39 protein-coding genes and 4 pseudogenes are annotated in these 45,512 nt (G+C 68.9%); 23 read left to right on the top strand and 20 right to left on the bottom strand.

The features are described 5' to 3' along the window. Positions 1-360 (top strand): annotated as a pseudogene (locus ACWGIG_RS06015) (MFS transporter); the annotation flags it as partial. Between the two features lie 6 nt (positions 361-366). Here ACWGIG_RS06015 and ACWGIG_RS06010 read toward each other — a convergent pair. Then, complete coding sequence (locus tag ACWGIG_RS06010) at positions 367-1,062, bottom strand: hypothetical protein (protein ID WP_453320308.1); 696 nt, start codon at positions 1,060-1,062, stop codon at positions 367-369. A gap of 139 nt (positions 1,063-1,201) precedes the next feature. Then, positions 1,202-2,251, bottom strand: a complete 1,050-nt coding sequence (locus tag ACWGIG_RS06005) for a YihY/virulence factor BrkB family protein (RefSeq protein ID WP_453320307.1) — start codon at positions 2,249-2,251, stop codon at positions 1,202-1,204. A 219-nt stretch (positions 2,252-2,470) separates the two neighbouring features. Between ACWGIG_RS06005 and ACWGIG_RS06000 the strand changes: the two genes are divergently transcribed. Continuing rightward, positions 2,471-2,794, top strand: a complete 324-nt coding sequence (locus ACWGIG_RS06000) for an L-rhamnose mutarotase (protein ID WP_453320306.1) — start codon at positions 2,471-2,473, stop codon at positions 2,792-2,794. Positions 2,795-2,834: 40 nt separating this feature from the next. After that, positions 2,835-3,083, top strand: a pseudogene (locus ACWGIG_RS05995) (GntR family transcriptional regulator); the annotation flags it as partial. Between the two features lie 270 nt (positions 3,084-3,353). Here the strand turns inward: ACWGIG_RS05995 and ACWGIG_RS05990 are convergent. Both ACWGIG_RS05990 and ACWGIG_RS05985 read right to left on the bottom strand, forming a co-directional pair. Continuing rightward, positions 3,354-4,616: an MFS transporter gene (locus ACWGIG_RS05990; RefSeq protein WP_453320305.1), complete on the bottom strand. Its 1,263-nt coding sequence runs from the start codon at positions 4,614-4,616 to the stop codon at positions 3,354-3,356. Further along, positions 4,544-5,500 (bottom strand): DMT family transporter, encoded by a 957-nt coding sequence (locus tag ACWGIG_RS05985; protein ID WP_453320320.1) that lies wholly within the window; start codon positions 5,498-5,500, stop codon positions 4,544-4,546. The genes ACWGIG_RS05990 and ACWGIG_RS05985 overlap by 73 nt, the downstream gene beginning before the upstream one ends. Positions 5,501-5,627: 127 nt before the next feature. Here ACWGIG_RS05985 and ACWGIG_RS05980 point away from each other — a divergent pair, with 127 nt between their 5' ends. The 9 genes and pseudogenes from ACWGIG_RS05980 to ACWGIG_RS05940 all read left to right on the top strand — a co-directional run bounded on the left by ACWGIG_RS05980 (position 5,628) and on the right by ACWGIG_RS05940 (position 18,982). After that, complete coding sequence (locus tag ACWGIG_RS05980; RefSeq protein WP_453320304.1) at positions 5,628-6,527, top strand: LysR family transcriptional regulator; 900 nt, start codon at positions 5,628-5,630, stop codon at positions 6,525-6,527. 316 nt (positions 6,528-6,843) lie between these two features. After that, positions 6,844-6,936: pseudogene (locus ACWGIG_RS05975) on the top strand (IS5/IS1182 family transposase); the annotation flags it as partial. Between the two features lie 1,216 nt (positions 6,937-8,152). Further along, positions 8,153-12,409 carry a golvesin C-terminal-like domain-containing protein gene (locus ACWGIG_RS05970; protein ID WP_453320303.1) on the top strand — a complete coding sequence of 1,419 codons (4,257 nt, stop codon included), beginning with the start codon at positions 8,153-8,155 and terminating at the stop codon, positions 12,407-12,409. A gap of 931 nt (positions 12,410-13,340) precedes the next feature. Next, positions 13,341-14,252 (top strand): hypothetical protein, encoded by a 912-nt coding sequence (locus ACWGIG_RS05965; RefSeq protein ID WP_453320302.1) that lies wholly within the window; start codon positions 13,341-13,343, stop codon positions 14,250-14,252. A 321-nt stretch (positions 14,253-14,573) separates the two neighbouring features. Beyond that, positions 14,574-15,665: a peptidoglycan-binding protein gene (locus ACWGIG_RS05960; RefSeq protein WP_453320301.1), complete on the top strand. Its 1,092-nt coding sequence runs from the start codon at positions 14,574-14,576 to the stop codon at positions 15,663-15,665. Then, the gene (locus tag ACWGIG_RS05955; protein ID WP_453320300.1) at positions 15,662-16,372 is read left to right on the top strand and encodes an ABC transporter ATP-binding protein; all 711 of its coding nucleotides are present in this window, start codon (positions 15,662-15,664) and stop codon (positions 16,370-16,372) included. The genes ACWGIG_RS05960 and ACWGIG_RS05955 overlap by 4 nt, the downstream gene beginning before the upstream one ends. A 65-nt stretch (positions 16,373-16,437) precedes the next feature. Beyond that, the gene (locus ACWGIG_RS05950) at positions 16,438-17,637 is read left to right on the top strand and encodes an ABC transporter permease (protein ID WP_453320299.1); all 1,200 of its coding nucleotides are present in this window, start codon (positions 16,438-16,440) and stop codon (positions 17,635-17,637) included. A 147-nt stretch (positions 17,638-17,784) separates the two neighbouring features. Beyond that, positions 17,785-18,267: a hypothetical protein gene (locus ACWGIG_RS05945; protein WP_453320298.1), complete on the top strand. Its 483-nt coding sequence runs from the start codon at positions 17,785-17,787 to the stop codon at positions 18,265-18,267. Positions 18,268-18,469: 202 nt separating this feature from the next. Further along, positions 18,470-18,982, top strand: a complete 513-nt coding sequence (locus ACWGIG_RS05940) for a hypothetical protein (RefSeq protein ID WP_453320297.1) — start codon at positions 18,470-18,472, stop codon at positions 18,980-18,982. 233 nt (positions 18,983-19,215) lie between these two features. Here ACWGIG_RS05940 and ACWGIG_RS05935 read toward each other — a convergent pair. Beyond that, a pseudogene (locus tag ACWGIG_RS05935) lies at positions 19,216-19,611 on the bottom strand (transposase); the annotation flags it as partial. 26 nt (positions 19,612-19,637) lie between these two features. After that, positions 19,638-21,293: an MFS transporter gene (locus ACWGIG_RS05930; protein ID WP_453320296.1), complete on the bottom strand. Its 1,656-nt coding sequence runs from the start codon at positions 21,291-21,293 to the stop codon at positions 19,638-19,640. 360 nt (positions 21,294-21,653) lie between these two features. On the opposite strand from ACWGIG_RS05930, the gene ACWGIG_RS05925 reads away from it, so the two are divergent. Together ACWGIG_RS05925 and ACWGIG_RS05920 are read left to right on the top strand one after the other, a co-directional pair. Then, positions 21,654-22,229 carry a hypothetical protein gene (locus tag ACWGIG_RS05925; RefSeq protein ID WP_453320295.1) on the top strand — a complete coding sequence of 192 codons (576 nt, stop codon included), beginning with the start codon at positions 21,654-21,656 and terminating at the stop codon, positions 22,227-22,229. Further along, positions 22,226-22,867, top strand: a complete 642-nt coding sequence (locus tag ACWGIG_RS05920; protein WP_453320294.1) for an OmpA family protein — start codon at positions 22,226-22,228, stop codon at positions 22,865-22,867. The genes ACWGIG_RS05925 and ACWGIG_RS05920 overlap by 4 nt, the downstream gene beginning before the upstream one ends. A 105-nt stretch (positions 22,868-22,972) precedes the next feature. Here the strand turns inward: ACWGIG_RS05920 and ACWGIG_RS05915 are convergent, their stop codons facing one another. After that, complete coding sequence (locus ACWGIG_RS05915) at positions 22,973-23,884, bottom strand: helix-turn-helix domain-containing protein (RefSeq protein ID WP_453320293.1); 912 nt, start codon at positions 23,882-23,884, stop codon at positions 22,973-22,975. A gap of 172 nt (positions 23,885-24,056) precedes the next feature. On the opposite strand from ACWGIG_RS05915, the gene ACWGIG_RS05910 reads away from it, so the two are divergent. After that, positions 24,057-24,551, top strand: a complete 495-nt coding sequence (locus ACWGIG_RS05910; RefSeq protein ID WP_453320292.1) for a GNAT family N-acetyltransferase — start codon at positions 24,057-24,059, stop codon at positions 24,549-24,551. A 125-nt stretch (positions 24,552-24,676) separates the two neighbouring features. Here ACWGIG_RS05910 and ACWGIG_RS05905 read toward each other — a convergent pair whose 3' ends face one another. Beyond that, on the bottom strand, positions 24,677-24,880 hold the full coding sequence (locus ACWGIG_RS05905; RefSeq protein ID WP_453320291.1) for a DUF397 domain-containing protein: 204 nt from the start codon (positions 24,878-24,880) through the stop codon (positions 24,677-24,679). Continuing rightward, complete coding sequence (locus ACWGIG_RS05900; RefSeq protein ID WP_453320290.1) at positions 24,877-25,761, bottom strand: helix-turn-helix domain-containing protein; 885 nt, start codon at positions 25,759-25,761, stop codon at positions 24,877-24,879. The genes ACWGIG_RS05905 and ACWGIG_RS05900 overlap by 4 nt, the downstream gene beginning before the upstream one ends. Positions 25,762-25,955: 194 nt before the next feature. Here ACWGIG_RS05900 and ACWGIG_RS05895 point away from each other — a divergent pair, with 194 nt between their 5' ends. Beyond that, the gene (locus tag ACWGIG_RS05895; RefSeq protein ID WP_453320289.1) at positions 25,956-26,633 is read left to right on the top strand and encodes an ATP-binding protein; all 678 of its coding nucleotides are present in this window, start codon (positions 25,956-25,958) and stop codon (positions 26,631-26,633) included. Here the strand turns inward: ACWGIG_RS05895 and ACWGIG_RS05890 are convergent. Next, positions 26,597-27,259, bottom strand: coding sequence for a response regulator (locus ACWGIG_RS05890; protein WP_453320288.1), 663 nt, complete (start codon positions 27,257-27,259; stop codon positions 26,597-26,599). The two genes, ACWGIG_RS05895 and ACWGIG_RS05890, sit on opposite strands and share 37 nt — an antisense overlap. Further along, positions 27,256-28,383, bottom strand: a complete 1,128-nt coding sequence (locus ACWGIG_RS05885) for a sensor histidine kinase (RefSeq protein ID WP_453320287.1) — start codon at positions 28,381-28,383, stop codon at positions 27,256-27,258. The genes ACWGIG_RS05890 and ACWGIG_RS05885 overlap by 4 nt, the downstream gene beginning before the upstream one ends. Before the next feature lie 315 nt (positions 28,384-28,698). Between ACWGIG_RS05885 and ACWGIG_RS05880 the strand changes: the two genes are divergently transcribed. Continuing rightward, the gene (locus ACWGIG_RS05880; RefSeq protein WP_453320286.1) at positions 28,699-29,085 is read left to right on the top strand and encodes a DUF6223 family protein; all 387 of its coding nucleotides are present in this window, start codon (positions 28,699-28,701) and stop codon (positions 29,083-29,085) included. Positions 29,086-29,140: 55 nt separating this feature from the next. On the opposite strand, the gene ACWGIG_RS05875 is transcribed toward ACWGIG_RS05880, so the two are convergent. From ACWGIG_RS05875 to ACWGIG_RS05855, 5 genes are all read right to left on the bottom strand, one after another. Next, complete coding sequence (locus ACWGIG_RS05875) at positions 29,141-31,657, bottom strand: Hsp70 family protein (RefSeq protein WP_453320285.1); 2,517 nt, start codon at positions 31,655-31,657, stop codon at positions 29,141-29,143. A gap of 97 nt (positions 31,658-31,754) precedes the next feature. Next, on the bottom strand, positions 31,755-32,378 hold the full coding sequence (gene grpE, locus ACWGIG_RS05870; RefSeq protein WP_453320284.1) for a nucleotide exchange factor GrpE: 624 nt from the start codon (positions 32,376-32,378) through the stop codon (positions 31,755-31,757). After that, positions 32,375-32,752: a hypothetical protein gene (locus ACWGIG_RS05865; protein ID WP_453320283.1), complete on the bottom strand. Its 378-nt coding sequence runs from the start codon at positions 32,750-32,752 to the stop codon at positions 32,375-32,377. The genes grpE and ACWGIG_RS05865 overlap by 4 nt, the downstream gene beginning before the upstream one ends. Then, a complete protein-coding gene (locus ACWGIG_RS05860; RefSeq protein ID WP_453320282.1) occupies positions 32,752-35,370 on the bottom strand; it encodes a hypothetical protein in 2,619 nt (872 codons plus the stop codon). Before ACWGIG_RS05860 ends, ACWGIG_RS05865 begins: the two co-directional genes overlap by 1 nt. Positions 35,371-35,647: 277 nt before the next feature. Beyond that, positions 35,648-36,121 (bottom strand): SRPBCC domain-containing protein, encoded by a 474-nt coding sequence (locus ACWGIG_RS05855; RefSeq protein ID WP_453320281.1) that lies wholly within the window; start codon positions 36,119-36,121, stop codon positions 35,648-35,650. 121 nt (positions 36,122-36,242) lie between these two features. On the opposite strand from ACWGIG_RS05855, the gene ACWGIG_RS05850 reads away from it, so the two are divergent. Together ACWGIG_RS05850 and ACWGIG_RS05845 are read left to right on the top strand one after the other, a co-directional pair. After that, on the top strand, positions 36,243-36,851 hold the full coding sequence (locus tag ACWGIG_RS05850; RefSeq protein WP_453320280.1) for a GNAT family N-acetyltransferase: 609 nt from the start codon (positions 36,243-36,245) through the stop codon (positions 36,849-36,851). A 242-nt stretch (positions 36,852-37,093) separates the two neighbouring features. Then, the gene (locus ACWGIG_RS05845) at positions 37,094-38,125 is read left to right on the top strand and encodes an SIS domain-containing protein (protein WP_453320279.1); all 1,032 of its coding nucleotides are present in this window, start codon (positions 37,094-37,096) and stop codon (positions 38,123-38,125) included. Here the strand turns inward: ACWGIG_RS05845 and ACWGIG_RS05840 are convergent. Both ACWGIG_RS05840 and ACWGIG_RS05835 read right to left on the bottom strand, forming a co-directional pair. Beyond that, positions 38,114-39,220: a sensor histidine kinase gene (locus ACWGIG_RS05840; protein ID WP_453320278.1), complete on the bottom strand. Its 1,107-nt coding sequence runs from the start codon at positions 39,218-39,220 to the stop codon at positions 38,114-38,116. The genes ACWGIG_RS05845 and ACWGIG_RS05840 overlap by 12 nt on opposite strands. Before the next feature lie 10 nt (positions 39,221-39,230). Next, positions 39,231-39,956 carry a response regulator transcription factor gene (locus tag ACWGIG_RS05835; RefSeq protein WP_453320277.1) on the bottom strand — a complete coding sequence of 242 codons (726 nt, stop codon included), beginning with the start codon at positions 39,954-39,956 and terminating at the stop codon, positions 39,231-39,233. Positions 39,957-40,043: 87 nt separating this feature from the next. On the opposite strand from ACWGIG_RS05835, the gene ACWGIG_RS05830 reads away from it, so the two are divergent. Further along, positions 40,044-40,685, top strand: coding sequence for a M15 family metallopeptidase (locus ACWGIG_RS05830; protein WP_453320276.1), 642 nt, complete (start codon positions 40,044-40,046; stop codon positions 40,683-40,685). Positions 40,686-40,762: 77 nt separating this feature from the next. Then, positions 40,763-41,830 (top strand): endonuclease/exonuclease/phosphatase family protein, encoded by a 1,068-nt coding sequence (locus ACWGIG_RS05825; protein WP_453320319.1) that lies wholly within the window; start codon positions 40,763-40,765, stop codon positions 41,828-41,830. Between the two features lie 96 nt (positions 41,831-41,926). Here ACWGIG_RS05825 and ACWGIG_RS05820 read toward each other — a convergent pair whose 3' ends face one another. Further along, positions 41,927-42,328 carry a RidA family protein gene (locus ACWGIG_RS05820; protein ID WP_453320275.1) on the bottom strand — a complete coding sequence of 134 codons (402 nt, stop codon included), beginning with the start codon at positions 42,326-42,328 and terminating at the stop codon, positions 41,927-41,929. Between the two features lie 128 nt (positions 42,329-42,456). Between ACWGIG_RS05820 and ACWGIG_RS05815 the strand changes: the two genes are divergently transcribed. Next, positions 42,457-43,431, top strand: a complete 975-nt coding sequence (locus ACWGIG_RS05815; RefSeq protein WP_453320274.1) for a helix-turn-helix transcriptional regulator — start codon at positions 42,457-42,459, stop codon at positions 43,429-43,431. 29 nt (positions 43,432-43,460) lie between these two features. Here ACWGIG_RS05815 and ACWGIG_RS05810 read toward each other — a convergent pair whose 3' ends face one another. Next, positions 43,461-44,525, bottom strand: a complete 1,065-nt coding sequence (locus ACWGIG_RS05810) for an aldo/keto reductase (RefSeq protein ID WP_453320273.1) — start codon at positions 44,523-44,525, stop codon at positions 43,461-43,463. Between the two features lie 165 nt (positions 44,526-44,690). Here ACWGIG_RS05810 and ACWGIG_RS05805 point away from each other — a divergent pair. Beyond that, positions 44,691-45,512, top strand: an 822-nt coding sequence (locus tag ACWGIG_RS05805; protein ID WP_453320272.1) for a helix-turn-helix domain-containing protein, incomplete at its 3' end; no start/stop codon positions are given.

Below are 45,512 nucleotides of genomic sequence, written 5' to 3'. Positions count from 1 at the left end.
TCGCGGGCGGGGTCGCTGCCGCTGTTCCTGACCGGCTTCGTCGCCCTCTTCCTCTTCTCGGGGGTCGGCAACGGCTCCACGTACAAGATGATCCCCGGGATCTTCCACACGAAGGCGGAACGCGAAACGGCGGCGGGGGCGGACCCGGTCGAGGCCGGGAACCGCTCCCGCCGCCGGGCGAGCGCCGTGATCGGCATCGCGGGCGCGGTGGGCGCGTTGGGCGGGGTGCTGGTGAACATCGCGTTCCGGCAGTCCTTCCTCACGGAAGGGACGGGCGACGCGGCGTACCTGGCGTTCCTCGCGTACTACGTGCTGTGCCTGGTGGTGACCTGGGGGGTCTACCTCAGGCGGCGCGGCTGATCCGGTTCAGCCCTGCGGGCCGCGGCGGCGCAGGACCGCGAAGCCGAGGCCGGCCGCACCGGCGGCGGCCAGACCGCCGCCGGCCGCGAGGAGGGTGGCGTCGGGTGCGCCGGAGGTGGCGGAGACGTTCTCCGCGCCGGCCTTGACGCCGCCCTTGGGGAGGACCTTGTGCTGGTCGGGCGCGGGCTGCACGGGCGGTATCTGCTTGTGCGGGTGGTTCGTGTGCGGGTGGTTCGCGTGCGTGTGCGTGTCCTTGTGCGGCTGGGGCGTCGGCTTCGGCCGGGGCTTCGGCTTGTCCACCGGGCTGATCCAGGACACGACGTTGCCGTCCGGGTTCAACACCACGAACATTCCGTTCAGCTCACCCTTGGCAGGCTTCCCGTCGGTGCTGACGAGGGTGCCGACCTCGGCGCCGTTGGCCGTCACGACGGCCTTGTAGGAGTTCTCGCCGGTCTTGTAGATCTTGGCGGTGGAGCCGTCGACCAGCTTCACGGAGCGGACGAAGGACGGCTGAGGAGTCTTGTCCTTCTGCCCGTCCTCGTCGCCCTTGTTCCGGTCGCCCTTGTCGGGGGTGCTGACCGTGTCGTCCTTGGGCGTGGGGGCTCCGTCGTCCGCGAAGGCGGCACCCATCGGGAGGGCGAAGGCCACAGTCACTCCGGTGGCGACGGCGGCGGTGCGGAAGGTGCTGCGGCTGATGCTCATGGGAATGGCGCTCCATGTTCTTCGTGCGGTGTCCTGCGGTGTCCTGCTGACACCCACGAAGCTACGGATCCCATATGTGTGTCATACGTAGGGAACGTAACGAAACTCACCAAAACGCCCATCGTGCAGGTAACCGGGCTCACAGGCCGGACTGGTCGGCCTGCTTCCGCTTCCGGTCCCTGCGCAGCCTGGCCGGCCACTTCTGGGTGTCGCGCGGCTCCACGTACGGCTCCTCGCTCACCGGAAGCCCGGCGCTGATCGCCCGCTGCCGGGCCAGCTCGGCGTCGAACTCCAGCCCCAGCAGGATCGCCAGATTCGACAGCCACAGCCACACCAGGAAGATGATCACGCCCGCGAGGGCCCCGTACGTCTTGTTGTACGAGCCGAAATTCGCGACGTAGAGCGCGAAGCCCCCGGAAGCGGCCAGCCACAGCAGTACGGCCAGCACGCTTCCCGGACTCACCCAGCGGAACCCGCGCCCGCGCACATTCGGCGCCGACCAGAACAGCAGCGCGATCATCAGCACCACCAGCAACAGCAGCACCGGCCACTTCGCGATCGACCAGACCGTCACGGCCTCCTCGCCCAGCCCCATGGCCTCGCCCACCCAGGCTGCCACGGAGCCGGTGAGCACCACGATCACCGCACTCAGCGCGAGGAGCAGCATCATCAGCACGGTCAGCCCCACCCGCAACGGGGTCACCTTCCACACCGGACGCCCCTCCGGCATGTCGTAGATCGCGTTCGACGTCCGTATGAAGGCCCCCACGTACGCCGACGCCGACCACACCGCCGCCAGCAGACCGACGATCGCGACGACTCCGCTCGTACCGCCACTGTTCCGCAGCTGCTCGACGGCCTGCGTGAGGATGTCCTTCACCGCGCCGGGGGCGAGGCTCTGCACGTTGTCCAGCACGGTCTTCGTCGCGGACTCGCCGATCACGCCGAGGAGCGAGACCAGGACGAGCACGGCGGGAAAGACGGAGAGCACTCCGTAATAGGTGAGCGAGGCGGCCCTGTCGGGCAGCTCGTCCTCCAGGAACTCCTTGCCGGTACGACGCAGGACAGCCCACCAGGAACGGCTGGGGAGGTCGGTGGGGTCGTCGACCGGTCCCGGACGGCGGGATTCTTCCTGCTCTTCCTGCTCTTCCTGCTCTTCCTGCGCGGGGCGGTTCTCGTTGTCGGCCATGGAGTGCGGGTATCCCCGGGCGGGTCGATTACGCGGTCCGGGACGGGGAAACGGGACGCCGGGCCCGGCGCTCCGGGCAGCAGCCCTCCAGGAAATCAGCGCGAGCTGAGGCCCGTGGTGAGTACGGGCCAGGAGCCCACCCCTTGGACCTGATTCCTCGGCAGCCTCTCGCCGTATCCGTACTTTTCCTATACGTTCCGGAGCGGGAGGTGATCTTGCATGGAGCGGATCGCACAAGTCATCAGGGTCAGGCCCGAGAAGCTCGCCGAGTACCGGGAGTTGCACGCGGCGGTGCCCGAACCGGTCCTCGCCCGGCTGCGCGCCAGCCACATCGCCAACTACTCGATCCACCTGCTCGGCGACCGGCTCTTCAGCTACTTCGAGTACCACGGCGCCGACCTCGCCGCCGACCTCGCCGTGCTGGCCGAAGACCCGGCGACCCAGGAGTGGTGGAAGCTCACCGACCCCTGCCAGGAACGCGTGCCGGAAGCCCGCGACGGCGAGTGGTGGGCAGCTGCGGAGCAGGTCTTCCTCATGGAATGAGGCGATTCTCGGCGATCAACTGCACCTGGGACAAAGCCCCATGAGCGAGCGCCAAGTACTGGCCGACAGCGTCCACGAGGCCGCCAAGGCGATGGTCATGGACCACCGGACAGAGCCCGGCGCCCGCGTCGGCATCGAATCCCCCGCCCGTACGCTCCGGGTCTCGCCCACCCCGGTGCGCGAGGCCCTGGCCCGGCTGGAGTCCGACGGCCTGGTCACCAAGCGTTCCCCGGCCGGCTACCGGGCGACCGAACTCCTCACCCCGCAGGGCCCGGAGCGGGCGGCCGAGTCGATGGCCGACCACCTCACCAGGAGCCTGGAACGCCGACGCGAGAGGCGGACGTCCCGGGGGACCTGACGGGAGCGGCTTCAGAGGGGCCGTTGCGCGAGACCGGCGTCCCGCCGCAGCGCGGCAGGACCTCCGCAATCCGACAGCTCGTCCTCCAAGCCCAGGCCCCGGTCATCGCGAAGGCCCTCGGTTGCCACGCCAAGACAGCCACCCGCATGGTCACGACGTCCACCGGCGCCCGAGCTTGAGCAACAGGGGAAAGAAGCGGGGCTAGGACTTCCCTGCCCGGATCCCGATGGACGTCTCCTGCTGCGGCAGTTCGCTCCGCCTGCGCACCGGAGAGAGGCAGATCGGCAGGAACGCCGCTGTCAGGAAGGCGCCACCTGCCCAGAGTGCTGCGTGCACCGAGGCCACCTCGCCGATCAGGCCCGCTATGGCCGAGCCGATGGCCAGGGCCCCGGTGAGCAGGAAGCGGAAGGTTGCGTTCATGCGGCCCAGCAGCGAATCCGCGGTCATCTGCTGGCGCAGGCTGACGCCGAGCACGTTGTTCATGCCGGTCTTGAACATGACCAGCAGCCATCCCGTCCCTGCCAGCCACAGCCCGGGACCGCGGTCGACGAGCGGCACGAGCAGTCCCGCGGGGGCCAGGACCAGGCCGAGCAGGCCGAGCGAGCGGCCGTAGCCGAGACGGGCGGCGAAGGGCCGGGCGCAGCGGGCTCCCAGCAGGAGACCGACGCCGCCCGCCGCCCAGAACAGGCCCAGCACGCTCTCCGGGAGACCGAGTTCACGAACGAAGAGGACCGGAAGCATCGTGTTGACCATCGCGGAGCCGAGGTTGGTGAGGGAAGCGGAGAAGGCGAGCGCCCGCAGCTCCCGGTTTCCGAGTACGTGCCACAGCCCTTCCCTGATCTGCGCGGCCAGTCGAACAGGCTGCTCCGGCCGCGGAGGCGCCGGCGCACGGCCGATGGCGGTCAGCCGCAGGGCCGAGGCCAGATGGCTCACGGCGGTCACGGCAATCACCGCCGGCGCAGTGAGTAGTTGGACGAGCCCGCCGCCGGCTCCGCGTCCGGCCACATTGGCGGTGGCTATCAGGGTCATCACGGCGGCATTCGCCTGTACGAGGCCGTCGCGGCGGACCAGTTGCGGCAGCACGCTCTGCGAGCCGACGTCGAAGAAGACCGTGGCGCAGCCGTTCAGCAGCACGACCGCGTACAGCTGTCCGAGGGTGAGCGCGTCCAGCGACCAGGCCAGCGGGACGGAGGCGAGCAGTACGGCTCGCGCCAGATCCGCGGCGATCAGGACCCGCCGATGGCGCATCCGGTCCACCCACGCTCCGGCGGGCAGGCCGATGAGCAGGAAGGCGAGCGTGCTCAGGGTGGCGAGAGCGCCGACCTGCCCGGGGCCGGCATTCAGCGCGGAGACGGCGAGCAACGGGATGGCCACATAGCCGATGTTCGTGCCTAGCTGGCTGAGTGTGGTGGCGGTGAAGAGGGTGCGGAAGTCGCGTTGCTGCCAGGGGGAGTTGGGTCGCATGATCCGTTCATTCGGTGGTTGGCTTCGCGGGCGGCCTCGGGCCCCTGGCTGCGGCTGAGCCCGACGCCGAGGAGTACCACGGCCATCCCCGCGACGATCCGCGCGCTCAGTTGCTCGTCAAGGACGAGTGCGCCCAGCGCGAGCGAGACGACCGGCAGCAGATAGCCGACGGTGGCGGCCGCCGTGGGGCCCTCGGTCGCGATGATCTGGGAGTTGAGATGGAAGGTGATCCCGGTGCCGAAGATGCCGAGGACGATGACGGCGATCACCGCGCTGAGGCTGGGACCTGCCGGGGCCGCCGGTCCGGCGGGCAGCGCGAGCGTGGTCAGGCCCGTCGCCATGAGCAGCTGAGCCGCGGAGAGGGCAAGCGGTGAGGAGCCTCGCAGGCTGAGGAAGCGGGCCATGTAGGCGAAGGCGACGGCATAGCTGGCCCCCGCCCCGAGCAGGATCAGGGCGCCCCCGCTGGCCGGCCCCGACTGCTGCCAGGGCGCGAAGATCAGCAGCAGGCCGGCGAAGCCGATCAGCAGCCCGCTCAGGCGCCGCGGGCCCCGCCCACGGTCCGTACCGAGGCCGAGGCCGATCAGCAGCGACCACAGAGGGGTCGTGGCGTTGAGGACGCCGGCCACCCCGGAGTCGACGTGCCGCGAACCGAGGCTGAAGAGGAAGAACGGCAGCGCGTTGCAGAAGAAGGCAGCCGTCACGAGATGCCCCCAGACCCGGCGCTCGCGCGGCATCCGCTGGCGCGCGGCGCGGGCCAGGACCAGCAGCACGCCGGTGCCGAGGGCACAGCGGATGACGGTGATGTGCAGCGGGGCCAGGCCGCCGTTGAGCGCGACCTTGATCAGGAGGAAGCCCGAGCCCCAGAGCAGGGCAAGGACGGCCATGCGGAGATGGGTGCCGCTTCGGCCACTGCGCACGGTCGCCTCCTGGTGAGGGTGTTTCCCTCACGGTGTCCCGGGCCCACCCATAAGACAAGCGAAGAGATCTTCAGGAAGGGTTAAGCTCAGCTACATGCTTGATGTGCGACGTATGCAGGTACTGAGAGCCGTGGTCACCAGCGGGTCGGTCTCCGCGGCTGCCCGGAATCTCGGCTACACGCCCTCGGCCGTCAGCCAGCAGATGGCCGTGCTGGAGCGCGAGGCCGGCATCGCGCTGCTGGAGCGGACCGGGCGGGGCGTACGGCCGACGGATGCCGGGAGGCTGCTCACCGATTACGCCGCGGCCATCGGCCAGCAGGTCGCGGAGGCGGAGACCGCGCTGGCCGGCCTCCGGGAGGGGCGCACGGGACGGGTCGCGGTCCGCTATTTCGCCACGGCCGGGGCCCCGCTGCTGGCTCCCGCGCTGGCGGAGCTGCGCCGCGAGCAGCCGGGCGTGCAGGTCGAGCTGAAGCTGAGCGATCCGCACGACCCGCTGCCGGAAGTGCGGGAGGGCACGGCCGATCTGGCACTCGTGGTCCGGGCGCGGGAGCGGGTGGCTGTTGAGGGCATCCGCCTCGTACATCTGCTCGACGACAGCTATGACGCTGTGCTGCCCAAGGGCCATCGGCTGGCCGGGAAGCGGGTGCTTGAGCTGGCCGATCTCGCCGATGAGCCGTGGATCGCCAGCGACCGTCCTGGCCCCTGCCTGGAACCGGTACTCAAGGCCTGCGGTGCGGCCGGCTTCACTCCCGATTTCGTGGTGGACAGCGAGGACCATGCCACGGCGCAGGGCTTCATCGCCGCCGGGCTCGGCATCGGCGTGATCCCCCGGCTGGGGATCGGCAGCCGGCATCCCGGCGTGTTCGTACGCAAGATCCGTAATCCGGAGCCGGTCCGCTCGATCTGGGCGGCCGTGCGGGAATCCGCACCGGCCACCCCCGCCCTGAGCGGACTGCTCGCCTCGCTGCGCGCCTGCGCTGTCCAACGGAAATGATTCGTCTGCCAGATCCGGTCACACTGCACCATCGAGCCGGGTCATCTCTGCAACGGACTTACTGCTGACGCGCTCGATCGGACCCGCCAGAGCCACGGCGAAGGCCTGACCGTACGGCGGCTCACGGCGCGGTGCGAGGCGAAGGCTTCGCCCATCCGTCTTAAGACCGTGTTCTGCACGGTCAGTTGAGTGGTGGGCTGGTCATAGGGAGGGGCCGGTGGGGGGGGGTGAACACTCGACGATGAGGCGGTCTTCGCCGCGGTCGTCCATGTGCTGGTCAGCGGCTGTGCCTGGCGGGCCCTCCGGGTGAGGGCCGAAGAAGGGGGGCGAACTTCCAGGTCCGAGCCCCGTGGACCGAGGCAGGCCCGGTTCCAGGACGCACGTCCTGTCGGACGCGGACGGACCGCCCCCCTCGCCATGGACCAGCGTGGTCCCGAGGGGGTGGGTGCGGAAGGTCGGTCGTTCTCGGGAAGGCCACCCTGAACGGGCTCGTCGGCCCCCTCTACCGGCATGCTCCACGCGGTGAGTGTTGCGGATGTATTACGAACTGAGTCTAGTTGCGGCGACGCTCGGGCACCTTCGATGGAGTGCGTCCTGAATCTCAATGGGACGGGGGCTGCAATGCAACTGTTCCGCCTCGTGCTGATTTGCCGCATTCCATTGACCTGTTGAAGTCGACGCCTGGCGGCTGAAGTTGACGCCATGCGGAGATAGTCGAACCCGGACGTCGTACTGCCAGTACCAAAGGTTCGTCGTCAGGCGGGAACGCGCGGAGCGCCTACGAGGTGTCTTATGCAACCTTCCTGACGAATTCTCAGTGGCCGCCCAGTGATTGCGATGGGCATTGAGAGAGGTGGAAGGGGCGACTTCAGTCGCGTAACGTTCGGTGCCGTCCGGGCCTGGGACAGACCAACCAGGGTCGTACGGGGAAGAGCAATTCGCGCGGGGGAAGAAGTAATGGGGCTGTTGGTTCTCGTGCCACAGGTGATTGTGCTCGCTCCTGTGCTGTACATACGGAGAACTCTGCATGATACGCAGGGGCGCAGCTATCGACACTCGCATCCCTGTAGGTGTTGCAGCTTTCTGTGAGCCTGTATCAATGGTGCCCGCAGTGGTAGGCAGCTCTGCTTGGTGCGCTAGCTCGTCGGCATCTCGAAGAAGCGTGGCCCAGCATTCAGTGGGGCCTTCGTGTTCTGTCATCGCGTGCTTATTGGCAGTTGGGGCTGCGCCGGGTCAGAGGGCTGTTTTCGCGCTCTGGGTTCTCGGCCGGCAGTACACGTGCAGCCGCTGCCACACCCCGGCCCCGCTTCATTCCCACAACCGCCGCCCCCGCAGGTAGGCGGGGCCGATGGCGGTTTTCCTCGCGGTCGTTCCTCTTTCCAGTCTTCGACCTGGCATCTGGCCCGGATCCAGTACAGGTCGGGTTTTCCCCTGCCGCCGTGGCGGGGTTCCATCAATGAGATACGGGGAAGTTTCTCTTGAGTTCCATCAGACGGACACGCATACAGGGAGCCGCTGTGGCTGTCTGCGCGGCCTTGACCGGCGGCTTGCTCCAAGCCGTACCAGCGGCTGCCGCGCCGGCCCCCGCTGCCAAAGACGTTGCGCCCCCTGCCGATTCCGCGGGTGTGGACAGTCCGGACCAGAAGCTGGGCAAGGGCTGGAAGGCCTCCAGGGACCGAGCCGTGACCGGTGCGGCCGACGCGAAGGCCTTCAAGATTCTCGTCGCGGACGAGGCGAAGGCCTACGCGTGGAAGACGGTCGCGGCGCTGTCAGAGCCTGGGCTGCCCGCCGACTCCTGGATCGGTAACCAGTGCGTCATGGACGAATCCCATGTCGCGGCCGTCTATGCCCCGCGTGCGTTCACGAACAAGCCCCACCTGATGCAGGGCGGCGCGTTCACGGCGATCGTGAACACCAAGACGGGTGAGGTGACGAAGCTTCCGTTCACGGCCACGCTCGCCTACTTCGACCCCACCTGCAACACCACGACACACACCGCTGCCTTCACCCAGTACCGCGACATGAACGACGTGGCACAGGTGAAGACACAGGTGATCACCGTGGACACGGCCGGCAAGACGGTTGCCACGACGGGGGAGCTGCGCGGACAGGTGTCCTCGGCAGCACCGGTGAAGGACGGTGTGGTCGCCGGTCTCGGCCGCGATCTCGTCCACATCAACGGCAAGGGGAAGGTCCGCCAACTCGCCAAGGGCGACAGCGTCCCCTTCGACATCAGCCCCATGGCAAATGGCCGGGTCGGCTTCGTGGACCGCAAGGCCACCAAGACGGCGCAGGCAAAGGTGTACGGCGGCAGCGGCAAGCCGCTCACCGTCGCCACCGGACCTCTCGGAGACCTCGACCTGGTGCCCGGCACGCAGGGCCGCGTCTTCCTCACCGGCAGCCCCCAGAACGTCAAGGTCCGGGGGAGCGGAATCACCCAGCTCGACGCGCCGGCCGACACCGACATCTCTTCCCACGGCCACCTCGCCGTCGCCCCCGTCCTCACTCCCGGCGTCCGCGCCGGGCTGACCCGCATCCAGGCGGCCGGGAAGGGCTTCGACAAGGCCAACGAGCCCGAGGCGGGGGTGCGTTCGCGCTCCGGGACGGCTCCCGGGACGACGAACGACAGCACGCTGACCGTCAAGTCGACCGTCACGACGACCGGCGAGGAGGTCAAGCAGCAGGTCGCCGCACCACAGCAGAGCACCGGCAGCGGCCTGTCCCCCGCGCTGACCGGCGACACCAAGCCCCGGAAGTTGGCGAGCGCTCCGGCGGCTGCCGGAGCCGTCTCCCACGACCCGCGTGACACCGACCGCTGGTGCTCCGTCTCCCGCAACGACATGGATGCCCAGGCATTGCAGCCGACGCCCAACCAGGTCGAGTGGGCGGTGGGCATGGCTGTGCGGGGCGAGCTGCGCGGCAACTGGATACGCCAGGGCGGCTACCGCAGCCAGGCAGGGCTCGGCACGATCGACCCGCAGGGCCTGTTCCCCCGCCCCACGCTCAACGGCGGCGGCCGTATCCCCGTCAACGTCCTGCTCGGCATCCTGGCGCAGGAGTCCAACCTGTGGCAGGCCGAATCCGGCGCGGTCCCGGGCCAGATGGGCAACCCCCTCGCCGCCGTGGACGGCTACTACGGCCACAGCACCAAGGACACCCTGCTGGGCTACTGGCGCATCAACTGGGAGAAGTCGGACTGCGGTTACGGCGTGGGCCAGGTCACCGACGGCATGCGCCTGGCGGGGCATGAGAAGAAGGAGGAAACCAGCAGCACCGATCCGAAGCTGCAGAAGCTCATCGCGATCGACTACGCCTCCAACATCGCAGCCTCCCTGAAGATCCTCGCCGACAAGTGGAACGAGGTGCACGCGCCCGGGCAGAAGATCACGGTCAACAACGACGACCCCGCCCGCGTGGAGAACTGGTTCACGGCCGCCTGGAACTACAACCTCGGCTTCAACCCCAAGTCGGAGGCCGGCAAGAACGGCGGACGCTGGGGCCTGGGCTGGTACAACAACCCCGCCAACCCCATGTACAAGAAGGGTGCCTGGGACCACCCGTTCATGGACACCAGCCTCAACCCGAACTACATCCGCGACGCGGCGCGCCCGCAGGACTGGCCGTACCAGATGAAGGTGATGGGCTGGGCCGCCCATTCCATCGATGCCGGTTTCTCCTACGGCACCGACGGCCGCCAGGACTGGAAGGGCGATGCCGGGTTCTCCACGGCCGGATTCCGGCCCGCCTGGTGGACCACCATTGCGCAGCGCTCTCGCGTGAGCCCTTCGATCGACGCCTTCTGCAACGAGAAGAACAACTGCAACGCAGCCAACCCGATCGACTGCCCCGACGAAGCCTGCTACCGGCAGTTCTGGTGGAACCAGGAGAACGTGACGTGGAAACCCGACTGCGACCAGACATGCGGTAACGAGAACATCAAGTACGCCACCCTGCGCTCTGAGCCCGGCAACGGCTACCGGCTGAAGAACGGCGAGCCGGTATGCGGCACTGCGCCCGCGGGGTCGGACGTCGTCACCTCCATCCCCACCGGCACCGAGACGTGGTCAACGTGCGGGAAGGCGACATCGACGGGCTCGTTCCAGTTCACCTTTCACCCTGACTGGGACAAGCATTACGAGGCCAAGGCCGACCTGTATTCGATAGGCGGCGGGCACGGCGGCCATTTCTGGTACACCCACACCCGTGACGAGGACCACCTCGGCGGTGAGGGGAACCGGATGACCATTGAGGGCGAGTGGACTGCGGGCAAGAAGTACGACCTCGCCGCCGTCTATGCGTACATCCCCGACACCGGGGCACAGACCCGGGACGCGAAGTACGTCATCAGCGGTGCGTCCGGCGGCCCGTACGAGCGTTACGTCAGCCAGGACGCGAACAACGGCCAGTGGGTGTCGCTCGGTGCGTACAAGTTCACCTCAACGCCGAAGGTGACACTGTCGAACTACTCGAAGAAGGGCACTGCCGACCGCGACGTCGCCTGGAACTCGGTGGCGTTCAAGCCGATCAAGGGCAAGTTCGTCCACCGCTCCCTGACAGCGGCTGCGATCTTCGACCCGAACCAGGAACTGAACTCCAACTGGCCTGTGTCGCCAGAGCTCAAAACCCCCGTCCGATCGATGAAGTCGCTCTACGACTGGGGCATGGGCCTTGCCTACCGCGGCCCCGCTTGGAATGACCCCGGGTCAGGTGAAGACCGCGGTATGTCCGGGGAATCGCGCTGTCCGGCGGCGAAGGCAGCCAAGGGCTGCACTGGGCAGAAGACGTGGGACGAGGCCGACCGGTGGGCCAAGGACATCAAGGCAGGCGGGTGGGTGCCGCGCGCAGACGGGTCCGCCCCGGGGATGTCGATCCCTCGGTGGATGGCCATGTCCAACGACCGTCCCGATTCGTCCAAGCCGGCATCCGAGGCGTACAAGGACCCGAACAGCTACAAGATCAAGTCCGATGTGAACGTGACGTTCGTCGTCGGCGAGGACGGAAAGATCGTTGACGGCAGCGTGGGATCGAACTACAGCGCCCGCGTCGGAAACGCTCACCTCCCTCACTTCGTCACGAAGGTCATCAAGGCGATCGAGGCGGACTACGGAATCCTTGCGCCAGACATCGACTACACCACGCAGGATGCACTGGAATACGGCAACGTCTATACCTCGCACCCTTACACGGACGGCAACACTCCTGGGCAGGCGTACTTCCCTCACTTCCGAGCCGCGCGGCTCGACGAGGCCAAGCAATGCGTGGACTTTCGCGCCGTCGGCGGCGGTGTGCACGGATACCGTGCAATGATCGGCCAGAAGTCAGTGAACGACAACGTGAAGGCGTGGCTGGACAAGGTAGATGCGAGCCCGGAGACGAACCCTGCGGTCAAACGGTTCGCCGGCGACGTCTACTCGATGTTCTTCAAGAACACCGGTTCGTTGAACAACATGAGCGGTTCCGTTATCGGCAACGCTCCTCCGATCTGGCAGGACATCGCCGCAGCCTTCTGCGCCGACGGCACCGTGAAACCCACGCACCTGCAGAAGAATGAAGATGCAAAGCCGTCCAACGGTATCGTCTTCCAGTCCTACATGCCTGATCTCTACCTGTACATCGACGACCAGCTGACGGACAATCTTGGCGGTAAGTCGAACCGTCGGGTCAGTGGTGGGGACTGGAGGAACTTCTCCAACTTCCCTGCCACCGCTCCCAAGGGCAACGCCTACGCCAGTTGCGATGCGTTCCACCGCGGCAGCGGCGGCAATCCGTGGCGCACGGATGCCCCGGTTCCGATATTCGGTGACACCCCCGGAAACCGGCCGGACAGTGTGGTGCACTGTGACGAGGCAGAGATCAAGTTCACCGAAAACCTCACCCGCTGACCGGGCTGGGCGCCAGGTGATCTAGCCAAGAATGGGGGGAGGAGACGGCCTGCTCCGGCCCTCCCCCCTTCTACGTCAACGGAGAATCTTGCATGGGTTTCCTCTACATAGCCTTCATCGCCTTCTACATCTACGTTCCGCTCGCGCTCCTGCTGTGTGTAAGGGTCGCCAAAAGGACCACGGCAAAGACCGGCTGGCTGTTGGCCTTCCTGTTTGTCGGTCTCCCTGTCATCCTGCTAGTCATCCGTGCTAAGACAGTTGCAACTTAATTTAGCGACTCTGCTGCTGGTGGATCGACGGAGAACCGCTGTTCCTGGCCTGCTCGCTCTGGCGACAGGTCGGCGACAACGGCGACGTGTGTGATGCCGGATCAGCATTACTGCCTGTCCGCCGACTTACCCGGCCGGCGGCGCGGTTGCTGTGCGCGCGTTGGCGATCAGCTCGCTCATCCGCTGTATGCCGGGGTGGGCCGCCTTGTTTCTGCTTTCTGTCACGCCCCTCCTGAGTCCTGCCCACTCCGAGAAAGTTCCATATGGGTACGGGAGTTGATGACGCCCGGATCCGGATCTGCACCGTGATTCTCATGTGGCTCGCTGTCAGAGCCGGGTGTCTTCGGTCCCACGAGACGTTTTGTGCAAGGCTCTTGAGGAATATCCGGTGAGCGCAGAACTGGCATGTGAGCTGGTCGCACGAGGTGGAATTGCCAAGTTCAATCACGTAATGTGCCAGAGTCGTCTGGGGCGGGGTCTCCTTTCAGGAGACGCCACGCGAGGGCCTTACTTCTTCTCCCCTCAGGGCTGAACTTCAATTCAGGTCATCCCGCATGAGCTGCCCCAGGGTTTCAGATCCGTGCGAGACAGTCATCCGTGCGAGACAGTCACTGACCTCGACTTCCTTATGTTCACTCTCATTTCCCCAGAAGGTGTTTTAGATGTCTGTTCTCCGCGCAGGTAAGTTCTGCCTGGCTACCAGTGCTGTTCTGGTTCTCACCGCCTGCTCCGGCATGCTGACCGGAGATGATGGAGCCTCGGGAACGTCCGTCAGCGGGGCGGGGTTCGATGAGAGGGACCCTGCGACGTGGAAGCTTCCGGTCGAGTCCTACATGCTGTCCGCCACTGATCAAGAACAGCTCAGCAAGGCGCAGGCCATGCTGACCGAGGACTGCATGGAACGATTCGGGTTCCGGTGGAAGCCTGCTCCCGACCTTCCCGCGATGGGCCCCAAGACATTGACGGACTGGCGCTACGGCATCCACGACGGCGACTTGGCCAAGGAGCGCGGATACAGGCCGGCAGCCGACGAACAGGCTGCCTATAACAAGGCAATGGAAGCCGGGGCCGTGGACGAGACACCGGGCGACAGCATCGAGTCGAAAGTACTCAGCGGTCAGGTGAACAAGGCCGGCGGCAAGGACGTCCCGGCCGGCGGCTGTACCGGCGAGGCCGCCCGTCAGGTGCAGGGAGACGGCTCGCACATGTCCACGCTGCCTCAGGACATCGCCAACGAGGCGTTCTTGCGGTCGAAGAAGGAACCGGCCGTCATCAAGGCCTTCGCTCGGTGGTCGGCATGCATGAAGGAGAGCGGCTACGCCTACAAGGAACCTCTCGACGCCAGTGACGACCCGCAGTTCAGCTCGAACGAGGTGACGCGACAGGAAATCGCGACTGCCACGGCGGACATCGGGTGCCGCGAGCGCACCAAGGTCGCCACGATCTGGTTCGAGGCCGAGTCGGCGCTGCAGAGCAAGGAGATCGAGAAGAAGGCCGAATCCCTGGACAAGACGAAGAAGGACATGGACGCAGCGGTGAAGAAGACGGCGAGCGTCCTCGCCCGGACCCGATAGGCCTGCGATCCGATGACGAAGAACATCCCGAACCCTGAACCGGGGACAGCGCCGGAACACCCTCAGGGCGGCAACGACCTCTCTGCGGGCAATGCTGCTGACGGGCGTGTGGGCGGGAGCAGCTCACCGGCACGTGCCAGTGGGTCTGCCCGGAGGTCGCGCACGTCCGGCATGGCCCGGCGCCGTCGGCTGCTGCTGATGGCGGTGGCCGGTGCCGTGGTCATGGCCGCGGGCGGTGTGGGAGCCGCTTCCCTCATTCGGTCCCCGGCCCAGGTCGCGGCCGAGACGGCACCGCCTGCGCCGGACACACTGACCGCGCCGGTGCAGCAGCGGGTGCTGGCCATGAGCCTGATTACCCGCGGGAAGGTGACAGCCTCTCAGATGGTGGACGTCGCCGGTGACGGAGCAGGCGGCGAGGGTGCGGCCCGCGCGGTAATCACAAAGGTCAAGGTCAAGGCGGGCGACACAGTGCCGTTCGGGACAGTGCTCGTGGAGGTCTCCGGCCGCCCGATCTTCACGCTCAAGGGTGCGTTGCCCGCCTACCGGGATCTGCAGCGGGGCCTGCGAGGAGATGACGTGGCCCAGTTGCAGCGGGCGCTCGCCGCGCTCGGCCACGGACGGGGCGGGGACCGACAGGGCTATTTCGGTACTGGCACACAGGCAGCGGTCCGTGCCTTCTACAAGTCGATCGGTTACGAACCGGCCCCTGGCGCCGGCCAGAGCCCGCCTGCGGATTCGCCGAGCAAGCCCGCCAAGGGGGATGCCGCGCGCAGGCCCACCCAGCAGCACAGCTCAGGTGAACCAGGGGCATCCGTTCCGGCGGCGGAAGTGGTGTACCTCGATGCGGCGGCGGCCAAAGCCGAATCCGTGACCGCCGCGGTCGGTGCGGCGCCCGGAGACAAGCTCCTGACGCTGAGCGCAGGGGACACGGTCGTCGAGGGAAGCCTCGCGCTCCACGAAAAGGACCTCGTCCGTACCGGGCAGAAGGTGCAGATCCTGTCCGAGGTCACTGGCAAGACCGCATCGGGTTCCGTCACGGCCGTGAGCAAGACCCCTGCAGAGCAGCGCAAGGGAGAAGAGCAGGCCGCCGAGCGCTACACCGTGCGCATCACACCGGACAGGTCACTGCCCAAGGAATTCGTCGGCCAGGACGTCCGGCTGACCATCACGGCCGCCTCCTCGAAAGGCAAGGTACTCGTCGTGCCTTCGTCAGCCATTTCCACCGGAGCCGACGGACGTACGACCGTCTCAGTACAAGACGCCCCGGGGCAGCAACGCCGCGTGGAGGTCCGTACCGGCATGTCCGGTGACGGATACGTAGAGATCACGGTCAGGGGCGACGGCAGGCTCCGTGCGGGTTCCTCCGTCATCGTCGGCACCGATACCCGCCCTGCCGCCCGGGAGCCACGGTGACAGGACATCCGCATTCTGCCCCGGTCATCGAATTCCGCGGCATCAGCCTCACCTATCCCGGGCCGCCCCCGGTGGAGGCGCTCAAACTCTGCGATCTGATCATCCGGCACGGTGAGTACGTCACGGTCGTAGGTCCGTCAGGGTCGGGCAAGTCGTCATTCCTCAACGTGGCGGGCCTGCTCGATACACCGACCACGGGACGCTACCTCTTGGACGGCATCGACACCCAAGCCGTCAAGGACACGCAGCGCACCGGTCTGCGCGGCTCCCGGATCGGCTTCGTCTTCCAGGCCTTTCAGCTGCTGTCCCACCGCAGCGCCCGGGAGAACGTGGAGCTGTCCATGGTCTACGGCCGTGTCCCGCGCAAAGCCCGAGCCCAGCGGGCAGAGGAAGCACTGCACCGGGTCGGCCTGGCGCACCGCGTCGATGCACTGCCCACCCGGCTCTCGGGTGGCGAACGCCAACGCGTCGCCATCGCCCGCGCGTTGGCCGCCCAGCCGTCCCTACTGCTGTGCGACGAACCCACGGGAAATCTGGACACCGAAACAGCCGGCGCCATCCTCGATCTGCTCGACAAGCTGAACCAGAGCGGCATGACCATCATGGTGATCACCCACGACAGGCAGGTAGCCGCACGCGGTCAGCGCACCGTGACCATCCGCGACGGGGTACTGAGCACTGGAACACCACCTTTGGCGCGTACATGAACCACGCACTCGCTCCCTCGGGGAAGAGACGACGTCGCCCTGCCCGCACCCTCGCTGGGTCTTCCATGTCCTGGCGTGACCTGCTGGCCGAAGCCCTGGCAGGCGTACTGCAACGTCCCGCCCGCTCCGCGCTGACCGCCCTCGGAACGGTCCTGGGCGTCGGCGCATTCATCGCCGTACTCGGCCTCACGGCCACGGCTACCTCCCAGATCGACACCCACTTCAGCGAACTCACCGCAACCGAGGTCTCGGTGGCGGACACCGGCGGCGACGATTCTGGCCACGTTCGCCTTGCATTTCCCACGGACGCGGATGCCCGGATCGAGGCACTCAACGGCGTCACGGCGGCCGGGATCCACTGGAAGGTACGACTCAGCGCCGAGCAGCCGGTGAGCACCACCCCGAACAACACCGCAGACAACGCAGCCGCCCGCACCCAAGTGACCGCTGTATCACCCGGGCTCCTACGCGCGGCGGGACCACACATGGCACAGGGCCGCACCTTCGACGCCTTCCACGACGACAAGCGCCAACAAGTGGCCGTGCTCGGAAGCTCCACCGCAGCACGTCTGGGAATCACCACGCTCAAGACACAGCCCGCCGTGTTCATCGGCGACGTCCCCTTCACGGTGATCGGGATTCTCGACGACGTCGACCGCAAACCCGACCTGCTGATGTCCGTAATGGTGCCGCGCGGCACAGCCGAACATGTCTGGGGACCGCCCAGCGACGAACGCGCCGGCATGCTGATCGCCACCGAACTCGGTGCCGCCACCCAGATCGCCGACGAAGCCGCTCTGGCCCTGCGACCCGACCACCCCGAGTACTTCAAAGCCACCCCACCCCCTGACCCCAAAGCCCTGCGCTCGATGGTCAGCGACGACCTCGGACGGCTCTTCCTGGTCCTGGCCGGCGTGTGCTTGGTCATCGGCGCCGTCGGCATCGCCAACACCACCCTCGTCGCCGTCATGGAACGCACCGGAGAGATCGGACTGCGCCGTGCACTCGGCGCCAGAGGTAAACACATCACCTTCCAGTTCCTCTCGGAATCGGCAGCACTAGGTCTGCTCGGCGGACTGGTCGGCACCTCACTCGGCACCATCAGCGTCGTCGTCGTATCGCTGGTACGGGAGTGGACCCCGGTCATCCATCCCCTGGCTGTGGTCACCGCCCCTGCGCTGGGGCTTTTCACCGGGCTGCTGGCCGGTCTCTACCCGGCCTGGCGCGCCTCCCGCATCACGCCTGCAGAAGCCCTGCGCCGCTGATCTCGGACATCAAGTCCTGCCGCCTGCACCCCGGGGCTGCCCACTCACGCCGAATTCATCGGCGTCACTGACTCCCACCGGACTCTTGCAGAGAACCGGGTGGGCCACAAAAAGAAATCCCAAAACGACACCTTAAGGTGGAACGTCTTGAAGCCGCACACCCGCAAATTGGCGCGCACACTCGGCTTGGCAGCAGCTCTGCCAATCCTGCTGCTCAGCACACCGTCTACCGCTGTAGCGGAAAAAGGAGACTACTATGAGGGTGAAGTAGAGAACTTCTTCAACGCTGAGGCGTGCACGCCCTATTCGAAATACAAGTTCAGGTTCTACCACAACTCAAAGCTTGGCGGGTCCTTCCGCAATATCGGTTACACGCAGATGAACTTGGGGGCGGCACGGCTACCCGGTGCCGAACAGCCACTGCTTTTCTGCGCGAATACTGGTGCCGGTAGCGGCCGGAGCACGAAGAACAATGCTGCATCGGCGCGCAACTACCACCCCACTTACAAGGGGCACGTCTTCTTCAATGCCGGTTGGAAGGGTGCAGTGGATATCACTGGGCCCGGGACCTATTTCAACAAGCTGACTCACACCTACAACAACAACGCCTCGTTCGCCTGGCGTTCCTAAGCGGTCAGGCGGTGACGCATCCGGCTGGTCTGCTCTGCGGACTGGCCGGCGCCTCGCTCCCTGCGCCACTGAGGCTCGCACCCTTCACCCCCGCTGCACGTCCCGTACTCCACGGCCCCACAGACTCCCACCGAGCTCTTGAAGAGAACCGGTAGGAGAGCAAAAAGCAACACAGAAAAACAACCCTAAGGTGGAACGTCTCATGAAGCTGCACATGTGCAGGTTGACACGCACTCTCGGTGTGGCAGCAGGTCTGCCCGTCCTGCTGATCAGCGCACCGTCCATCGCTGTAGCGGATGAAAATGGCGACGGTGCGACCTCGCTTGCATACCCCCAGTCCAACTACGGCGAAGTAGAAAATTACTTCAGTGAGGAGGCGTGCACGCCCTATTCGAAGTTCAAGTTCAGGTTCTACTTCAAATCCAAGCTGGGTGGAGCATTCCGCAACGTCGGTTACACGCACATGAACCTGGGTGCCTCCTTGCTGCCGTACGACTCGCAGCCCCTCACGTTCTGTAAGAGCACTGGTGACGGTAGCGGTCAGGGTGTGAAGAACGGCGCCGCTTCCGCGCGCAACTACCACGCCACTTACAAGGGGCACGTTTTCTCGAACTCCAGCTGGAAGGGGGCGGTGGACATCACTGCACCCGGGACCTATTTCAACAAGCTGACCCACACCTACAACGACAACGCCTCGTTCGCCTGGCGTTCCTAAGCTGGGCGTCTCTCTCGGCGAGATTACTTCTTGTTGAAGGAATTTGTTTGCCTGACAAGGGGTACGGCCGCCCGTGATCCTTCGGAGTGTCGAGCTTCGAAGTGTCACGGAACGGCCGTGGATATGAGTGTGCGGGACGGAATATCTCACGTACCCATTGAGCCCTTTCCCACCTCACGTTGATGCGTGGTGAAGGACGATGACGGCCGCCACCACGCAGGTTGTGCGGTTGGTGCGGAGAGTCCCACGCGGAGGGGCGGTCCGTCCGCGTCCGGCAGGACGTGCGTCCTGGAACCGGGCCTGCCTCGGTCCACGGGGCTCGGACCTGGAAGTTCGCCCCCCCTTTTCGGCCTCACCCGGGCGGAGCCGAGCACTGCCCTTGACAGGTCGACCAGGCCCCGCTCGTCCAGGAGTGGGAGAACTCTCCGGTGCAGCCGACCGCACAGGCCGGCCCGCGACCGGATGACGGACCGCCGGAGCACGGTCGCCTTCGATGCCCCGAATCACGGCGGCAGGGCCCGCCAGGCACAGCCGCTGACCAGCACATGGACGACCGCGGCGAAGACCGCCTCATCGTCGAAGTTCACCACCCCGCCGCCCTGCGGACGCACACGCGGCGTCGGCAGCAAAGCACTTCGTCATCCTCGTGAGCGGATCACGCATCGGCCCCGGAGCGAGGGGTCGCCCCAGCGGCTGAGCGGCTGCCCCCTCGACCCCTGTCCCTGTCCCTGTCCCTGTTTCTGTCCGGTCCGGGACGCAGGGCGATCGTCAGCACCGCTGCGCCGAGGAGCGTGATCAGCATGATCCAGACCGCGCCGACGTGCATGGCGTGAAGGAACGCGTCATCGGCGGCGTGCGCGAGAGCGGGCCGGTCGGTCGTGGTGGCGATGTGCCGGGCCTGTTCGGCGGAGACCCGCGCCCGGTCCTGTACCGGCCCGGGTACCTCGCTCAGCGAGGGTTCGATCGCGCGCCGGTACACGATCGACATGATCGTGCCGCCCACCGCGATCCCGATCACGCTGCCGGTCTGTCGCACGGTGTTGGTGACGGCAGACCCGGCACCGGCCCGTTCCAACGGCAGGGAGCTGATCAGTGCTGCCGTCACCGGGCCGATCACCATGCCGATCGCAAGGCCCTGGACGAGCAGCAGGACCTCGATCCGGACGAGCGGGGTGTGCAGTCCGAGGAACCCGTACGCGCCCATGGTCAGCGCCGCCACGACGAGCGCCGGTGCGGCGACGGCCCGCAGCGACCAGCGGCGTACCAGACGCGCGCCGAGGGGCCCTCCGAGGACCGCACCGAGCGCGGTCGGAAGACTGGCCAGACCCGCCTCCATCGGGGAGAAGCCGCGTACGCCCTGCAGATAGAACGCGTGGTAGAAGGTGACGGCGGCGATGGCGAAGAGGAGCAGTCCGAGCGCCGCGTTGCCGCCGCCGAAGGCGCGTTGCGCGAGCAGTCGGGGATCGAAGCCGGGCGCCTTGACGCGCAGCTCGACGAGTACGAAGGCGGCCAGCAGGATCAGCCCGACGGCGATCGGCAGCCAGACGTCCGCACGCCCCCAGGCGGCCACCTGCCCCGCACGGATCAGCCCGTAGGCCAATGCCGCGAGCCCGCTGATCGACAGCAGCATCCCGGCCGGGTCCAGCGGACGCAGGACGGGACTGCGGAAATTCGGAACCAGCAAGACGATCCCGACCAACGCCAGCACCACGACCGGAGCGTTGACCAGAAAGACCGAGCCCCACCAGAAATGGTCGAGCAGCAGCCCCGCCAGTACCGGTCCCGCCGCCATTCCGACACCGGCGGACGTCGAGGAAATGGCGATGGCGGTCGTCCGCGCGGGGCCGGTGAAGGTCCACATGAGGATGGCCAGGTTGGCGGGCATGATCAGGGCGCTGCCCACGCCCATCGCGGCCCGAGCGGCAATCAGTTGGCCTGCGTCGCCTGCGTACGCCGCCCACACCGAGGATCCGGCGAATATCACCAATCCGGTGGCGAGCACGGTCCGGTGACCGAAGCGGTCCCCCAGTGCGCCTGCGGTGAACATCAAAGCGGCGAAGGCCAGGGTGTACGAGCCGGTGGCCCATTGAAGCTCGGCCGGACCGGCATCCAGCCCACGGACCGGGTCCGCGAGGGTCTCCAAGGTGATGCTCAGGACGGTGTTGTCCAGCCAGATCAGCAGCGAGCACACCATGAGAACGGCAAGGATCAATTGCTGCCTGGACTTCGGCAATTCTGGGGATGCGGTCATGAATACCCTCGGATGTGATCGATAAAAGCGCGATGCGAGGGGACCGTAGGTAATCGCCACGCCCTTGTCAATTCCCGGCCGAGCCTCAACGGCCGCCCATTGTCGGCGAGTTGGCGAGGCCATATCGCGAAGCCCCTGTCAATTCCGAAGGCCCTCAGGGAATTCCTGTCGTTAACGGGTCGCCAGGCCATGAATTCACGCTCCTGTCAATTCCTGAGCACGTGAACAAGAAGTCGGAATTTGCCGGTCGGTGGGGTGGGGTGGCTTCTGTGGAGGTTTCATGTGCGCCATGCATCTCCCGAGGGTGCAGGGTTCGCATGCGCTACTGTGCAACGCGTTGCAGTGGACGGGTTACGAGGGGGAAGCGCGATGCGTGAGATACAGGGCTGGACCGGGCGTGGACACCGAAGTCGGCATGGTGTGGCGCAAGTCGGGACGAGGGTGGCCGCCGTCGGCATCGTTGCGTTCGTAACGCTTTCGCTGGGCGGATGCGGGGGTGGCGGCTCGGGCGGCGACTCGGGAGGTGCGCAGGAGGCCAAGAAGCCGGCCGCCGAAGCGCCGGGCGCCGCAAAGCCGGGTGCCGCGGCCCCCAAGGGCATGGGTCTGGAGATGAAGGGCGCGAACGGCGCGGTGCTCACCATCGACTCCGTGCAGCGGTACGAGGGCGGGGTGGTGACCGTCCGCGGCGAGATGCGCAACGACGGCAAGTCGGCGCTGAACACCGACCACTGGACCGGCGGCAACGACCTGTCGCTGAAGAACGGCTACTCCTCCTCGGGTGCCTCCCTGGCGGACCTCAAGGGCAAGAAGCGCTACTACCCGCTGCGGGACACCGAGGGCAACTGCCTGTGCAACCAGTTCCACACGGTCTTCCAGCCCGGTGACAAGGCCCCGGTTTACGTCCAGTTCCCGGCGCCGCCGGAGGGCACCACGGAGGTCGACTTCGCCATGCCGACCTTCGGTACCGTCCCCGTCAAGATCACGGTCGCGCAGTGAGGCCCGCGACGACGGCACGCAGCGCTGCCGCCCGGCTCGCGGCCTGCGCGCTCACCGCCGTGTGCCTGACGACTCTCCTCGGTCTGCACGACGCCCCCGCGGCCCGCGCCGAACCCTCGCCCAGCGCCCCGCCCAAACCGCCGCCCGTCCCGGTCGATCCGCACGCCGAGGTCCTGGAACTGAAGGACGGCGCGAAGCTGGCCCCTCCCGTGGTGGTCGACATCCTCTCGGTCTCCGGAGACCTGTCCGGCGACTCGGGGCGCGAGGAATCGAACGACGACATCAAGCTGACCCTCCAGTCCGAGGTCCTCTTCGCCAAGGACAGCGCGAAGCTGAGCAGCCGCGCCGACGCCCGGATCGCCGAGGTCGCCCAGGAGATCAAGGAGAACGGCCCCCGGAAGGTCAAGGTCCACGGCTTCACCGACGACCTGGGGACGTACGCCCACGGCAAGGCTCTCTCCACGAAGCGCGCCGAGGCCGTGCGCAAGGCGCTCGCCGCGAAGTTGGGCGCATCCGGGGTCGCCTACGAGACGGCAGGCAAGAGCGAGGACGACCCCGTCGCGGACAACTCCACCGAGGAGGGCCGGAAGAAGAACCGACGGGTGGAGATCTCGTTCGGGCGGGGGAGGGAGGGATAGGTACAGCCGACCGAGGTGTCCGGGGCCGGCCCGAGGCCAGGGCCGGTACGTCCGGTCAGGTGTGATCCGTGGCGCGCAGGGCTTGCGCGAGCTCGGTACGTCCGGTCAGGTGTGAGCCGGGGCGCGCAGGGCTCGCGCCAGCCACTCCAGCTCCTCGGACGAGTCGGGGGACGAGAGCTGTCCGCGCACGCGGGCGACGAGCCTGCGGTAGTGCTCCGCTCCCGCCTCGATCCCGGCCTCCAGGCTCAGCAGTACGGCGGCCCGGTCGGTGTCGCCGAACAGCTCGGACAGCACTTCGACCGCTGCCGGGCCCTCGGGGCCGATCCCGCGTTCTCTCACCTCCGCGACGGTCTGCACGACCTGCCTGGCCCACCAGATGGACGCCCCGGGGGCACGACTCTGCCCCGGTACGGGCGTGTTGAGCACCATCCATGTGCGCATCCGGGCGCGGAAGCCGGGGTCCCGCACCAGCTCGGCCAGCTCGATCCAGGCGTCCACCTGGTCGGGAGTGGGGTCGTCGGGCAGTTCGATGCTGAAGGTGCGCAGGCGGTCACGCAAGTGCGGATCGACGTCGAGACCGCCGAACACCTCCTCCTTGAACTCGTCGACGATCTGCTTGCGTTCGGCGGCGGACAGCCGTGCCAACCGGTTCATCAGTGCTGTCTCCTCGGCGGTCGAACCACGTTTCGATACGGTCGACAGGACGGCCCGGCTCACCTTGAGGGAGCGGATCTGCGCGTCGAGCGCGGCCACGTGCGCGTCGGCGACCTCGGCGACCGTGGTGCGGCCGTTCAGTACGCGGCACACGTCGTCGAGCCCGAGTCCCAGCTCCCGCAGGGTGCGCACCAGCTCGACGCGGGCCACGGACCCGGCGTCGTACAGCCGGTAGCCGCTCGCGGAGCGGGCCACGGGCGGCACCGCTCCCTCGTCCGACCAGAAGCGCAGGGTGCGCACCGGCAGGCCGGTGCGGTGCGCGAGCCGGCCGATGGTGAGCATGTCGGGGCGTTCGTCTTCCATGGGTGAGATCCTGGACCCTCCAGCCGCTGGAGACTCAAGTGCCCCGGAGCTCCGCCCAGTTGGGTGAGGATCCGACGGGCAACTTGGGGAGGGCTGTGGGCGGCGGCCGGTGCGCCGACATCGGCTCGATTCTGATCTCGATTTCTGATCTCGATTCCGACGCGGAGGCATGATGACTGACGACGTGGCCGGGGACGTCTCGTTGCGACCCCTGACCGAGGACGACATTCCGGCGCTCTTCGAGATCCAGCTCGACGAGGCCGCCCAGCGGCTTGCGGCCTTCACCGATCCCAGGACCGCCCGCGACGCCGACGCCTTCCGGCAGAAGTACCGGAAGATCCTGGCCGACGACGCGATCGTGCACCGGGTCATCGAGATACACGGTGAGGTCGTCGGCAGCGTGGCCACCTTCCCGATGGAGGGCGACACGGAGCTCACCTACTGGATCCGCAAGGACTGGTGGGGCCGGGGCGTGGCCACCGCGACCGTCGCGGCGCTGCTCGACGAGGTGACGGAGCGGCCGATCCACGCCCGGGTGGTGGAGGACAACCCCGGCTCCGTCCGGGTGCTGGAACGCACCGGGTTCGTGCGCGTCGGCAGCGAGGACTCGTTCGCGCCCGGCCGCCTGGCCACCGTCACCGAGCTGATCTTCAAACTGGCCGACTGACCACAGGCCCTGCTGCTGGGGGTCGTGGCCGGAGTGCGCTGGGCGACGGGCGGCTGAGAGGGGGCGGGCGCTCCGGTACTCCGGTGCCGGGAGTGGCCGCCCCTTGTCGCGTCGTGGTGCGGGGTTCAGCTGAGGTGGGTGAGGAAGGCCTGCCAGGCGGCGTGCGGGAAGGTGAGCACCGGGCCGTCGGGGCGTTTGCTGTCGCGGACGGGGGTGAGGTGGGGGATGTTGGCGGCGATCTCGACGCACTCGTTGTTTCCGCCGCTGTACGAGCTGGTGCGCCACCTCGCGCCCGAGAGGTCCAGCGTGCTGTGGCGTCCGCTGTTCATGGTCTGGTCTCCTTGGCGCTGCGGTGGATGAGAGTGCGGGTTTCCACCGGGGAGAGAGCCGACATACCGGCATTGTCGAACAGGTCCTGGTAGCGCGCGACTTCCGCCTCTCGCTCCAGCCAGACCGAGCCGGACGGGTTGTCCACCAGCACGACGTCGAGCGCCCCCTCCTCGGGAAAACCCATCAGTACGTATGGGCCGAACATACTCGCATGAGCTCCGCGGGAGAACGGCAGGACCTGGAGGGTCACGTTGGGCAGCTCGGAAATCGTGAGCAGGTGGTGGAGCTGGGCCTTCATCACCTGTGGTCCGCCGACCTGTTGGAGGAGGACGGCTTCGGAGAGGACGGCCCACATGCGCAGGGGCGATTCGCCGGTGAGTCGTTCCTGGCGGGCGATCCGCACCTCGGCGAACTTGTCCACCTCTTCCGCCGTGTCCCACGAGCCCGAGGCGATCGTGACGGCGCGGATGTAGTCCGGGGTCTGGAGGAGGCCGGGCACCAACTGTGCCTGGAAGGAGCGGATCGAGTCGGCGGTGTCCTCCAGGGCGATGTAGTCGCGGTAGGTGTCGGCGAGTACCGACGCGTACTGGTTCCACCACCCTTCCCTGCGCCGCCGGTTTGCCTTGCGGGCGAGGGTGCTCAGGCGGTTACGCAGCTCAGGGCTGGTCACTTCGTAGGCGAGCAGCATCGCCGCGAGGTCGGGTAGCCGGACCGCGACCCGGCCGTTCTCGATCCGGCTGATCTTGCCCTTCGTGCAGTCGAGAGCTTCGGCGGCCTGGTTCGTCGTCATGCCCGCTGCCTCCCTCAACCTGCGAAGTTCATCGCCGAGTTGGCGGCCGAGGACGGTTGACGGGTTCGGCGTGGTGCTCTTCGGCAGCATGTTCACACGTTTAGCAGAACGGGCCGCCCCATGTACCGCGATTAACTCGAAAGGTGGAACATTGGGGTGATGCTCGTTGGCAACGTTGCAGACTCGCATGGTCTGCGTGCACTCTGCTGGCACGGAGACTGGGACTCAACTGGCCCTCGGGGCAACGGGGTTCCGGCAATGACTTCAACCCCCAGGGGGCCGTCATGACAGAGCGAGCCGTACCGAACGAGACGATCTTCCACTTGTCCCGTAGCCCCCAAAGCGTGCCGCGTGCGCGTGCCACCCTGCGGGCCGTGCTCAACGACTGGCTCGTCGACGAACAAGGGCTGGAATGCGCCGAGTTGGTGGTCTCCGAGCTGGTGACCAATGCCGTACGGGTGCCGGTGCCGCGTGGGCGGCTCGTGGAGGTGCGGGCCCTCTACACCCCCGCCGCCGACCTGCTCGCGCTGGAGGTGAGCGACGCGGGGGACGGCGTGCCCGAGGTTCGCGTACCGGAGGACGACGGGACCAGTGGGCGTGGGCTGCTGCTCGTACAGGCGTTGGCCGAGAGGTGGGGCGTACGGAAACGGGCGGGTGGTGTCGGCAAGACGGTCTGGGCCGAGATGAGCGTGGGGCGGTCGAGCGTGCCGGTGATCGTGGACCCCACGGTCGCGGCGATCACCGTGCGGCCCGGTCAGGCCGTACGGGTGTGGGGGACCTGGCGCACGGTCCGCAGCGTGCGGTTCGCCTCGGACGGGCGGGCCGTCGTACTCGGCCTGGACGAAGGGCCCGTGCTGCGCCTGCGCGCGTCGGAGCCGTTGACCGTACGGGGTGCCGTAGGAGCCGGCCGACAAGCTGCGCGGGGTCAGGAGCTGCGCGGCGTCACCAGGCCGGATTCGTAGGCGAGGACCACGAGTTGGGCGCGGTCGCGGGCGTGGAGCTTGGTCATGGCGCGGTTGAGGTGGGTCTTGGCGGTCAGCGGGCTGATGACCATGCGGGCGGCGATCTCGTCGTTGGACAGGCCCCGGGCGGCGAGGGCGACCGCCTCGCGTTCGCGACCGGTCAGTTCCGCCAGGCCGTCGCCGGCGCGGGTGGTGGGCGGCTCGGTGACGTACCGGTCGATGAGCTTGCGGGTGATCGCGGGCGCGAGCAGGGCGTCACCGCGGGCGGCGACGCGCACGGAGTGCAGGAAGTCCTCCGGGACGATGTCCTTGACGAGGAACCCGGCGGCACCGGCACGCAGCGCGTCCAGGACGTACTCGTCCATGCCGTAGTTGGTCAGCACGACGACGTGCACGTCGGCCAGGGCCGGGTCCGCGGCGATGCGCCGGGTTGCTTCGATGCCGTCCATGACGGGCATCTGGATGTCGATGAGCACGACGTCGGGCCGCTGTTGTCTGACGAGCGCCAGGCCCTCCTCGCCGTCGGCGGCCTCGCCCACCACCTCGATGTCGTCTTCGAGGGCGAGCAGCGCGCGGAAGCCGCTGCGCAGGAGCGGCTGGTCGTCGACCAGCAGGACCCTGATCACGACGCCCCGTTCGTGGGGAGTTCGGCCCGGACGCTGAAGCCGCCCGCACCACGCGGCTCGGTGCGCAGCCGGCCGCCCAGGGCGGTGACGCGTTCGTGCATGCCGAGCAGCCCGAGGCCGGGTGTCGGCGCGGAGTCCGGCCTGGCCTTTCCGTTGTCCTCGACTCGGATGGCGAGGGCGCCCGGCCGGTGGCCGATCAGCACCGAGGCGGTGGTGGCGGCGGAGTGCCGGGAGACGTTGGTGAGCGACTCCTGAACGATCCGGTAAGCGGTACGGCCCACCGCGGCCGGCACGGCGTGCGGATGCCCTTCGATCGTCAGCGTCGTCTCCAGGGCGGTCGTCCGGAACCCCTTCACCAGGTGGGGAATGTGGTCGAGCCCGTGCGGCGGCGTGAGGTCGTCGTCGCGCAGTGCCTCCAGGGTCGCGCGCAGTTCCCGGCTCGCCTCCCGGCCGGCCTCCTGGATCGCCAACAGGGCCTCCGGCACCTGCTCGCCCCGCCGCCGGGCCACATGGACGGCGACCTCGGACTGCACCTTGACGACCGAGATCTGGTGGGTGAGCGAGTCGTGCAACTCCCGCGCGATGCGCAGCCGTTCCTCGTCCGCCCGCCGTCGCGCGGTCTCCTCGCGGGTGCGCTCGGCCTCGTCCGCCCGCCGCTCGGCCTGCCGCACCGCCTCCCCGGTGGCGAAGGCGGCGATCAGCCAGGCGATCTCCAGGGTGGTCCTGGCCTGCGTCACAACCTCGCGCGCGGGATCGCCGGGGAAGAGCACGGCGGCGAGGTGGAGCCCGGCCAGCAGGCCAAGGGACGCGGCCACTGCGACGGCACGGTGCCCGGCGCGTACGGCGCTGTACACCGCGACCAGGAAGGAGACGGCGAGCACCTCGAACCCCGCCGCCTGGTAACCCACTGCGGACAGCCCCGCGACGGCCAGCACTACGAGCGGAGCCCGGCGGCGCGCGGCCAGCGCCAGCGCGCCGACCGCCAGCAGCGCCGAGCCGAGCGCCTCGCTGCCCCCGGAGGGGTGCGGCCCGGACAGCCCGGTGACCAGCAGCAGCGCGGCCACACCCACGGCGATCGCCCCGTCGGTGACCACGGCCGGAAAAGCGAACCGCCCTGTGTCCATGGGTGCACCGTAGCCGGATGCGGTCGCGGGCGAGTCCGGCTCAGGAACGAGCGGCCGACTACCGCGTGTGCGGTACCCGCGCGCGGTCTGCCGCATCCGCAGTACCCGGATGCCGCACCGGCGGCAGGGGAAAGTGCCTGCGCCCGCGGGACGACCTGCGGGGAGGCCGGGGCGCATCCTCAAGGCGCATCAGAGCTCGGATTCAGCGACCGCGATGAGATGTACGACCGCGATGAGATGTACGACCGCGATGAGAAGTACGACAGCGATGAGAAGTACGACAGCGATGAGAAGTACGAGAGGTAGGAGAGCGCGATGAGTGCTTCAGCAGTGATGACGGCGGCTGCCGAGGGCGGGATCATCGGCGACGGGCGGACGGGGGCCAACCTGGCCCTCGGCGCAGGGCTGCTCGCCCTGGTGATCGGCCGGCTGGCCCTGTCCCGTGCCGGTGGTCGGGCCCTGTCCCGCCCCGGTGGCCGGATCAGCACCGGCGGCGCGCGCACCGGTGGCAAGGCGGCCATCGGCACGGGCGCGGTCGCCACGGTCCTTGCCGTGCTGCACCTGGCCACCTCCAGCGGAGGCCCCGGTACCGGCAACGGGCTCGTCGGTGCCGTCGTGGCCGTCCCCCTGGGGCTGGGCGGCCTGCTCCTCGGCAGCCGGGCGCTGACCCGCCTGCGCCCCACCGTCCGGCCGGGCGGATGACCCACTCACCGCCGTGCGCCCGCCCGGCCGTTGATGCCCTCGGGGGCCCGCCCGGTCAGCCGTTGATGCCCTCCGGGCGGATCGTCTGGCGCTCGGGGGCGTCCTGCTGCTGGAGCTCTCGGGCGGCTTCCTTGTGCAGGTCGACCATTTTGGAGGTCGCCGCGTCCCGAGCGGCCGTGTTCCCCGATTCGGCCGCTTCCTTGAGGAGGTTGCCCACCTGGAGGATGCGGCGGCCCAGCGCCGAGGAGACGCGGCCCTGGGAGGCGGACGCGAGAGCCGACACGGTGCGGTAGAGGTCGTCGCCGAGCTGCTCCTTGAGGGCGATGACTTCCTCGGCGATGGTGTGGGCCACCTGAAGATCTCCCTCCTTCCGCGCCGCGCGGATGTCCGCGTTGTTGTTCCGCATGGTGGCGAGGTCCTCCGCGGACATGAGGTGCGGGACGTAGCGCGGGTAGAGGGCGGAGAGCGCGGAGGCCCAGCGGACCGAATCCTGCTGCTCGCGGCGGCGCCTCGCGTCGTCGAGCAGGTGGTCCAGGGTGCCGCTGGTGCTGCCTCCGGCGAGCAGCGCACGCAGTTTCTGCTCGGTCTCCTCCAGTTGCAGGACCTCCGCCTGTTCGAGGTCGTGCTGCCAGTTGGCGAGGTAAGTGACGTAGTCCCGGTGCACGTTGAGCACGCGGCTGCGGAACTTGCTCGTCAGCGGATTCCGGTTGAGCGTGACCGCGTGCCAGTCGGCATTGTCGATGCGGAATTCGAGGTCGATGATGCGGTCGCTGTTCAGCCTCGCCCGGATCACCAGCGACCGGGTGCCCGCGATGTCCTCCTCGATCTCGTACGTATGACTCGCACAGAGGTCGTTGAGGTGGGCGGGCTGGAGGTCGCCCTCGCGGAGCAGGATCTCCAGCATGTCGCCCTTGTGGCCGGTGAGCTGGAACTCCTTGACATGCCAGTCGGTGGGATAGGACTCTCCCGCCTCGACCAGGACCCGGAGGGTGCCGTCCTTCTGCTGGATGCCGAAGGGAAGCGCCGTCACCTCAAGAGGAGTGGACACGGCGAACTCCCTGTCGCAGTGGGAGCAGGCGCTGAGCCCCGCGGAGTTCACCATTCCGCAGCCCGGGCACTTCAGTCCTGCGAACCCGGGGAGGGGCTCCTCGCACAGCGTGCACAGCATCGCCGCGGCAGGATTCTCCTCGCCGCAGTGGGAACACTCCACCACCGTCGCCCTCAGCGGCGGCGGAGCCAGCCCGGAGAGGTCCTCCGTACACACCGGGCAGACGGAGCTTCCCGCCGGCGCGGGGACGTGGCAGCCGGGGCAGTCGACCGTCGGCGCACCGATGAGCGGGGCCTCGCAGCCGTGGCAGGAGCCGGCGCCGATCGGAGAGACGACGTGACAGCCGGGACAGGTCAGCTCCTCCAGGAGGGCCGACTGCACCGCGGCGCCCAGAGCCACGCAGAACATCGGGTCGATGTCGGTACGCAGCCGCTCCTCCCCGAAGAGCGCCGCGAGCTTCTCCCGTACCAGGGGAATGGCGCTCGAACCACCGACGAGCAGCACCTGGGACACGTCCTCCGGCAGGTGATCGATGCGCGAGATCGCCTCGGTGGTGTGTCCGACGGTCTTCGCGATGTGCTCCGCGATCAGCTTCTCGAAGAACGGGCGGTCCACGTGCTGTTCCAGGGTCGCGCCGTCCATGCCGAGGGGCGAGACGGTGACGTCCGTGCCCGGCGCGCCCGAGAGCCGGATCTTGGCCTGCTCGGCCGCCCGGCGCAGCCTGATGTCGTCGCTGGGGGCGGGAACGTAGTCCTGGGGGGCCTGGGGGTTCTGGCCGGTGCTGGTGCGCCAGCGCTCCTTGAGGCTCCGGGCCAGCAGGTCGTCGAAGTCCGTGCCGCCCAGCAGGGTGTCACCGCCGAGGGCCATGACGTCCAGATAGCCTGGCGCGGTGTTCAGTACGGACACGTCGAAGGTGCCGCCACCGAGGTCGTACACGACGAAGGTCGCGGGAGCGGCGTCCTGGGGGCGGGTCAGACCGTGCGCGAGCGCGGCGGAGGTCGGCTCGACCAGGACGCGTACGACATGCAGACCAGCCAGCTCACCGGCCGCACGGGTGGCCGCGAGCTGGCGCTCGCCGAAGTAGGCGGGCGCGGTGATGACCGCCCGGTCGAAGACGACGCCCAGGCGGGCCTCGACGTCCGTCTTGAGCCGCCGGAGGATGATCGCGGAGATCTGGACGGGGGTGTAGTGGTGCGGGCCGAGCCGGACGAGGATCCCGCCGTCCCCGCCCTCACTGAGATGGGAGGCGGCGTCGCCCATCCGTCCGATCGCCTCCTGGACCGCGGCCTCGCCGAACTTCCTGCCCATGAAGCGCTTCACCGACGTGACGACCCGGGCGGAGTCCCGGTCCAGCCAGCGGAGCGCCTCCTGGCCCACCAGGAGACCGCCGTCCTCGGTGACCCCGACCGCGGACGGCATGCTGAACCGGTCATTCGCTACGGGGAGTACCTCCGGGGCGCCGTCCTTCATCCAGGCGACCACGGAGTTCGTGGTGCCGAGGTCGATTCCGAGGGTTCTGTGCACGGTGCGTGACTCCAGTTCTGCGGTGGGGGGTGGGTGGAGACGGGTGGCAGCGGGAGTGGAGGCCGGTGGCAGCGGGAGTGGAGGCGGGCGGAGGCTGTCAGGTGCGGCGGCGGGTGCGGCGTTTGTGCCGGGGGAGACGCCGGGGCTGACGCCGTGCGGATGCGGGTGCGGCGGCCGCAGGTGCGGGGGGCGTGGGAGCAGGGTCGGGATCGGGGTCGGCGCCTGGGACGGCGATCACGACCACGGCTTCGCGGAGCACCTCACGGTCCGCGTAGAAGCCGGTCACCCGCTCTTCGAGGACGGTGTCGGCAGGGACGGACGCCCGGGGCTCCTTGGCCACCACGCGGGAGATGCTCGGCACCGCCTTGCTCCCCACCAGGTCCATCGGCTCGACACCTGCGGCGAGGAGCTGCTGGCGCAGCACCCGGTGCGCGGCACCGATCTGCTCCTCGAAGAGGGCGGGCACGACCCGCGCAGGCTCCGTGCCGGTCCCGGCGGCACGCTGCACCGCGTCGGTCAGGATGTCGTCCACCGTCAGGAGACCTTCCAGGAGGCTCCGGAGAGTGCGCTCCGTCGCGGCCTTCCGGTTTTCGAGCGCCTGGGCGCGGAAGGTCAACTGCTTGATGCGGCGGGCCTGTTCGGACGAGCCCTCCGAAGGCGGGTGCTCCGAAGGCGGGTGCTCCGAAGGCGGGTGCTCGGAAGGAGAATCGGGCGTGGTCACGAATCGCTCCTGGGGAACGGGCCGAAGCGGTCGGCTTCGGGCAGTAGCGGGGGCAGGTCGGCCAGGAGTTCACGGGCCGCGTCGGACACCCGGCAGTTCAGCTCCTCCTCGGAGAGCGAGCCCAGCAGCGGGGTGAGCAGCGCGGCGCTCAGCCGGCCGCTCGGTCTGGAGAGGGCGTTCGCCGCCCGGGAGACGCTGCTGCGCCTGCCCGGGTCGGCCATCCCTTTCAGCCGCGCTGCTCTGACGGCCTTGGCGTCGGCTCCGAATTCCAGGCCGAGTACGTCGTAGGCGGTGGGGCCGAAAGCGGGCGAGCGGTTCGCCTCGGGTCGGTTTGCGTCGGGGCGGTTTGCGTCGGGCCGGGTCGTCTGTGCCATCACGAGCCTTCGGGAAAGTCGAGGTCGAAGAGTTTCTCCTGTACGGAAATCCGCAGCTTCCGGGCTGTCCGCGCATCCTGGTGGGCCCCCGTCCTGTCCCCCGCTCTCCGGCGGTGTTCCGCCCGCCGGTCGTGGGCGTCCGCCAGTACGGTGTGGAACCTTTCCGGGCTTTCCTCCGCGCCCGTGCAGCGTTCGCCGAGCGCGATGACGTCCTCGTACGCGTTTCGCCTCAGCAGGTGACCGGCGAGGAGGGCCAGCACCTCGGAGATTCCGGAGGTCTCCTCGATGGGCTGGTAGGAGATCGACAACCACAGCGTCTCCGCGTACGTGCGGACGCTGTCCTCGTCCGAGGGGTCGTACGGCGCCAGTGCCCGCCACAGTCCACGGGCCACGTCGGTCTCCGCATGCTCCCCGGAGAACCGTTCGTCGGGGTGCCCCTTCATGTATGCGGCGGCCTCCCTCATGCGGGAGAGCGCTTTGGCGCGGGCGCCTGCGCGGGCGTTGCGGAGAGAGTCCGTGTACAGGAGGTCGGCGAGGATCTGGGAGGATCCGCGCTCGGTTCGCTGCCCGGCGCTCTGCCCGGCTCCCTGGTCGGCCCCCCGCCCCGCCCCCCGCCCCGCCCCCCGCCCCGCCCCCCGCCCGACCCTGGCGAGTCCTTCGGCGGCCTGCCGGTCCTTCGGGGACAGTTCGCAGGCGCGCCGGTAGCGCCGTTCGGCCTCTTCCCGCTGGCCCGACTTCTCGGCCTGGTCGGCGAGACGGAGCGAGACCGCGGTCAGGTTGCGGAGCAACTCCTTGTGCCCCGGGGCGAGTTGGAGTGCTCGCTCCAGCAGTCCTGCCTGTGTGTTCGCCACCTTGACCCGGCCTCGTACGGTCGCTCCGGCTCCCACGGCGGCACGGCAAATGACGTCGGCGTACGGAGTGACGTCCTGTCCGGCCTCCTGCGCCTGCTCGAAGTCCTGGAGGGCCTCGGTCCAGCGTTTGCCCTTCGCGTACTCCTGGGCCCGGCGGACGAGGGCGGCGGCGAGGATCTCCAGGGCGGCGGACCGCCCCTCGTCGGACATTCTCGTGTCCGCTGCCGGGCGGGTGCGCCAGTCGGGGTGCGATTCCTCGACGGCGCTGATCACCTCCTGCCACCTGCCCTCCCTCAACAGGGTCGCCAACGCCGCCTCGGGGGCGAAGAGTTCGGCGAGCGAAGGTGTTTGCGAAGGCGTTTCCGTAGGCGTCCCGGGAGACGTCTCCAACCCGGCGAACGGCCCGGCGAGCGGGATGTTCTCCCGTACCTCCCTCATGCGCCGGGCCCAGTCCGCACTGATCGATGCGACCTCGTCGAGGTACGTCGGCCCGCAGAAGAACTCCGGCGCGGGCGCGGTGGGGGCGATCGCGGGAGGAAGTCCCGCCCAGCGGCTCGCGGCCTCGCACTCCACCCGCCACTTCAGCTCCAGCGACCGGGCGGGGGAGTGTCCCGCCGCACGGTCCTCGTCCTGGAGCAGCTGAGTGACGTGCGTACGCAGGGACTCGACGGCCGTCGCCCACACGCCGTCGTCGAATTCCTCCCGGCCCGCCTCCTCCAGGGATTTCCGGTGGGCGGGCGAGTGCAGTACGGCCGACCAGCAGGCCGTGGCCTGACGGGTGGTTGCCGCGCGGATGCCTGTCGTGAGGGGCTTTCCGGAAGCCAGCAGCCGGAGGGCGGCGACCCCGAGCCCGTGTGCCGCGCCGAGGTCGAACGGCCGGGACTGCCACAGCCGGAGCCAGGCGCCCCAGGCGAGCAGGTGCTCCTCATCGGCCGTGAGCCGGCGTGCCGCGCGTGCGGCGGCCTGCCGGTACAGCTCGGACACGCGCCCCGTGCCGTCCCGGGCGGTGAGGCGGCCGATGCGCTCCCACTCCGAGAGCCCGCCCCGGCCGAGCGCCTGGCGGAGGGCGAAGGCGAGCGCGTGCTGCCGGGAGAGGAACTGGGGGGCGGCCCGTCGCAAGTCCGGTGGGCCTTCGGTGCGTTCGCCGTCGCGGGTGCGTTTGCCGCTTTCGGTGCGTCTGCCGTCACCGGTGCTTTCGGCGGAACCGGCGCTTTCGGCGGGGGAACCGGCGCTTTCGGCGTCGCCGGGGCCGTCGAGCCCGTCGGCATCGTCCCCCGGCGCGAGGCTCCTCAGCAGGTCGCTCGCTGCCGAGGGGTCACGGCGACCCGACCAGGACCGCAGTACGCGTACGGCCTCCTCGGTCCGCCCGGCGAGAACGGCGGCGTGGGCGAGGTTGGTCAGCGCCCCGTTCAGACAGGGGACGCAACGCTGCACCCGGTGGCTGTTGCGTACGCCGTGGGCCGGGCAGAAGCCCTGTCCGCACTGGCCGCAGAGCGAGCCGGCCGGGCTGCCGCAGCCGCTCGTGGCACACGACTCCGCAGTGTGTAGGGCCACTTGCTGGTCCCGCGGGGCGAGCGAGCTGATGTACCAGTCGCAGCAGCGGTCCCAGTTCCTCGCCCGCGCGGCGAGCGTCGCGTGGAGGCCCGCGTGCGCGGCTGCGAGGTGCCCTGGTACCGGAATGCCTTGATCCAGCAGGCGCAAGTAGCCGACTGCCGCGGCGAAGTCCCCTTGTGCGTAAGCGGAAACGGCTCTCTCGAAGGCGCGCACGGCCGGATCGTAGTCGGGGCCGCTGCCCCGCCCAGCAGGATCACTGGAGTGCTGTGACGTCACTGTGCCCCCCAACACAGGCAACAAAAAAGTGCAGTTGAAGCACGCGAAGCATACGGCCTGACGTAGCACGGGAGTAGGGCCGATCTTTCATTCGGCCGCCCTCTCGAACGGTGATCGGCATGTCAGCGGTGTGCCTCATGGCCGAAGGCCTGTCCCACCAGGCCGTCGCGCGGCGCTTCTTCCTCAGCGACAGCGCCATCAGCGAATACACGACCTAGGGGATGTCCGCCTCGATGAGTCGGGCCAGGTTGGCCAGCGCCATGCGGGTGCCCATTTCGTTGTCGGCGGCGGACACACCCTTGGGGAGTCCTTCGTGCACCACGGTGACGTCCGTGCCGCCGCCGTCGGCCTCGGTGAGCGTGGTGGTCATCGTCATTGTGCCGCGCAGCGCGGGATCCGAGGTTTCGAACTCCAGCACCTCCACCACCTGCTCGTCCGGCACGAGCCTCGCGAAGTGACCGTGGTAAGTGTCCGTGTGCGAGCCCGACTTGCCGGTGCTGCCGGGCACGTCGTAGTCGTACGTGAGCGAGACGCGGAACCTCCCGCCCTCACGCGCGTCGAACGCGTGCACCGTACTGCTCATGCCGTCCGGCATCCGCCAGCGCGCGAGCGCCGCCGCGTCCAGCAGCGTCCGGTAGACAGCCGCGCGCGGGGCCCGCACGTGCTGGGAAACCTGAGTCGTGTGCATGAGCGCACGATAGGCCTCGGTGCCTTGCCGCAGCGATCGGCCGACGGCCACGGCCGGGACAGCGTCTCCAGCGTGTCAAAACGTGTTGGCCCGGGTTTCCGGCCAGTGCCAGGATGTCTCGGTGAACACGGAACAGAGCAAAAGGTCCCCCGTCGTGCGTCCCCTCGCCGACGCCGACGTTCCCACCGCGGTCGACACCCTCGCCCGCGCCTTCGCCGACTACCCCTACACGCGGCACGTGGTCGCGGCGGACGATCACGAGGGGCGGATCCGGCGGTTCCAGGAGCTGTGCCTGACCCGCATCGGCATGGTGTACGGCCGGGTCTGGGTCGCCGACGAGGGGCGTGCCGTGGCTGTCTGGGCCGTTCCGGGCCAGGATCCCTCACCCGCCTTCGCCGAGCTCGGGCCGCTCCTCGGCGAACTCAGCGGCGACCGGGCCGCCGCGTCCGCGTCCGCCGAAGAGGCCATGGCCCCGTATCGGCCCCAGGAGCCGGGATGGTTCCTGGAAACCGTGGGAACCGCCCCCGAGGCCCAGGGACAGGGCCTCGGCAGTGCGGTGCTGAGTCCCGGCGTCCAGGAGGCCGAGCGCACTGGGCATCCTGCGTTCCTGGAGACCTCCAGCGAGGCGAACGTGCGGTTCTACGAGCGCCTCGGCTTCAAGGTCACAGCCGATGTCCAGCTCCCCGGCGACGGCCCCCGCACGTGGTGCATGCGTAGGGACCCGCGCTGACGATTGCCGCCAAGGGACTCATGTGCTCATGGATCTTCTGGTCCCACTGATCGGGTGCATTCGGCCACAACTGCCCCTCAGGACAACGAAATCCGAAGATCTCAAAAGTCTTGACAGTGGAATCCGCAACTTCGCAGAATCAACGGACAGTTGATGCGAGGGCCGCCCTTCACCACCCGCGCTCCGAGCGTCGGCTGCGTCGCCACGGCCTGATGCCCGTCACCGCACCGCAGGAGCCGAACATGACCGCCACCCCCACCGCCCTGCTGCGCATGATCCACGCCCAGGCCGACGCCCTCGACCTGGTCGCCGACCAGGACGTGTCGGCCGCCGCCGCACGCCTCGGCGCCGCCCGCCGCGTCATCGTCGTCGGTACGGGAACCAGCCAGCACGCCGCCGAACTCGGCGCGCTCCTCCTCGAACAGGCCGGCCTCGACGCCCGCTGGCACTCCGGCGCGCACGCCGCCCGCTGGGCCGCCGCACCCCGCGAGGGCGACGTCCTGCTGGTCATCACGCACACCGCCGAGACCGCCTACGCCGTACGCGCCAGGTCCGCGGCCCTCGCCCTGGGCATCCCGGTGGTGTCCATCACCGGCCGGGGCAAGGGCTGGCCGGAGGCGGTGGAGACCGTGACCGCGGAGGAGTCCGAGACGTACACCGTCAGCTACACCTCGGCGCTGGGCGTGCTCGCCCGCCTGGCCCACCACCTGGGCGGCCCCGAAGGCTCGCCGGAGCAACTGCGCAGGACCGCCGAAGCGGTACGGGCCGTGTGCGCGGCCCCGGACCTCGAAGCGGTCCCCGTACCCGCCCGCATGCTCACCCTGATCGGCTGCGGCCCCTGGGGCGTCACCGCCCGCGAGGGCGCCCTGAAGGTCCGCGAGGCCGCCCGGATGCTCGCCGAGGGCTTCGAGTCCGACCGCTTCCTGCACGGTGCGGCCGTTCCCCTCACGGCGGCCGACGGGCTCCTCGTCCTCGAACCCTCTGCCGACGTGGACGGCCTGACCGCCGCCCTCGGCGAGGCCGCCGCCCGGGAATCCCTCCCGGTCACCACCCTCGCCGCCGCCCCCGGCGCCCCGGCCCTGCCGCCGGTGCTGGCTCAAATCCCCCTGACCGTACGGCTCCAGCTCCTGGCCGAGCGCTTCGCGGTGCTGCGCCACCAGGACCCGGACGTCGCGATCGTCGGCGCGTGGGCCGAGTCGGCCCTGTGGGCCACGGGCCTGCCGGACGCAGCGGAGCGGGCGGCGGGCGCGGCGTGCAGCGCGTCAGTTCGCTGATTTCTCACCACCGGTGTGCGGGGGCGCCGCGGGCAGTTCCACAGTGACGCGGATCCCGCCGGCAGGGCGCGGGGCGAGGGTGAGGGTTCCGTCGTGGGCGTGGGCGATGGTCTTGACGATGGCCAGGCCGAGGCCGACGCCCGCGTGGTCGGCGTGGATGCGTTCGGTGCCGCGCTGGAACGGTTCGGTGAGGGTCGAGACCAGCCGGGGGGTCAGCTTCTCGCCGGTGTTCTCGACGGTCAGCACCACGGTCTCGGGGCGGACGCCGGTGTGCACCCACACGGTGCCCCGTCCGGGCAGGTTGTGGACGATCGCGTTCTGTACGAGGTTCGTGGTCAGTTGCAGCAGGAGCGCGTGTGATCCGGTCGTGGGGGTGATGTCGCCGCGGGTCTCGATGGTGACGCCGTGCTTCTCCGCGAGGGGGAGGAGCGTTTCGGTGGCTTCTTCCGCCAGGAGGGACAGGTCGACGGGTTCCCGGGTGAAGGACCGTTGCCTGGCGCGGCTGAGCAGGAGCAGCGCTTCGGTGAGGTCGATCGCCCGGGTGTTGACGGTGTGGAGGCGGTCGATGACTTCGTCGGCGTCGTGGTGCGGATCGGTGCGGGCCACGTCGATGAGTGCCTTCGAGATCGCCAGCGGGGTGCGCAGCTCGTGAGAGGCGTTGGCCGCGAATCTCTGCTGTTCGGCGACGTGCGCTTCGAGCCGTTCGAGCATGCCGTCGAAGGCGTCGGCGAGTTCGCGGAACTCGTCCCTGCGGCCTTCCAGTTGGATTCGGTGGGAGAGCGCCCCGTTCGTGGCCATGCGGGTGGCGTGGGTGATGCGGGTCAGGGGGGCGAGCATGCGTCCGGCGAGCAGCCACCCTCCCACGAGGCCGAACACCAGCAGGAACGCCATGACCGCGGCGGCCCTCGGGGCGAAGACGTCCAGAAGGGCGGACCGGATGGGGAAAATGCCGTCGGGCCTGTCATCGGGGTCGTAGAGCATCGCACGGTCGGGGACGTAACTCAGGAGGAACACCCACACCGCCGCCATCAGCAGGGTGCCTGCCAGCATGAGGAACCCGGCGTAGCTGAGGGTGAGCTTGACGCGAACGCTCACACCGGGCCGCCTATCCACGGTCTCCGCCCGCATGGTTCCCGCCCGCACGGTCTCCTCCCTCGCGTCCGGTGCCGGGTGCCGTGTCGATGCGGTAGCCGACGCCCGGCACGGTGGCGATGATCCAGGGTTCGCCGAGCCGCTTGCGCAGTGCCGAGACGGTGATGCGTACGGCGTTGGTGAACGGGTCGGCGTTCTCGTCCCACGCGCGTTCCAGGAGGTCTTCGGCGCTGACGACACCTCCTTCGGCCGCGACGAGGACTTCGAGCACGGCGAACTGCTTCCTGGTCAGCGCCACGTAGCGGCCGTCCCGGTAGATCTCTCTGCGGAACGGGTCCAGCCGGAGGCCCGCGATCTCCCGCACGGGCGGCCTGTTGTGCGCGCGCCTGCGGTCGAGCGCTCTGAGCCTGAGCGCGAGCTCTCGGATCTCGAAGGGTTTGGTGAGGTAGTCGTCGGCGCCGAGTTCGAACCCGGAGGCCTTGTCGTCGAGACGGTCGGCTGCGGTGAGCATGAGGATCGGCATGCCGCTGCCGGAGGCGACGATGCTTCTGGCGATCTCGTCACCGGACGGTCCGGGGATGTCCCGGTCGAGGACGGCGATGTCGTACGCGTTGATGTCCAGCAGTTCCAGAGCGGCGTCGCCGTCCCCTGCGATGTCGGCCGCGATCGCTTCCCTGCGCAGGCCGTCGCGGACGGCTTCTGCCAGGTAGGGCTCGTCCTCGACGATCAGCACACGCATGGCGACAAGGTTACGAGCCACCGGATATCGTCCGCGTATCGAAAATCGCCTACGTGCAGGCAACACCGCCCTTCCTTGACTGGCGGTATGACTCGAACCCCGCCATCGGCACCCACCACGACCCGCCGGATCCACCGGATCCACCGGCTCCTGGCCGTCGGCCTGACAGCCGTCGTCGCCGCGATCACCGCGGCCTTCGGCCACCAGTCGCAGATCTTCTCGGGCTCCTCGGACACATCGCCGAGCGCCCGCCACAGTGAGCACCGTGGTGCGTCCGGCGAGGCCGCCGGTGCTGTACCCGACGGCGTGACGGTCTTCGACGACAAGATTCCGGCTGTGACCCGTCTCGATCCAGATTTACTCGCGGCCCTCCGCCGGGCCGCCACGGATGCCGCGGAAGACGGAGCCGAGTTCTACGTCAACAGCGGCTGGCGTTCCCCGGAGTACCAGGACCGGCTCCTTCGCGAGGCGGTCGCCAGGTACGGGTCCGAAGAGGAGGCCGCCCGATGGGTGGCCACCGCGTCGACGTCGCCGCACGTGTCGGGCGCCGCCGTCGACATCGGGCAGTCCGATGCGACGGCGTGGCTGTCCCGGCACGGCGCCGGGTACGGGCTGTGCCAGATCTACGGCAACGAGCCCTGGCACTACGAACTGCGCACCGATGCGATCGACCGCGGTTGTCCGCGCATGTACGCCGACGCCACCCAGGACCCGAGGATGCAGCAGTGAACGGCAGTACGGAAGCAGTGAACGGCACCAGTAGTAGCACCCGCACCAGCACCAGTAGCAGCGAGCGAGGACAGACGATGACGCGGGCGGACATGACGCAGGTGGACACGGCGGAGACCGGGCCGGACAAGGCTCTCGGCTCCGCTCAAGCAGCGGACGCCCCGCGCGGCTCCCGGCCGGGCCCCTGGAGACGCGGCCCGGTACTCGCGGCGCTCGCACTGCTGCTGGGCCTTTTCATGCTGCTGCACGCGAAGATCCCGAACCGGATCGGGAACCTCGGCAGCCTGGTGGAGACCGCCCTGCCGTGGTTCGGCCTGTTCGTCCCGGTGCTGCTGGCCGGGGCGCTGCGCCGCCGCTCCGCCACCGCGGTGGCCGCGCTGCTGCTGCCGGTCACGGTGTGGCTGAGCCTCTTCGGCGGGCTGCTCGGCGACAAGTCCCACCCGGGCGGCGACCTCACCGTGGCCAGTCACAACGTCGGCGCCGACAACCCCGACCCGGCAGGCACCGCCCGCGACCTGGCCGCCTCCGGTGCGGACGTACTGGCCCTGGAGGAGATCACCCCGCAGGCGAAGCCGCAGTACGAGAAGGAGCTGGCGAAGGCGTATCCGCACCACACGGTGCTCGGCACGGTCGGACTGTGGAGCAGGCTGCCGCTGTCGGACACCCGGCCGGTCGACATCAGGACGGACGTCGGACCACTGGGGGACGCCAAGTCGGCCGCGGCCAAACTGCCCGACAACCGGGCGCTGCGCACCACCGTGACCACCGCCCACGGGCCCCTCGCCGTGTACGTGGCCCACCTGGGGTCCGTACGGGTCAATCCCGGGGCGGGCTTCTGGACGGAGTCGCGGGACAGGAACGCGCAGGCGCTCGGCGAGGCCGTCGCCGCCGAGCGGAACGAGCGGGTGGTGGTGCTCGGCGATCTGAACGGCACCACGGACGACCGTGCCTTCGCCGGCCTCACCTCGCGGCTGCGTTCGGCCCAGGCGGCGGCGGGGGACGGCTTCGGGTTCACCTGGCCGGCGAAGTTCCCGGTGGCGCGGATCGACCAGATCCTGGTCCGCGGCGTGGAGCCGAAGAGCTCGTGGGTGCTGCCGGCCACCGGCAGCGATCATCTGCCGGTGGCCGCCGGGATCAGTTGGTGAACACCGCGCGAAGCCGGTGGCACCGAGCCCGCCCCACGCGTGCGAGCCCGCCTCCCTCGACTGCGAGCCCGCCTCACACGCGGCAGCGCGCTCACCTCACGCGACTGCGGTCCCCTCCAGCTCGACCAGTTGGCCCGGGATCGCCAGCCGTGCCACCCCGAGCATCGTGGAGGCCGGTGCCACCCCGGCGGCGCCCAGCCGTGCCGCCAGCACCCCGTAGTGCGGGAAGAGCAGGTCGACGTCGGTCGTGTAGACGTTGAGCCGGACGAGGTTCGCGAGGGACATGCCGGCCTCGCCGAGCACGGCCTCCAGGTTGGCGATGCTCAGTGCCAACTGCGCCGCCATGTCACCGTCGTGCTGGGGCTTGCCTTCGCCGTTCATCGCGGTCTGCCCCGAGACGTACAAGGTCCGGGTGTGACCGGAGACGAGCTCACCCTGGTTGAAGCCCATCTCCACGGACCACGTCACCGGGTTGACCGCTGTTCGTTCCACTGCCATGTCGGCTCCAGTCGATTCAGAGGGTGTACGGACGGCCTTCGGCCCGTGGCCGTCGGTCCGACGTCGTGTGGAAGAGCCTCGCAACAAATCACGACACCCTTGGTCATGTATTTCGATAGGGTTTTCGCATGCGTGCCGACAGGCTGGTTTCTCTGGTGCTCCTGCTGCGTCAGCGCGGTCGGCTGACCGCGGACACGCTCGCCCGGGAGCTGGAGGTTTCCACCCGTACCGTGCTGCGTGACATCGAGGCGCTGTCCGCGGCCGGGGTCCCGGTCTACGCCGAACGCGGCCGGCACGGCGGGTTCGCGCTGTCGCCCGGTTTCCGGACCGAGCTCATCGGTCTGAACCACGACGAGTCCCTTGCCCTGCTGACCGCCGGATCGGCGCGCGGCGAGCAGGTGTTCGGCCTCGGTCCGGCGCTCGTCTCGGCCATGCGCAAGGTGGTCGACGCGCTGCCCGAAAGCCACCGGAGCACCGCGAGCGACGCGGTCCGGAGATTTCTCGTCGACCCGGAGGCCGACCTGCTCTCGCGGCGGCCGGTCACTGACGAGGTGCCCGACGCCACCATGATCGAGGTCAGGCGCGCGGTGCTCGCCGGACAGAAGCTGCGCCTCCACTACGCGGCCACGGGCCAGACCGCACACTGGCGCACGGTGGACCCGATCGGCCTGGTCACCGTGCGCGACCGGGGCTATTTGCTGGCCACGAGATCCGGCGCGGACCGCACCTACCGGCTGTCGCGGATCCTGGCTGCCGAGGTGCTCCCGGAAAAGGCGGAGCGGCCCCACCAGGTCGATCTGGACCGGATCTGGCGGGAGCGCTCGGCGCGGTTCCTCTCCGGGGGCGACCACATCAACGTGCTGGTACGGATGAACCCGGCGCGGCGCGAGGAGCTGCTGAACACCGCGCTGGCCGTCCGCGCGGAAGAACCCGAAGCGGACGGCCGGCTGCGGCTGGAGGTGACCTTCCAGGACGCACGCCACGCCGAATGGGCGCTGTGGCAGCTCGGCACGGATGCGGAAGCCCTGACCCCGCAGTCGTTGCGCGCCTCCCTGCACGGCCGTGCCGCCGCGCTTGCCGCCCGTTACGGAGACTCGTCCTGAGAGGCTCGGCTGTCTGGGCGGCTCGGCTGTCAGCGGCGGGGTTCGACCACCATGTCGCCGCGGGTCAGCGCCCGGATCGAGCCGCGGGCGAGCATGTCGTGCGGGAAGCCGAGCCCGATCGCGCTCACCCCGTCGAGGCGGGCCAGTTGGGCGGCGGTGAGTTCGACCTCCAGGGCGCCCAGGTTGTCCTCCAACTGCGCGGGGGTGCGGGCGCCGATGACCGGTGCCGTCACGCCCGGGTTCCGGAGGATCCAGGCCAGAGCGACCTGGGCGGGCGTGCGGCCCAGCTCCGTGGCGACCTCCCGCACGACGTCCACGACGGCGAAGTTGCGTTCGGTGAGCGCGCCGCCCGCGACGGTGGTGCTCCTGCGGGTGCCGTCGCCGGCCGCGGCGTTCGGCGCGGTCACGTCGTCGCGGCTGTACTTGCCGGTGAGCACGCCGCCGGCCAGCGGCGACCACGGGATCACACCCAGCCCCATCTCGCGGGCCATGGGGATCAGGTCGCGTTCCCCGGTGCGTTCGATCAGGTGGTACTCGATCTGCAGCGCGACCAGCGGTGACCAGCCGCGCAGGTCGGCGATCGCCTGCATGCGCGACACCTGCCAGGCCGGGGAGTTGGAGATCGCCACGTACCGGACCTTGCCCTGCCGGACCAGGTCGTCCATGCCGCGCAGGATCTCCTCGACCGGCGTCGTGAAGTCCCACAGGTGCAGGTAGAGCAGATCGATGTAGTCCGTGTTCAGCTGCCGCAGGCTGGCTTCCACCGACGCGAACAGGCTCTTGCGGTGCGGGCCCCCGGAGTTCGGATCGCCGGGCCGCCGCAGCGTCGTGTACTTCGTCGCCAGCACCAGGCTCTCGCGGTTGTCGCGGGCGAACTCGCCCAGCAGGCGCTCGGAGCTGCCGTTGGTGTAGGTGCTGGCGGTGTCGATGAAGTTGCCGCCGCGCTCGACGTAGCGGTCGAACAGTTTGCGTGCCTCGTCCCGCTCGGCGCCCCAGCCCCATTCGGTGCCGAAGGTCGCCGCGCCCAGCGCCAGCGGTGAGACCCGCAGCCCGGAGCGGCCCAGCAGCCGGTAGGTGTCGAGAGTGAGCGACATCGTGTCCTCCTGTGCTTGTTGTCCGACGTCCGGTCCGACGTCCGGTCCGACGTCCGGTCCGACGTCTCGTCCGGCGTCGAGAACAAGTCTGGGACCGCAGCACGTGAGGGATAAGGGAGAGAAGTTCCTGGGAACACCAGTCCTACCCAGGCTGTTGGACCGATCATGACGACCCGCACCGTGGACCCGACACAGGAGCTGGCCGCGTTCCTGCGGACCCGTCGGGAGCGCCTGGACCCGCACGACTTCGGCCTGCCGTCGCGCCGCCAGGCCCGGCGGACCCCCGGACTGCGCCGCGAAGAGGTCGCCGAACTGGCAGGCGTCAGCACCGACTACGTCGTACGGCTGGAGCAGGGCCGCGGCCTGCGGCCCTCGGCGCAGGTGGTGGAGGCACTGGCCCGGGCGCTGCGCCTGGCCCCCGACGAACGCACCTACTTCTTCGACCTCGCCCGGCAGCGCCCCCGCCCCGCGGACGAGCCCGCCACCACCGCGCCGCCGCCACTGGCCCACCTGGTCGCCGACCTGTCGCCGCTGCCCGCCATGCTGATGAACCACCGCTACGACATCCTGGCCTGGAACGGCGAAATGGCGGCGCTGCTGGTGGATTTCGACACCCTGCCGCCGTCGCGGCGCAATGCGATGTGGCTGTGCCTGATGCACCCGGAAGTGCGCGAGCTGTACGTCGACCGCGACCGCGTCGTCCGGGAGGGGATCGCCCATCTGCGCGCCGCGTGGGCCGCGCATCCGGAGGACCGGGCGTTGAGCGACCTCATCGCCGAATGCACCACTGGTGACGAGCAGTTCGCGCGGCTGTGGGCCGAGCGGGACATCAAGGTCAACGGCCGTGGGCACAAGGTGCTGCGGCATCCTGTCGCCGGAGTGGTCGCAGTGGATTTCGAAGTGCTCGTGCCACTTCAGGATCCGGGCCAGCGGTTGGTGATCTACCGCGCCGCGGACGAGGAGAGCCGGTCGGCAATGGACCGGCTC

Source organism: Streptomyces sp. NPDC054863 (assembly GCF_053610825.1).
This window is presented reverse-complemented; position numbering and strand designations above follow the sequence as displayed.

Excerpts from the sequence above, each read along its gene's own strand:
- ACWGIG_RS05905 (WP_453320291.1), bottom strand. The coding sequence starts at position 24,880 with ATGAACAGCGGACGCCACAGCACGCTGGACCTCTCGGGCGCGAGGTGG.
- ACWGIG_RS05835 (WP_453320277.1), bottom strand. The coding sequence starts at position 39,956 with ATGCGTGTGCTGATCGTCGAGGACGAGCCCTACCTGGCAGAAGCCGTC.
- ACWGIG_RS05880 (WP_453320286.1), top strand. The coding sequence starts at position 28,699 with ATGAGTGCTTCAGCAGTGATGACGGCGGCTGCCGAGGGCGGGATCATC.
- ACWGIG_RS05865 (WP_453320283.1), bottom strand. The coding sequence starts at position 32,752 with ATGGCACAGACGACCCGGCCCGACGCAAACCGCCCCGACGCAAACCGA.
- ACWGIG_RS06005 (WP_453320307.1), bottom strand. The coding sequence starts at position 2,251 with ATGGCCGACAACGAGAACCGCCCCGCGCAGGAAGAGCAGGAAGAGCAG.
- ACWGIG_RS05950 (WP_453320299.1), top strand. The coding sequence starts at position 16,438 with ATGTCCTGGCGTGACCTGCTGGCCGAAGCCCTGGCAGGCGTACTGCAA.
- ACWGIG_RS05900 (WP_453320290.1), bottom strand. The coding sequence starts at position 25,761 with ATGCTGCCGAAGAGCACCACGCCGAACCCGTCAACCGTCCTCGGCCGC.
- ACWGIG_RS05915 (WP_453320293.1), bottom strand. The coding sequence starts at position 23,884 with ATGGAAGACGAACGCCCCGACATGCTCACCATCGGCCGGCTCGCGCAC.
- ACWGIG_RS05810 (WP_453320273.1), bottom strand. The coding sequence starts at position 44,525 with ATGTCGCTCACTCTCGACACCTACCGGCTGCTGGGCCGCTCCGGGCTG.
- ACWGIG_RS06000 (WP_453320306.1), top strand. The coding sequence starts at position 2,471 with ATGGAGCGGATCGCACAAGTCATCAGGGTCAGGCCCGAGAAGCTCGCC.
- ACWGIG_RS05845 (WP_453320279.1), top strand. The coding sequence starts at position 37,094 with ATGACCGCCACCCCCACCGCCCTGCTGCGCATGATCCACGCCCAGGCC.
- ACWGIG_RS05980 (WP_453320304.1), top strand. The coding sequence starts at position 5,628 with ATGCTTGATGTGCGACGTATGCAGGTACTGAGAGCCGTGGTCACCAGC.
- ACWGIG_RS05825 (WP_453320319.1), top strand. The coding sequence starts at position 40,763 with ATGACGCGGGCGGACATGACGCAGGTGGACACGGCGGAGACCGGGCCG.
- ACWGIG_RS05815 (WP_453320274.1), top strand. The coding sequence starts at position 42,457 with ATGCGTGCCGACAGGCTGGTTTCTCTGGTGCTCCTGCTGCGTCAGCGC.
- ACWGIG_RS05885 (WP_453320287.1), bottom strand. The coding sequence starts at position 28,383 with ATGGACACAGGGCGGTTCGCTTTTCCGGCCGTGGTCACCGACGGGGCG.
- ACWGIG_RS05830 (WP_453320276.1), top strand. The coding sequence starts at position 40,044 with ATGACTCGAACCCCGCCATCGGCACCCACCACGACCCGCCGGATCCAC.
- ACWGIG_RS05990 (WP_453320305.1), bottom strand. The coding sequence starts at position 4,616 with ATGCGACCCAACTCCCCCTGGCAGCAACGCGACTTCCGCACCCTCTTC.
- ACWGIG_RS05965 (WP_453320302.1), top strand. The coding sequence starts at position 13,341 with ATGTCTGTTCTCCGCGCAGGTAAGTTCTGCCTGGCTACCAGTGCTGTT.
- ACWGIG_RS05985 (WP_453320320.1), bottom strand. The coding sequence starts at position 5,500 with ATGGCCGTCCTTGCCCTGCTCTGGGGCTCGGGCTTCCTCCTGATCAAG.
- ACWGIG_RS05820 (WP_453320275.1), bottom strand. The coding sequence starts at position 42,328 with ATGGCAGTGGAACGAACAGCGGTCAACCCGGTGACGTGGTCCGTGGAG.
- ACWGIG_RS05940 (WP_453320297.1), top strand. The coding sequence starts at position 18,470 with ATGAAGCTGCACATGTGCAGGTTGACACGCACTCTCGGTGTGGCAGCA.
- ACWGIG_RS05855 (WP_453320281.1), bottom strand. The coding sequence starts at position 36,121 with ATGCACACGACTCAGGTTTCCCAGCACGTGCGGGCCCCGCGCGCGGCT.
- ACWGIG_RS05895 (WP_453320289.1), top strand. The coding sequence starts at position 25,956 with ATGACAGAGCGAGCCGTACCGAACGAGACGATCTTCCACTTGTCCCGT.
- ACWGIG_RS05910 (WP_453320292.1), top strand. The coding sequence starts at position 24,057 with ATGACTGACGACGTGGCCGGGGACGTCTCGTTGCGACCCCTGACCGAG.
- ACWGIG_RS06010 (WP_453320308.1), bottom strand. The coding sequence starts at position 1,062 with ATGAGCATCAGCCGCAGCACCTTCCGCACCGCCGCCGTCGCCACCGGA.